This window comes from Microbispora catharanthi (assembly GCF_006334915.2).
Taxonomy (GTDB): Bacteria; Actinomycetota; Actinomycetes; order Streptosporangiales; family Streptosporangiaceae; genus Microbispora; species Microbispora catharanthi.
The window spans coordinates 342189-384771 of the sequence record NZ_VDMA02000007.1 but is presented as its reverse complement, the minus strand read 5'-3'; the positions used below and the strand labels follow the sequence as shown (position 1 = coordinate 384771).

The 42583-nt window shown below is 72.0% G+C and carries 45 protein-coding genes and 2 pseudogenes (1 of these 47 running past the window's edge); 33 read left to right on the top strand and 14 right to left on the bottom strand.

Translation table 11 applies throughout. The features are described 5' to 3' along the window. The coding region (locus tag FH610_RS16465) for a helix-turn-helix domain-containing protein (protein WP_205825811.1) at positions 1-353 on the bottom strand (353 nt) is incomplete at its 3' end. 777 nt (positions 354-1130) lie between these two features. On the opposite strand from FH610_RS16465, the gene FH610_RS16460 reads away from it, so the two are divergent. Then, positions 1131-1370 carry a hypothetical protein gene (locus FH610_RS16460; RefSeq protein WP_139575316.1) on the top strand — a complete coding sequence of 80 codons (240 nt, stop codon included), beginning with the start codon at positions 1131-1133 and terminating at the stop codon, positions 1368-1370. Here the strand turns inward: FH610_RS16460 and FH610_RS16455 are convergent. From FH610_RS16455 to FH610_RS16445, 3 genes and pseudogenes are all read right to left on the bottom strand, one after another. Continuing rightward, positions 1358-2610, bottom strand: a pseudogene (locus FH610_RS16455) (IS701 family transposase). The gene FH610_RS16460 and the pseudogene FH610_RS16455 overlap by 13 nt on opposite strands. A gap of 212 nt (positions 2611-2822) precedes the next feature. Beyond that, a complete protein-coding gene (locus FH610_RS16450; protein ID WP_139575315.1) occupies positions 2823-3710 on the bottom strand; it encodes a 4Fe-4S domain-containing protein in 888 nt (295 codons plus the stop codon). Positions 3711-4191: 481 nt separating this feature from the next. Then, on the bottom strand, positions 4192-5055 hold the full coding sequence (locus tag FH610_RS16445; protein ID WP_139575314.1) for a helix-turn-helix transcriptional regulator: 864 nt from the start codon (positions 5053-5055) through the stop codon (positions 4192-4194). Between the two features lie 101 nt (positions 5056-5156). Here FH610_RS16445 and FH610_RS16440 point away from each other — a divergent pair, with 101 nt between their 5' ends. From FH610_RS16440 to FH610_RS16425, 4 genes and pseudogenes are all read left to right on the top strand, one after another. Further along, positions 5157-5918, top strand: a complete 762-nt coding sequence (locus FH610_RS16440) for an SDR family oxidoreductase (RefSeq protein ID WP_139575313.1) — start codon at positions 5157-5159, stop codon at positions 5916-5918. 226 nt (positions 5919-6144) lie between these two features. Continuing rightward, positions 6145-6517: pseudogene (locus FH610_RS16435) on the top strand (ISL3 family transposase); the annotation flags it as partial. A 17-nt stretch (positions 6518-6534) separates the two neighbouring features. Beyond that, on the top strand, positions 6535-6672 hold the full coding sequence (locus tag FH610_RS16430; protein WP_240809008.1) for a hypothetical protein: 138 nt from the start codon (positions 6535-6537) through the stop codon (positions 6670-6672). 88 nt (positions 6673-6760) lie between these two features. After that, entirely contained in the window at positions 6761-7540 is a 780-nt protein-coding gene (locus FH610_RS16425; RefSeq protein WP_139575359.1) for a thioesterase family protein, read from the top strand. Between the two features lie 16 nt (positions 7541-7556). Here FH610_RS16425 and FH610_RS16420 read toward each other — a convergent pair whose 3' ends face one another. Next, entirely contained in the window at positions 7557-9293 is a 1737-nt protein-coding gene (locus FH610_RS16420) for a PQQ-dependent sugar dehydrogenase (RefSeq protein ID WP_139575312.1), read from the bottom strand. Between the two features lie 161 nt (positions 9294-9454). Beyond that, positions 9455-10531, bottom strand: a complete 1077-nt coding sequence (locus FH610_RS16415; RefSeq protein WP_139575311.1) for a PQQ-dependent sugar dehydrogenase — start codon at positions 10529-10531, stop codon at positions 9455-9457. A 318-nt stretch (positions 10532-10849) separates the two neighbouring features. On the opposite strand from FH610_RS16415, the gene FH610_RS16410 reads away from it, so the two are divergent. Further along, complete coding sequence (locus FH610_RS16410; protein ID WP_240809000.1) at positions 10850-11782, top strand: GNAT family N-acetyltransferase; 933 nt, start codon at positions 10850-10852, stop codon at positions 11780-11782. 71 nt (positions 11783-11853) lie between these two features. Beyond that, a complete protein-coding gene (gene gdhA, locus FH610_RS16405) occupies positions 11854-13197 on the top strand; it encodes an NADP-specific glutamate dehydrogenase (RefSeq protein WP_139575309.1) in 1344 nt (447 codons plus the stop codon). Positions 13198-13213: 16 nt separating this feature from the next. On the opposite strand, the gene FH610_RS16400 is transcribed toward gdhA, so the two are convergent. Then, the gene (locus FH610_RS16400) at positions 13214-14611 is read right to left on the bottom strand and encodes an MFS transporter (protein WP_139575308.1); all 1398 of its coding nucleotides are present in this window, start codon (positions 14609-14611) and stop codon (positions 13214-13216) included. A 102-nt stretch (positions 14612-14713) separates the two neighbouring features. Here FH610_RS16400 and FH610_RS16395 point away from each other — a divergent pair, with 102 nt between their 5' ends. The 5 genes from FH610_RS16395 to FH610_RS16375 all read left to right on the top strand — a co-directional run bounded on the left by FH610_RS16395 (position 14714) and on the right by FH610_RS16375 (position 17567). Continuing rightward, positions 14714-15598, top strand: a complete 885-nt coding sequence (locus FH610_RS16395) for a helix-turn-helix transcriptional regulator (RefSeq protein ID WP_139575307.1) — start codon at positions 14714-14716, stop codon at positions 15596-15598. A 10-nt stretch (positions 15599-15608) separates the two neighbouring features. Beyond that, entirely contained in the window at positions 15609-15980 is a 372-nt protein-coding gene (locus FH610_RS16390) for a VOC family protein (protein WP_139575306.1), read from the top strand. 34 nt (positions 15981-16014) lie between these two features. After that, on the top strand, positions 16015-16377 hold the full coding sequence (locus tag FH610_RS16385; RefSeq protein ID WP_139575305.1) for a DUF2203 domain-containing protein: 363 nt from the start codon (positions 16015-16017) through the stop codon (positions 16375-16377). A 196-nt stretch (positions 16378-16573) separates the two neighbouring features. Continuing rightward, on the top strand, positions 16574-16963 hold the full coding sequence (locus FH610_RS16380; protein ID WP_139575304.1) for a hypothetical protein: 390 nt from the start codon (positions 16574-16576) through the stop codon (positions 16961-16963). Between the two features lies 1 nt (position 16964). Next, positions 16965-17567, top strand: a complete 603-nt coding sequence (locus FH610_RS16375; protein WP_139575303.1) for a TetR/AcrR family transcriptional regulator — start codon at positions 16965-16967, stop codon at positions 17565-17567. Positions 17568-17573: 6 nt separating this feature from the next. On the opposite strand, the gene FH610_RS16370 is transcribed toward FH610_RS16375, so the two are convergent. Continuing rightward, positions 17574-18449 (bottom strand): sirohydrochlorin chelatase, encoded by an 876-nt coding sequence (locus FH610_RS16370; protein ID WP_183536721.1) that lies wholly within the window; start codon positions 18447-18449, stop codon positions 17574-17576. 213 nt (positions 18450-18662) lie between these two features. On the opposite strand from FH610_RS16370, the gene FH610_RS16365 reads away from it, so the two are divergent. The 11 genes from FH610_RS16365 to FH610_RS16315 all read left to right on the top strand — a co-directional run bounded on the left by FH610_RS16365 (position 18663) and on the right by FH610_RS16315 (position 30391). Next, positions 18663-19706, top strand: coding sequence for a LacI family DNA-binding transcriptional regulator (locus tag FH610_RS16365; RefSeq protein WP_139575302.1), 1044 nt, complete (start codon positions 18663-18665; stop codon positions 19704-19706). Next, positions 19703-20608, top strand: a complete 906-nt coding sequence (locus FH610_RS16360; RefSeq protein WP_139575301.1) for a carbohydrate ABC transporter permease — start codon at positions 19703-19705, stop codon at positions 20606-20608. Before FH610_RS16365 ends, FH610_RS16360 begins: the two co-directional genes overlap by 4 nt. A 1-nt stretch (position 20609) precedes the next feature. Further along, the gene (locus tag FH610_RS16355) at positions 20610-21428 is read left to right on the top strand and encodes a carbohydrate ABC transporter permease (RefSeq protein ID WP_139575300.1); all 819 of its coding nucleotides are present in this window, start codon (positions 20610-20612) and stop codon (positions 21426-21428) included. A 32-nt stretch (positions 21429-21460) separates the two neighbouring features. Next, entirely contained in the window at positions 21461-22777 is a 1317-nt protein-coding gene (locus tag FH610_RS16350) for an ABC transporter substrate-binding protein (protein ID WP_139575299.1), read from the top strand. Further along, positions 22774-23784 (top strand): ADP-ribosylglycohydrolase family protein, encoded by a 1011-nt coding sequence (locus FH610_RS16345; protein ID WP_139575298.1) that lies wholly within the window; start codon positions 22774-22776, stop codon positions 23782-23784. Before FH610_RS16350 ends, FH610_RS16345 begins: the two co-directional genes overlap by 4 nt. Before the next feature lie 6 nt (positions 23785-23790). Beyond that, entirely contained in the window at positions 23791-24831 is a 1041-nt protein-coding gene (locus tag FH610_RS16340) for an ADP-ribosylglycohydrolase family protein (RefSeq protein WP_139575297.1), read from the top strand. Positions 24832-24871: 40 nt separating this feature from the next. Further along, a complete protein-coding gene (locus tag FH610_RS16335) occupies positions 24872-26056 on the top strand; it encodes an ADP-ribosylglycohydrolase family protein (RefSeq protein ID WP_139575296.1) in 1185 nt (394 codons plus the stop codon). Beyond that, positions 26053-27405: an ADP-ribosylglycohydrolase family protein gene (locus FH610_RS16330; protein WP_139575295.1), complete on the top strand. Its 1353-nt coding sequence runs from the start codon at positions 26053-26055 to the stop codon at positions 27403-27405. The genes FH610_RS16335 and FH610_RS16330 overlap by 4 nt, the downstream gene beginning before the upstream one ends. Further along, a complete protein-coding gene (locus FH610_RS16325) occupies positions 27402-28283 on the top strand; it encodes a ribokinase (protein ID WP_139575294.1) in 882 nt (293 codons plus the stop codon). The genes FH610_RS16330 and FH610_RS16325 overlap by 4 nt, the downstream gene beginning before the upstream one ends. After that, positions 28280-29479: a CaiB/BaiF CoA transferase family protein gene (locus tag FH610_RS16320; protein ID WP_139575293.1), complete on the top strand. Its 1200-nt coding sequence runs from the start codon at positions 28280-28282 to the stop codon at positions 29477-29479. The genes FH610_RS16325 and FH610_RS16320 overlap by 4 nt, the downstream gene beginning before the upstream one ends. 132 nt (positions 29480-29611) lie before the next feature. Next, entirely contained in the window at positions 29612-30391 is a 780-nt protein-coding gene (locus tag FH610_RS16315; protein WP_240808999.1) for an HpcH/HpaI aldolase/citrate lyase family protein, read from the top strand. A gap of 6 nt (positions 30392-30397) precedes the next feature. On the opposite strand, the gene FH610_RS16310 is transcribed toward FH610_RS16315, so the two are convergent. Continuing rightward, complete coding sequence (locus FH610_RS16310) at positions 30398-31126, bottom strand: class I SAM-dependent methyltransferase (protein ID WP_139575291.1); 729 nt, start codon at positions 31124-31126, stop codon at positions 30398-30400. A gap of 159 nt (positions 31127-31285) precedes the next feature. Between FH610_RS16310 and FH610_RS16305 the strand changes: the two genes are divergently transcribed. The 3 genes from FH610_RS16305 to FH610_RS16295 all read left to right on the top strand — a co-directional run bounded on the left by FH610_RS16305 (position 31286) and on the right by FH610_RS16295 (position 33436). After that, on the top strand, positions 31286-31771 hold the full coding sequence (locus FH610_RS16305) for an RICIN domain-containing protein (protein ID WP_139575290.1): 486 nt from the start codon (positions 31286-31288) through the stop codon (positions 31769-31771). A 226-nt stretch (positions 31772-31997) separates the two neighbouring features. Beyond that, complete coding sequence (locus tag FH610_RS16300) at positions 31998-32336, top strand: hypothetical protein (protein WP_139575289.1); 339 nt, start codon at positions 31998-32000, stop codon at positions 32334-32336. After that, positions 32333-33436 carry a right-handed parallel beta-helix repeat-containing protein gene (locus FH610_RS16295; RefSeq protein ID WP_139575288.1) on the top strand — a complete coding sequence of 368 codons (1104 nt, stop codon included), beginning with the start codon at positions 32333-32335 and terminating at the stop codon, positions 33434-33436. Before FH610_RS16300 ends, FH610_RS16295 begins: the two co-directional genes overlap by 4 nt. A gap of 18 nt (positions 33437-33454) precedes the next feature. Here the strand turns inward: FH610_RS16295 and FH610_RS16290 are convergent, their stop codons facing one another. Together FH610_RS16290 and FH610_RS16285 are read right to left on the bottom strand one after the other, a co-directional pair. Continuing rightward, positions 33455-34054 (bottom strand): TetR/AcrR family transcriptional regulator, encoded by a 600-nt coding sequence (locus FH610_RS16290; RefSeq protein ID WP_139575287.1) that lies wholly within the window; start codon positions 34052-34054, stop codon positions 33455-33457. A 63-nt stretch (positions 34055-34117) separates the two neighbouring features. After that, positions 34118-34981 carry an SDR family NAD(P)-dependent oxidoreductase gene (locus FH610_RS16285; RefSeq protein ID WP_139575286.1) on the bottom strand — a complete coding sequence of 288 codons (864 nt, stop codon included), beginning with the start codon at positions 34979-34981 and terminating at the stop codon, positions 34118-34120. Between the two features lie 110 nt (positions 34982-35091). Between FH610_RS16285 and FH610_RS16280 the strand changes: the two genes are divergently transcribed. Next, complete coding sequence (locus FH610_RS16280) at positions 35092-35637, top strand: PadR family transcriptional regulator (protein WP_139575285.1); 546 nt, start codon at positions 35092-35094, stop codon at positions 35635-35637. A 34-nt stretch (positions 35638-35671) separates the two neighbouring features. On the opposite strand, the gene FH610_RS16275 is transcribed toward FH610_RS16280, so the two are convergent. After that, the gene (locus tag FH610_RS16275; protein ID WP_139575284.1) at positions 35672-35968 is read right to left on the bottom strand and encodes a hypothetical protein; all 297 of its coding nucleotides are present in this window, start codon (positions 35966-35968) and stop codon (positions 35672-35674) included. Positions 35969-36102: 134 nt separating this feature from the next. On the opposite strand from FH610_RS16275, the gene FH610_RS45645 reads away from it, so the two are divergent. From FH610_RS45645 to FH610_RS16255, 5 genes are all read left to right on the top strand, one after another. Beyond that, positions 36103-36180 carry a putative leader peptide gene (locus FH610_RS45645; protein ID WP_420813709.1) on the top strand — a complete coding sequence of 26 codons (78 nt, stop codon included), beginning with the start codon at positions 36103-36105 and terminating at the stop codon, positions 36178-36180. A 110-nt stretch (positions 36181-36290) separates the two neighbouring features. Beyond that, positions 36291-37196 carry an ABC transporter permease gene (locus FH610_RS16270; RefSeq protein WP_240808998.1) on the top strand — a complete coding sequence of 302 codons (906 nt, stop codon included), beginning with the start codon at positions 36291-36293 and terminating at the stop codon, positions 37194-37196. A gap of 53 nt (positions 37197-37249) precedes the next feature. After that, positions 37250-38308, top strand: a complete 1059-nt coding sequence (locus FH610_RS16265; protein ID WP_139575282.1) for a taurine ABC transporter substrate-binding protein — start codon at positions 37250-37252, stop codon at positions 38306-38308. Then, the gene (locus FH610_RS16260; RefSeq protein WP_240808997.1) at positions 38292-39107 is read left to right on the top strand and encodes an ABC transporter ATP-binding protein; all 816 of its coding nucleotides are present in this window, start codon (positions 38292-38294) and stop codon (positions 39105-39107) included. Before FH610_RS16265 ends, FH610_RS16260 begins: the two co-directional genes overlap by 17 nt. A gap of 33 nt (positions 39108-39140) precedes the next feature. Next, entirely contained in the window at positions 39141-40013 is an 873-nt protein-coding gene (locus FH610_RS16255) for a TauD/TfdA dioxygenase family protein (protein WP_139575281.1), read from the top strand. A 47-nt stretch (positions 40014-40060) separates the two neighbouring features. Here FH610_RS16255 and FH610_RS16250 read toward each other — a convergent pair whose 3' ends face one another. Both FH610_RS16250 and FH610_RS16245 read right to left on the bottom strand, forming a co-directional pair. Continuing rightward, the gene (locus FH610_RS16250; RefSeq protein ID WP_139575280.1) at positions 40061-41035 is read right to left on the bottom strand and encodes a threonine ammonia-lyase; all 975 of its coding nucleotides are present in this window, start codon (positions 41033-41035) and stop codon (positions 40061-40063) included. A gap of 188 nt (positions 41036-41223) precedes the next feature. After that, positions 41224-41946, bottom strand: a complete 723-nt coding sequence (locus tag FH610_RS16245; protein WP_139575279.1) for a TetR/AcrR family transcriptional regulator — start codon at positions 41944-41946, stop codon at positions 41224-41226. Positions 41947-42059: 113 nt separating this feature from the next. Between FH610_RS16245 and FH610_RS16240 the strand changes: the two genes are divergently transcribed. Continuing rightward, a protein-coding gene (locus tag FH610_RS16240; protein WP_139575278.1) for a saccharopine dehydrogenase family protein crosses the window boundary here: on the top strand, positions 42060-42583 show its 5' end (the start). Its footprint extends 700 nt past the window's final position; only the first 524 of its 1224 coding nucleotides appear in the window; its start codon is at positions 42060-42062; its stop codon lies off the right edge, out of view.

The following is a 42583-nucleotide window of genomic DNA, read 5'->3' as shown; positions in this document are numbered from 1 at the left end:
GTGTAGGCCATGTGAAAGCGCCGACCGATCACCGTCTTGATCCGCGCCAGTGTCCAGCGCTGGTCCTCCCAGCCGTGCGCGGTCGGCCCCTTGGCCAGCTCCGCCTCCAGCTGCGCGAACTGCTCCTGGCTCAGCCTCGGCAGCGATGCCGGCCCCTGCGACCGCAGGGCCCGCGGACCGCCCTGCTCCCACCTCTGCCGCCACCGTTGTACCGAGCGGACGTTGACGCGCAGGGCCTTGGCGATGACCGAGCTCGCCTCGCCCTGGGCGAACCGCTCGGCCGCCTTGAGCCGTAACTCCTCGCGGAACTGCTGCCGTTCGGCAGTCAGCCCGCCTCCTTGTGGATATCGCATGCTCCGGTGATACCGCACGGACGACGAGCCATCAGCCCCTACGACACCACGAGTTCAACCTCAGTAGTTGGGCCGTTGAGGTGCTGCGCATGGCGGGCCGGCTACAGAGATTGAACCGCGGCAATCTGTGCAGCTGAGCGGCCTGATTTTGCCTGCGAGAAGCGGCAGCGTTTGTCGGTCAGCACCGCACGCCTACCTCGCCGGGGATCATTCCCTGCGGCGGCGCTTCGCCAAGGACGTCCTGGCGGCCGGGCGGGTGCCGCCGTTCTGCACCGCCCGGATGCTCGGGCACAACCCGGGTCATCGATTTCGGCATCGCCCGCACGGCCGAGGTCACGGCCGGCATCACCGAAGGACTCATGGGCACCCCCACTTACATGGCACCCGAGCTGTTCTCCGGTGGCCGGGCCGAGCCTGGCATCCGACGTGTCCGCCTGGGCAACGGTGGGCCTATTTGCCGCCACCGGCCGCGGCGCCTTCGCTGCGCCCACTCCGGTCACAGTGATCAACCGCCTGCTGACCCATCACCCCGATCTCGGCGCGCTACCTACCAGGCTGCGCGAACTGGTCGTCACCGCCCTGTTTAAGGACCCGGCCGCCACGCCCCTTTGCCCAGCGGCTCCTGCTGGGCCTTCTCGGCGGAACCGGCGCCGGAAGCGCCCTGCTGACCGACGGCGCGCAGGCCGCCGCGGGCGTACGGCCTCCGGACTCCCTGGCAGCGAGACCCGCGCTCGGCGTGGTCGCCGAGCAGGTGTACGCGGCGCTGCCGAGCGCGAGGTGGCACGCGACCTGCTGTTGCGCCTGATAGACGTGCGGGACGGTGAGGAGGTGGCGCGCAGCGCAACCCTCGGCGAGCTCGTCGAGGGGCGGCCTGACGAGGAGGAGGCCCAGCGGGTGCTCGAGGTACTCGATCGGGCGTCGCTGGTCCGCCTGAATGTCGGCACTGTCACCTTGGGCAAGGCCGCGCTGCTTGCGGGGCCTAGTACCCCAGCCGTAGTTCCTGATCATGGCTCGTAAAGAGCTTGCCGCCGGTAGTGGCTGGCCTGGGCGCGGACTTGGTGGCGTCGCCGCCAGCGGGACCAGCGAAGCAGGTGGGTCATGCTGTGGGCGGTCTGGATGAGCACCGGGACGAGCAGACGCCGGATCTCGGCGAGCGTCAGCGGCGCCAGTTCGGGTTCGGCCGGCTGGGCAGCGCGTTCTTGGGCGGGTAACCGCGGCGAGGAGGGCGTGGGCGAGCATGGCCAGGGTGGTCCACCGGTACCAGGATGTCCACCGGCGGACTTGATGCTCGTCCAGACCAGTCAGGCCCTTGCCGGTCTGGAAGGACTCCTCGATGGTCCATCGACGGCCGGCCACCATGACCAGGACCGCCAGCGGAACCGGGCCGGGGCGTAGCAGCGGTAGAAGGCCAGCTCACTGGTGCGCCGGTTGCGGCGGATCAGTAACCAGTGCCGTCCTGGCCCTTCGCGGTCGATCTCGACGACGGCCCAGTCGTAGTAGCGGTGCCCCTTCGCGCCCGTGCCGGCCGACAGCCGCTGCCAGGACGCCTGCGCCACCGAGAAGATCACCTGATCGGCTCGGCAGACCCCGGCGCCGATGGTCACCCTGTGGCTGGAGGCGACCGCGAGCACGTACCCGACCTGGCGGGCTTCCAGCTCCGCTCGCAGGTGCGGGCTTTGGCCGTACACCTCATCACTGGTCACCACCTCGCCTGGACGCCTGCGTCCAGAGCGCGTGCGACCATCCGCGTCGCCAGCTCACCCTTGGTAGCGAACTGGCGATCGGCGGGTACTCCCGCCCTCCGGCACCGCCCGGCATCGTCGGTCCACGCCCGGGGCAGATACAGCTCCCGGTCGATGAACGCGTGACCGGCCGGGGTGGAGTAGGCCAGGAAGACCGCGACCCGGCTGTTCTCGATCCGTCCGGCGGTGCCGGTGTACTGGCGCTGCACCCCGACCGTGCTCATGCCCTTCTTCAGGTCGCCGGTCTCGTCCACCACCAGCACCGCCCTGTCCTGCCCGAGGTGCTCCACCACGTAGCCGCGCAGGTCGTCGCGCACGGCGTCGGCGTCCCATACCGCCCGCGACAGCAGGTGCTGCATCCCGTCCGGCGTACGGTCTCCGGCATATTCGGCCAGCGTCCAGCAGTTCTTACGCGGTAACTCCGACAGCAGCCCGCCCAGCAGAGCCCGGACCCGCCGCCGCGGCTCCACCCGGGAGAACCTGCTGCCGATCCGGCCGGTGAGCTCATCGAACATCGCCTGCCACCGCGAGGCCGCTACGCTACCGCTTGCGGCCACCGCCCGATCTTTGATTGTCAGCACAACACTCGATGATCGCGGTGGCCGTCCCCATCTCCGCCACCAGCCCACGCGCAAGATCGCCATCTACGGCTGGAGTATTAGGTATGGCACGCCGGTGCTTGTCGGCGCGGCTGCCGGCGGCGCACCGCTCGTGGGGAGAGGGCGAGTCACCAGCGCAGCGCGGTGAAGTCGATCGGCCGGGGTGAGAGCCGCCCGGTGCGGCCGGCCAGGGCGTGCATCCGGCGGGCGAACTCGTCGGCAGGCAGTCGCTTGCGGTCGCCGTGGCCGGGCAGCAGCCATTCGAAACGCACCCGCGGTGCCGTACGGGCCAGCGACGCGGCCAGTTCCGTAATGGAGTACCAGGTGACCGACTCGGCGACGGCGATGTCATCGTCGGTGCGGGACCAGTAGAAACTGTCACCGCTGAAGCAGTAGGTCTCGTCGGCGACATACAGCACGCTGCCCTCGGTGTGTCCGGGCAGCGGATGCGCGGTCACGCCGTCGGCGATCCCGATCGGCTCGGTGCCCCGGAGGACGCTGTCGGCGTCCGGCGCGGCGGCCAGGTCTCCCTCGTGGATCCACAGGCGGGCGCCGAACCGGTCGGCGTATTCGCGGCCGTGCGCGGCGTGGTCGCGATGGGTGAGAAGCACATCGGTGATCGGACCGAGGGCGGCGTATTTCGTGGCCAGGGCGGAACTCCAGCGCGGCGTGTCGATCATCATCAGGTTTCCGACAGGCCGGCGCAGCAGGTAGGAATTCGCGCCGGCCGTGTGCCGCGAGTTGTGCCCGCACAGGTGCACGTGCTCGGAAAGGCGGAGGGGGAAAGGGTCGAAGGCCGGGTCCGGTCCGCGCGTGCCGCGCCGGATCGACCGGGTGTGACAGGCGAAAGCCGCGGCGTACAACGCTTGTTCCTCCGCGTCGGTGCGCGGCTGGCGGACGATCGAGGAGCGGCCGTCGACCTCGGCGACCAGTTCCGGTGCGAGCTGCCGGGCGACGTCGCAGTTGGTGCAGCGGCGATCGACATGCCAGACGGCGTCGGCCGAGTGCTCGTTCATGACGTAGTCCCTCCGCGCGGGCTGGTGAAAATCGGCGACCAATTGGATATCACGCGCCTCGTAAGAGAACAAATCAAAGAATGCTATTGACTTTTCCGGGGATGGCCGCTCTCGGATGCCTTTTCTGTGTGCGGTTGACAATTTCGAAAATAGTGCTCTGTTTGTCGTTCGCAGGTAAGGCAATTGTCATGATGTGCTCAAGGAGCCGGCGCGCGCCACTAGTCGATCTTGGTCTTTCCGCTCAGGCTCGCGTAACGGTCCTGGGGCATCGCGCGGAGCGCTGGGCGGTCGGTGAGCTGGATCGACTGGACGACGTGGGCCACTTCGGCGCCGCTGAATCCTCCGCCGGCTGCCGCGCCTGGGCGGCGACGGGAGCCCGCAGGTCTTGACGGCTTCGCTGACGTGCGGGGCTATGGGGCTCTTCACAGTTGAGGGTGTAGATCTGGGCTGGCCGATGAGTGCCGTGCAGACGACAGTCGGTTCATCGGACTGGTTCGGTTCGCATCGCCTGTGTGCCCACGACGGTCAGCAGCGCGAGCTTCTCGGCGGTGTCGGTCCCGGCGCGTGGGGTGAACCAGAGCAACCGCTGGCGGCCGTCCTCGCTGAAGAGGCTGAGGCAGTTGAGGTCGAGCATGCCAACGGTGGGGTGGACGATCCGCTTGCGCTCGTCTCTGCGCACCTCCACGTCCTGGTCGGCCCAAAGCGCCTGGAACTCCGGCGACTGCTGCAGCAACTCGTCCACCAGCTTGGTCGCCTCGGCGTCGCCTGGGCTGCGTCGCCCGACTGCCGCGCGCAGGTCGGCAACGAACGAGCGTGACTGCGGGGCGAGGTCCTCCTGCGGGTAGATCTGCCGCGAGGCCGGGTCGGTGAACCATCGGTAGATGAAGCTCGCCGCGCGGCCGTGGTGCGCGGACAGGTCGCCGAGCAGCGCGATGGCGAGCGGGTTCTGGACCAGAACGGTGTGCAGGTCGGTGCTCACCATCGCCGGGGTCCCGTCGATTCGTGTCAGCAGGTCGAGCATCGCGGGGTGGACGTGTGACGCCGTCCCGCCCTGGTGCGGGATCGGGCGGTTCGCCAACCGGTACAGATGGTCGCGTTCGTCGCGACTGAGGCGCAGGGCGCGGGCGAGCGCGGCGAGCATCTGGTCGGAGGGCTGCGAGCCGGCACCGCGCTCGAGCTCGGTGTAGTACTCCACCGAGGCGCCGGCCAGAACGGCGACCTCGTCGCGACGCAGACCGGGGACGCGGCGCCGCGGGCCGGGCGTGAGCCCGACCTCCTCGGGGCGGATCCGCTCGCGTCGCGAACGCAGGAAGCCACCGAGTTCGGAGTACCTCGTGTTCGACATAGGCACAGCCTCCCTGGGCGGCGCCGTTGGCGCCAGGGGACGGCGTCCCCACCTTTGGAAGCAACTGTTGCGGGCCCGCGCAGCGCCACAGAGTGGACGCCATGAACACCTCACTGACTGACACACTCACTGACTCGGGCGCATCGCCGGTCGCTGGAAAGACGGTCCTGATCACCGGTGGCACGAGCGGGATCGGCGCCGCGACCGCTCGGCTCCTGCTCGTGCGTGGCCACAGGGTCGCCGTCACCGGGCGCGACCCTGGTCGGCTCAAGGCATTCCTCGACGAAGTCGGCCACGCGGACCGCGTCTTGGGCCTGGTAGCAGATGCCTCCGACTGGGACTCCACGAACACGGCGGTCACCAGCACGGTGGAGCGCTTCGGGTCGCTCGACGCGGCAATCGCGAACGCTGGCGGCGCGTCCGCGGATCACTTCCGGACGGGCGGTGCCGGCGTCATCGACGGCGGCGATCCGGAGCTGTGGGCACCGATGGTACTCGCCAACGTGCTCGGACCGGCTCTGCTGGCCAAGGCGACCCTGCCCCACCTCGAGCAGTCCCGCGGCCGGCTGGTGCTCATCGGCAGCGTGGCCGGAATCAAGAACAGCCCCGGCAACCTCTACTCCGCCACGAAGTGGGCAGTGGTCGGCTTCGCCGAGAATCTCCGCCTGCACGCCACGACCCGTGGCATCGGAGTCACGGTCGTGAACCCAGGCATGATCGACACCGCGTTCTGGCACGGCCAGGCTCCCCCCATCGCGATGAGCCCGGATGCGGTGGCCGAGGCGATCGGCTTCGCGCTCGACCAGCCGGCAGGCGTCGACCTCAACACGGTGACGATCCGTCCGATCGGCCAGCCCGTCTGACTCCAGGCGGGCAGGCTCACTGGTGCACCATCCTCGTGTCAGTGATCTTCGATGGATCGCTGATGCACCCGAGGTGCTGCCGGGTCATCCGCCCTGCTCGCTTGACGCGTTGGACGTCCAGCATGAGTTCTGCGGGGCCCGGCAGAGGGGGGCGCGTCGGTGGCCGGGTAAAGGTCGAGGCCTCCCGATGATGAAGGTTCTACACGCCTCATCCAGAAGACCTCGACTGTCCGAACCTACTTTCGCCTGCCCTGACCTGACCACGTTCTGCCGCCTGGACGAACTCGGGCTGGTCGTGACCGGCCAGCGCCTTGACCCTGACCGCGGTACTGGCTTGCAAGGTCGTCGAGCCGGACGACTGGTGCCGCCGCTGCGGCTGCCAAGGCGCACCGCGCGACTCGGTGACCCGACGGCTTGCGCACGAGCCATTCGGTTGGCGACCGACGACGCTGCTGCTCACGATCCGCCGCTACCGCTGCACCGGCTGCGGGCACGTGTGGCGGCAGGACACCAGTCGCGCGGCCGAGCCGAGGGCGAAGCTGTCCCGTCGCGGGTTGCGGTGGGCACTGGAGGCGATCGTGGTGCAGCACCTGACCGTCCCGGGCGGAGCGTGCTGTTGGCGAATCAGGGCGACTACGTGGTGTGGGGCCACGGGGTCGATCACTCCTGGCATGCCGAAGAGGAGTCGGTGGTGCTCACCGTCCGGTGGCCGTCGATTCCGGGGTACGCGGTCTCCGGCACGGCTTCTCCGTAGCGGCCCCGACCGGGTCGGGTCGGCGGGCGGATCCCCGGGCGCACCGGCGCCGGAGGGAGCCGCGAGCCGCCTCCTAGAATCTTGCTCCATGGCGATGTACGTCCCCCTCGGGCAGGGCCGATACCAGGCGACGGAGCACACCCAGGGGCCGTGGGATCCACGGCATCAGCACATGGGACCCGTCACCGCGCTGCTGGTGCACGAGCTCGCCCGCGTTGCCGGTCGTTCCCCAGGCCTTCCTCTGGCCCGGCTGGCGGTGGACGTGTTCGCCCCCGTCCCGGTGGCGGAGGTGGAGGTGCGCACCGAGATGATCAGGGACGGCAGGCGCGTGCAGTGCCTTGGCGCGTCCGTCACCTCCGGCGGGCGTGAGCTGGTCAGGGCGACCGCGTGGCGCGTCAGGGAGGCCGGCAGCCCGGCGAGCGAGGCCGCGCCGCCGCCCGCGCCGGTCCCGCCGCCGGCCCCGGGCGACGCTGAGTCGTGGATCGCGCAGGGCTTCGGGTATGGCAGGGCCACGGACTGGCGGTTCGTCAAGGGCTCCCCGGACGAGGCCGGGCCCGCAGTCGCGTGGGGCAGGGCTCGGGTGTCGCTCGTCGAAGGTGAGCAGATCACGCCGCTGGAACGGCTCGCGATGTTCGCCGACAGCGGCAACGGCATCAGCGGCGTCCTGGACTTCGACGCCTACCTGTTCGCCAACGTGGACCTCACCATCTCTCTGTTCCGCGCCCCGGAGGGGGAGTGGGTCTGCCTGGACGCGGCCACGACGATCGGTCCCCGGGGACGCGGGCTCACCCGCACCACACTGTTCGACCAGTCCGGCGAGGTCGGCACGGCCACGCAGACCCTCTTCGTCGAGCCCCGGACCGCCTGATCTCCCAGCCGGGGCGTCAGGCGGCCGTACAGGTGATGGGCGACGGCACCTCGACAGTGCCGCCAGACCAGCCGACCGCGAAGTCCGTCGTCACCGCCGCGCCCGGCGGCAGCACGCCGTTCCAGGGCTGGTTGGTGACGGTCACCGTGGTTCCCGGCGTGCTGTAGCCGCCGTTCCACATCACGTAGCTCAGACCGTTGGGGACCTTGAAGGTGACCATCCACGAGGAGATGGGCAGGGTCCCCGTGTTCCGCACCGTCAGCTCGCCCCGGGAGGCCGCCGTCCACGTGAGGATGAAACGGATCGTCGCCTCGCACGAGCGTGTACCCGTGGCCGGCGACGGGCTGGGCGACGGTGAGGGGCTGGGCGACGGTGAGGGGCTGGGCGTGGGGGAGGGGCACGGCGAGGCACTGGGCGTCGGCGAGGGGCTGGGCGTCGGCGAGGGGCTGGGCGTCGGCGAGGGGCTGGGCGTCGGCGACGGCGACGGCGACGGTGAAAGGCTGGGCGAAGCTGCGGGGCTGACCGACGGCGAAGGGCTGGGCGATGGTGAGGGGTCAGGTGACGGCGACGGTGAAGGGCCGGGCGAAGGGGAGAGGCATGGCGAGACGCCACCGGACGGCGAGGGCGACGGTGAGGCCGACGGGCCGCCCGACGCTGAGGGCGACGGGCCGGACGGTGGCGAGCCGATGACGGGCGGGATCCGGATGATCCGGTCGTCGCCCGAGACGGGAGTCCCGTTGCCGTCGCGGTTGCTCGTCGCCAGCCAGAGCCAGCCGTCCGGACCGACGGCCACGGTGCGCAGCCGTCCGAACCTTCCCTGGAGCTCGGCCGCCGGGGTGCCCGCCGTGCCGCCGCTGATCGGCACGGTCCACAGCCGCGTCCCGCGCAGGGCCGCGGCGAAGAGCGTCCCGTTGGCGTACGCGAGGCCGCTGGGAGACGCCTCGGCCGGATGCCAGGTCACGATCGGATCGCGCCAGCGTGTGTCGCCGCACACGCCTTCGCAGGCCGGCCAGCCGTAGTTGCCTCCCGGGACGATGGCGTTGAGCTCGTCCCAGGCGTCGCCGCCGAACTCCGTGGCGTACAGCCGGCCGCCCGTGTCCCAGGCGAGGCCCTGGACGTTGCGGTGGCCGTAGCTGTAGACCGGCGAGCCGGAGAACGGGTTGTCCGGAGGGACCGAGCCGTCGGGCCTGATACGCAGGATCTTGCCGCTCAGGGTGCCGTTCTGCGCGTTGGCGGGGTTGCCGGCGTCGCCGGTGGAGACGTACAGCATGCCGTCGGGACCGAACGCGATCCGCCCGCCGTTGTCCGACGGGCCCCGGGGAATGCCGCTGAGGACGACCTGCTGTGTCTGGGGCGAGCTCAGCCGGAACCGGACCACGCGGTTGTCATAAGCGGTGGTGAAGTAGACGTAGACGATCTGGTCCTGTGCGAAGGTGGGGGACACGGCGATGCCGAGCAGGCCGCCGTCGCCTACCGCATATACGTTCTTGACGGTGGTCACCAGTGTGGGCGTGTACCCCGGATACACCCGCCAGATGTTCGCGGTGGCGCGTTCGGTCACGAGGGCGCTGCGGTCCGGCAGGAAGTCCATCCCCCAAGGCGTCAGCAGCCCTGTGACGGCGACCTGTGGTTTGGTGAAGTCGAATCCGGTGGTGGCCGCTCCGGCGGCGACCGGGCGGGTCATGACGACTGCCGCGGCGGCGGTTACGGCGCAGAGGACGGCCGCGAGTGCCGCGGACAGGCGCTTGGGCATCACACGCTCCCGGGAGCGGACGGGGCTACCGGCTCAATCGAAAGCGTCCGCCGCGCCCGAGGCAACGGACCGGTGGAGGCCTGTCCAGCGGCCTGCGCGTTCGTCCGCCGCCGGGGCCCGGGTGAGGAAACTTTCAGACCCCTCGGCGGCGATGGCGAGGGTCAGCGGGCCGCGGGCGGGACGCGGATGATCCGGTCGTCGTCGGCGGCCGGGGTCCCTCTGCCGTCGCGGTTGCTCGTCGCCACCCAGAGCGAGCAGTCGGGTCCGACGGCCACGGTGCGCAGCCGCCCGTACGTCCCCTGGAACTCGGCCACCGGGGTGCCCGCCGTGCCGCCGCTGATCGGCACCGTCCACAGCCGCGTCCCGCGCAGGGCCGCGGCGAAGAGCGTGCCCTTGGCGTACGCGAGGCCGCTGGGAGACGCCTCGGCGGGGCTCCAGGTCACCAGGGGATCGGTGAAGCGCGGGTCGGAGCACACGCCCTCGCAGATCGGCCAGCCGTAGTCGCGGCCGGGGAGGATGCGGTTGAGCTCGTCCCAGGTGTTCTGGCCGAACTCCGTGGCGTACAACCGGCCGCCCTCGTCCCAGGCGAGCCCCTGCACGTTGCGGTGGCCGTAGCTGTAGACCGGCGAGCCGGCGAACGGGTTGTCCACGGGCACAGTGCCGTCGGGCCTGATGCGCAGGATCTTGCCGCCCAGGCTGTTCAGGTTCTGCGCGTTGGCCGAGTTCCCGGCGTCGCCCGTGCCCACATAGAGCCTGCCGTCCGGGCCGAACGCGATCCGCCCGCCGTTGTGGGTCTGGGCGCGGGGGATGCCCGTGAGGATCGGCTGCTGCGTCTGGGGCGAGCTCAGCCGGAACCGGACCACCCGGTTGTCGGAGGCGCTCGTGTAGTACGCGTAGATCCACTGGTCCAGGGCGTAGATCGGGGAGACCGCGATACCGAGCAGGCCCCCTTCACCCCCGGGCGACACGTTCGGGACCGTGGCCACTTTCACGGGCGCGGATCCGGGGCGCACCCGCATGATGTCCGCCGTGTCGCGCTGGGAGACGAGGGCGCTGCCGTCGGGAAGGAAGGCCATCCCCCAGGGCGCCCGCAGTCCCGTCGTGACGACCTGCGGGTGGGCGAAGTCGTACCCGCCGGTGGCGGCGTCCGCGGTGGCCGGCCGGATCGCGACGAGAGTGGCGGCGGCGGTCGCCGCGCTGAGTGCGGTCGCGAGCGCCACGACGAGACGCTTGGGCATGAGAGGCTCCCGGTGCGGGACATGGGATTACGGCTCGTGACCGTACAACTCGCGAACCGTACACCTGCCCAACGAGGGAATCCGCCCGCCGCGCCGGTGTGGCCGTCATGGGAGACGCCCTTGGCCGATCCTCGGTGACCTGCACGTTCGCCCGTTCCCCCGGCCCGCGCGCACCGCCGCACGAGGATGAAGGTCGCCCCGTCCTCCTCGTACGGCTCGCCGAAGACGCGCCTACTGGGCAGCGTCTTGAAGCGGCGGTTCCGCGCCGCCAATTCGGCGGCAAGCGGCCCACAAGTCGCGATGCGTACAAACAGTGGCGTGAACGACTACGACATCCGGCGGCCGACGCCCGCCGACGCGGCGGCCATCCACGAACTGGTCGCCGAGCACGACGTCGAAGTGACCGGCAAGCCCGACTGGACGCTTGACGACATCGCCGACACCCTCGGCGAGCTGGACCTGGAGCACGACAGCTGGGTGGTCCGCTCGGGCGGACGGCTCCTCGGCTGGGGCTACGCCAGGCGCAAGGGAACGAGCGACAACGTGGACGTCGACGTGCAGGCGCGGGAGCCCGGCGCGGCCGCCTTGGTGTGGGACCTGGTGCTCGGCCGGGCCGGCGACCTCGCCCGCGAGGCCGGGCACGACCACGCGGTCGTCGACGTCAGCGTCTACGAGCAGGACACGGTCATGCGCGAGGCAGCCAAGGAGCGCGGCTTCGCGCCCGCGACCAGCTTCCACCGCATGCGGACCGACCACGCCGGCGTACGGCCCCTCTCCCTGCCCGGGGTCACGGTCGAGACCGGCGCACCCGACGGCGAGGAGCTGCTGCGCGTGGCGCACGCCGTCCAGCAGGAGGCGTTCGCCGAGCACTTCGGGTTCGTGCCGAAGAGGTTCGAGGAGTGGGCCGACGAAATGGAGGCGTCCAGCGCGAACGACTGGACGCAGCTGCTGCTGGCCCGCGTCCACGGCGAGCCCGCGGCCATGCTGCTCGGCACCAACCACTTCGTGCCCGACGAGAACTGCGGCTACGTCCGCACGCTGGCGGTGCGGCCCGCCTTCCGCGGGCGCGGTCTTGGCCGGCTGCTGCTCACCCGGGCCTTCGAGGCCGACGAGCGGCGCGGGCGGGCGGGCACGATCCTGCACGTGGACAGCAACAACACCACTCCCGCTCTCGGCCTCTACCGGTCGGTCGGCATGCGCCCGGTGCTCGTCATCGACGTCTGGCGGGCCCTCGTACGTCCCACGCGCTGAGAAGTGGTTGCTCACAACCCGGATGCCTCTACTGTGAAATTGGGAGGAATCAGACATCAAGGGAGTGGTTGATGCTGCACGAGAGGCTCGAGGCCGTCTACGACAACGTCCTGCGCCGCAATCCAGGTGAGATCGAGTTCCACCAGGCCGTACGGGAGGTGCTGGAAAGCATCGGCCCGGTGCTCGGCAAGCACCCCGAGTACGCGGAGCAGAAGATCATCGAGCGGATCTTCGAGCCGGAACGGCAGATCATCTTCCGGGTGCCCTGGGACGACGACCGGGGCGAGGTGCACATCAACCGCGGTTTCCGGGTCGAGTTCAACAGCGCGCTCGGGCCGTACAAGGGCGGGCTGCGCTTCCACCCCTCCGTCTACCTCGGCATCATCAAGTTCCTGGCGGTCGAGCAGATCTTCAAGAACAGCCTGACCGGCCTGCCGATCGGCGCGGGCAAGGGCGGCGCGGACTTCGATCCGAAGGGCCGCTCCGACCGGGAGATCATGCGCTTCTGCCAGAGCTTCATGACCGAGCTCTACCGGCACCTGGGTGAGCACACCGACGTGCCGGCGGGGGACATCGGCGTCGGGGGACGGGAGATCGGCTACCTGTTCGGCCAGTACAAGCGCATCACCAACCGGTACGAGTCCGGCGTCATCACCGGCAAGGGACTGACCTACGGCGGCGCCCAGGTCCGCACCGAGGCCACCGGCTACGGCTGCGCGTTCTTCGTCGAGGAGATGCTCAAGGCGCGGGGCACGTCGTTCGACGGCAAGCGCGTGGTCGTCTCGGGCTCGGGCAACGTCGCCGTCTACGCCATAGAGAAGGTGCGCGAGCTGGGCGGCGTCGTCGTGGCCTGCTCCGACTCCTCCGGCTACGTGGTGGACGAGAAGGGCATCGACCTCGACCTCCTCAAGCAGGTCAAGGAGGTCGAGCGGCGCCGCCTCAGCGACTACGCCGAGCGCCGTGGCGCCGAGGCGACGTACGTCGCCGGGCGCAGCGTGTGGGAGGTGCCCTGCGAGGTGGCGCTGCCGTCGGCCACGCAGAACGAGATCACCGGCAAGGACGCCGAGGCCCTCGTGCGGGGCGGGTGCGTCGCGGTCGGCGAGGGCGCCAACATGCCCACCACGCCCGAGGGCATCCGGGTGCTTCGCGAGGCGGGGGTGGCCTTCGGCCCCGGCAAGGCCGCCAACGCGGGCGGCGTGGCCACCAGCGCCCTTGAGATGCAGCAGAACGCCAGCCGCGACTCGTGGACGTTCGAGTTCTCAGAACGGCGGCTCCAGGAGATCATGAGCGACATCCACGCCCGCTGCCTGGAGACCGCCGACGCGTACGGCATGCCGGGCGACTACGTGGCCGGCGCGAACATCGACGGTTTCAGGAGGGTGGCGGACGCGATGCTCGCCCTCGGCCTCATCTGAGCGCTCATCCGAGCGCTCATCCGGAGTTCCGGCGGGTGCGCAGGAGAGGCAGCGCGCACCCGCCCGCGGCCAGCGAGACCGCGGCCAGCCACAGCGACGTCACCGTGGCGGCGTGCGCCGACGGGGCGAGGCTGAGGAACAGCGTGCCGAAGACGGCCACGCCGACGACCTGGCCGAGCTGGAGCATCATCGCCAGCAGGCCGCTGGCGTCGGCCGCGTCGGCGGGCGCGACCCGGGCCAGCGCCACGGCCATGAGCGGGCTGAACGTGCCCGCCATGCCGGCCCCGATGGCCACGAAGCTGATCTCCAGCAGCGGCTCGCCGTGGCCGCCGCCGGCCAGCGCCGCCGCCAGGGCCAGCTCGCCCGCGGCGGTGACGACGGCGGACACGACGATCATCGGCCGGTGCAGGCGGGCCGGCAGCCGCTTCCAGTTGAGGCTGGTCAGTCCGAAGGCGGCGGCCGCGGGGATGAACAGGCAGCCCGCCCGCAGGGCGCTGTCGCCGAGGTCGCCCTGCAGGTGGAGGGCCATGGCGAACAGCCAGCCGCCGTACGCCGCCATGACGAGGAAGATGCCGGACGCGGCGACGGCCACCCCGGGGGCGCGCAGCAGGCGGCCGGGGACGAGCGGATGCGCCGCACGCCGCTCCACGAGCAGGAACGCGCAGAACGCGAGAACCGACAGGCCCATCGCGACCCACCCCCACAGCGGCCAGTCCTCCTCGTGACCGAGCACGAGCGGCACGACCAGCAGGCAGACCGCGAGCGACAGGGTGACCAGGCCGGGCACGTCGAGCCCCTGCTCACGCCGCACGTGTTCGGCGGGCAGCGTCCGGGCGCCGACGGCCAGCAGCGCGAGCCCGATCGGCACGTTGACCAGGAAGACCGGCCGCCAGGCCGTGCCGAACAGGTCGGCGGTCACCAGCAGCCCGCCGAGCACCTGCCCGACGACCGCGCCGACCGAGATGACCGTGGCGTAGACGCCGAGCGCCCGCCCCCGCGTGGCGCCGTCGAAGGTGATCTGGATCAGGCTGAGCACCTGGGGCACCATCAGGGCGGCTCCCGCGCCCTGCACCAGCCGGAAGGCGATCAGCACGCCGGTCGACGGGGCGAGCCCGCACATCAGCGACGCGGCCGTGAACACGGCGAGCCCGGTGAGGAACAGCCGCCGGTAGCCGAGCAGCCCCCCGAGGCGTGCCCCGGTGATCAGCAGCATCGCGTACGCCACGGTGTAGCCGGAGATGACGAGTTGCAGCCCCGAGCCGGTGGCCCCGAGGTCGGTGCGCATCGTGGGCGCGGCGACGTTGACGATGGTGGCGTCGAGGATGGCCATGAACTGCCCCGCCAGGATGACGGTGAGCAGCACAGCCGACGAGGTCCGCCGCGCGGCCGGCGCGCGGGTGGTGACAGTGGTCATGGCGGCAACGATGCGGCCGCCGTGATACCGGTAACGAGAGCCTGCCGATACTGGTACTGACACCACCTGGCAACGTGGCCGCGCACTCGTCAAGATGGGGAGGTGACGGGGATTCGCACCAGGAACACCAGGCGTGAGGAGCTCGCGGCCTTCCTGCGCAGCAGGCGCGAGCGGATCCGGCCCGAGGACGTCGGCCTGCCGCCCGGCCTGCGCCGCCGTACGCCGGGCCTGCGGCGGGAGGAGGTCGCCCAGCTCGCGGGCGTGGGCGTGACCTGGTACACGTGGCTGGAGCAGGGCCGCCCCATCAACGCGTCGGTGCAGGTGCTCGACGCCATCGCCCGTACGCTGCGGCTGGACGCGGCCGAGCGGGAGCACCTCTACCGGCTGGCGGACCTGCCGGAGATCGCCGATCCGGCGGGCCACGGGGAGGGCCTCGACGCCGAGGTGCACACGATCCTGAGCCAGCTCGACCCGCTGCCCGCGTGTGTCTACAGCGGGCGTTACGACCTGCTCGCCTGGAACGCCGCGTACGGCACGATCTTCGCGTCCGTGGTCGACCGGCCACGGCTCGAGCGCAACGTCCTGTGGCGGGTGTTCACCATGCCGGACTGCTGCTGCCCGCTCGTGAACAAGGACGAGGAACTCCCGCAGATGGTCGCGACGCTGCGGGCGGCCTTCGGCAGGCACGTGGGAGAGCCGGCGTGGACGGGCTTCGTCACCCGGCTGTCGGCGGCCAGCCCGGAGTTCGCCCGGATGTGGGCGATGCACGAGGTGGCCAGGCCGGGCATCCGGATGAAGCTGTTCAAGCACTCGTCGGTGGGCCTGATCCGCCTGACGTCCACCAGCATGGCGCTGGCGGCGCCGCCGGAGACCCGCATCGTGGTCTACACGCCGATGGACGACGAGAGCAGGCAGCGGATCGAATGGCTGGCGGTTCATCCGGAGGTCGTCCACTGCCCGCTGCATGAGGAGGCCGTCCGCGGGTAAAGCCGCGGTCATGGCCTGTCGTATCAGCGAACTCGTCGTCGACTGCCACGACCCCGAGCGGCTCGCCGCCTTCTGGTGCGAGGTGCTGGGTTTCGAGGTGATCGAGAGCAAGGACGGCTGGGTGGAGATCGGCCCGCCGGGCACCGGCTTCGGTGGCCTTCAGCCGACGCTCATCTTCGAGCCGGTGCCCGAGCCCAAGCGAGGCAAGCTGCGCCTGCACATCGACGTCAACCCCACCGACCGCGACCAGGAGGCCGAGCTGGAGCGCCTGCTCAAGCTCGGCGCCGTTCCGGCCGACGTGGGCCAGACCGGTGAGGAGGACTGGCACGTGCTCGCCGACCCGGAGGGCAACGAGTTCTGCCTGCTGCGCCGCCGCCTGTGAGCCTCGCGCGGGCCGATGCGGTAGCGTCCGGAGAGTGGCGAGGATCTTCACGGTCGACGAGGCCAGATCGCTGATGCCGGCGGTGCTGGAGCACGCCCGCGCGTTCGTCGCCGTACGCGCCGACCTGGCCGAGCTCACCCACGACCTGCGGCACGCGGGCGCCTCACCCCTCGGCGGGCTGCCGGAGGCCAAGGGCCTGGAGGCGCGGATGGACGAGATCCTCAGCTGGTTCGACGCCGAGGACATCGAGATCAAGGGCGTCGCCCCGCTGCTCGTCGACTTCCCCGCCGTGCTCGGCGAGGTGTCCGTACGGCTGTGCTGGCTGGAGGGGGAGACCGCCCTCGGCTGGTATCACCGCAGCGACCTCGGCTTCCCCGGTCGCCGCGCCCTGCCCTGACTTCGCGGCCTCTGCCACGCTCTGCTCCGATCTCGGCCGCGCCGATCGCGGTTTCGCCGCAGCCGGCCGGCTTTCCGTCCACGACGTGCTGGGCCCGGCGACGCTCGCGTACCTCGACGCCGGTGACTTCGTGTTCGCGGGGACTGGAGCATGCTCGGGGTTGCACGAGGTTATCCATGCGGATAAATTTATCCGCATGGATAACAACTCGGTGTGGGCTCCCGTGCGGGTGCTCTTCGTCGCGGTCCTCGTCATCTCGATCGCGGCGCTGGGTGTGGCCGCCGTCGTCGGCGGCACCTGGGTGGTGTGGCTGCGCGGGGCGGCCGTGGCCGCGGCGTCCGTCTGGCTCGTCGCCCTGACCGGGCAGGCCGCGCGTGGCAAGAGAGCCGCGTACGTGCGCATCCGCTTCGTCAGCATCGCCGCGCCCATCGGCATCGTGCTCATCCTGCTCGCGCCCGACAGCGGTTATCCGGTGTGGATGAAGGCGGAGCAGGGAGTGGTCGGCGTCCTGGTCGCCGCCGTCGCGCTGATCGTCAACCGGCGTGCGGTGCGTGAGGCGTACCCGAAGGGTGGCAAGCTGAGGTGACATGAGAAGCCCTGGGACCCGTCAGGTGGCCACCGAGGCGCGCAGAGCTCAGATCGCCTCGGCCGCGATCGCCGTGCTCGCCGAGCGCGGCTACGCGGAGACCACGTTCGAGGCCATCTGCGAGCATGCCGGGCTCAGCAGCAAGAGACTGATCACCTATCACTTCTCCAGCAAGGACCGGCTGTTCGAGGCCGTCGTCCAGCAGGTCGTCGCCGACGCCGCGGCCTTCATGCGCCCGGCGCTGCAGGCCGCGCACGGAGCCCGCGCTCAACTGGAGGCGTTCATCAGGTCGAACATCGCCTTCGTCGCCCGCCATCCCGGACATGTGCGCGCGGTGCAGCAGATCGCCTTCAACCAGGCCCCCGTCGGAGGCCCGGAACGGGACGCCGCGATCGCCAGGCTTGTGGCCCTGTTCGCGGACGGGCAGCGTACGGGGGCCTTCCGGACCTTCGACTGCACGGTGATGGGAGCGGCGCTGCGCGCGTCCGTCGACACGATGGCCGAGCGGGTCGTCGACGGTCTCGATCCCGACGTCTGCGCGGACGAACTCGTCGAACTGTTCGACCGCGCGACCCGCGCCGAGCCGTCCGCCGGCGCGGGGTGACCGGCGTCAGTCGGACAGGTCGTCGAAGCCGTCGAAGCCGCCGAAGGCGGCGCCGTACCGCACGCACACCATGCGGGCCACGGACTCGTGCGCGCCGAGGGGATCGGCGCACCCGGCGCCGATCGACTCGGCGGCCGTCGTGATCCGCGCGAGGTCGGCCTCGGGGCCGATGACGTACGGCACCATGGCCAGCCGGTTGGCGCCGATGTTGCGCAGGCGCTCGGCGGCGTCGCGCACGCTCGGCTGGCCGTCCAGCGCGGCGGGGACGACGGGGAGCGTCAGGCGGGCGGCCAGCAGGACGGCCGTCGCGTCGGCGCCGCGGGCGGCCTCGTCGCCTCCGGCGGTCGCGACGATGATCCCGTCGACCGGCGACGAGACGTTGAACAGGCGCATCCGGTCGGCGCGGGCCAGGCCCGCCTCGGCCAGGCGGACGTGCAGGGCCTCGGCGAGCAGCGGATGCGGGCCGAGCGGCTCGGTGATCCGCACCGCGGCCTCGCTCTGCGTCACGGCGTCCCGCACGGCGCGCAGCACGCGCGGATGGGGCCCGGTGACGAGCGGGACGACCACCGCGGCCGGTCCGTCCGCGGGCCGCTGGGCGGCGATGGACGCGAACTCCTTGGTGAGGTCGGCGCCGCCGTCGGCCAGCGAGACGATGCGAAGGTCGATCTGCGGGTTGTCGAGCCTGACGATGGAGGCGACCTCCATGGCCACGTCACCGCTCGGGCCCACCGGATCCCCGGCCTTGCCCGGCACCGCCAGGACCAGGGCGGGCGCGTCGGGCGGCAGGTCGGCGGGGAGCGGCCGTCGGTGGCGGCCGGTTCCGGGCCGAGGAGAGCGCTCTCTGGTGGGGAGCTTCGGCGGGTCCTCGTGACCTTCGTTCACACCGGCGGATTCTAGGGCGAATCTGGTCGAAGAGCAGAACCAACGCGCGGCTTGTTGCGGCTTGGTGATCTAGGCGGTTTACGTGTTCGTTACTTGACGCTCCTCAAGAGACCCGGTTTGATATGGACTCATCCGGCCGTAAACGTTTACAGATCGCCGTGCGTTACCGGCCGGTAAACGATTACAGGACACTCTCTTCCAAGTGAGGTGCCGTTGACCGAGGGTCCCACGATCACCACGATCGCGCAACGCGCCGGTGTGTCGATCGCCTCGGTGTCACGGGTGCTCAACGGGCTTCCGACGCGCGAGGACACCGTGCGGCGCGTCATGCGCGCGGCCGACGAACTCGGCTACGTCCCCAACTCGGTGGCCCGCTCGCTCCGCAACCGCCGCACCGACCAGATCGCCTTCGCGATGGCCGACATCGGCAACCCGGTCTACGTGGCGATGGTGCGCGAGATCCAGCCGCTGCTGAAGGAGGCCGGCTACCGGCTCCTGATCCACTCCACCGACGGCCAGGCCGAGGACGAGCTCGGCGTGCTGCGCGGTCTGCGCGAGCGCTACGTGGACGGCCTCATCATCAGCCCGTTGCGCGGCGTCACCGAGGAGCACGTCGAGGCCATCGTCGCCGCGCGCGCCCCCGTCGTCGTCATCGGCTCGCTGCCCGAGGACATGCCCGAGGGCGCGCTGGTGGACAACGTCCGGACCGACTCCAGGACCGGCGTACGGCTCGCGCTGGAACACCTGCACGCCATCGGCAGGCGGCGCATCGGCTTCCTCAACGGCCCGCTCGACACCGTTCCCGGCGCCGCCCGCGCCGCCGCGTACCGGGAGGCACTGGAGGCGCTGGGCCTGCCGTACGACGAGGACCTCGTCGAGGTGGGCGACTTCTACCGCGACAGCGGCGCGCGCGCCGCGCGGGCGCTGCTGTCGCGCGTGCCCGGCGTGGACGCGCTGATGTGCGCCAACGACCTCATCGCGCTCGGCGCGCTCGACGTGCTGCGCGAGCAGGGCAGGGACGTCCCCGGCGACGTGGCGGTGGTCGGCATGGACGACACCGACCTCGCCTCGGTGACCTGGCCGACGCTCACCAGCGTCTCGCTCGGGTCGGCCGAGCGTGGCCGGGCGGCGGCCGGGCTGCTGCTCGACCGGCTGCAGAACGGCCCGCGCGAGCCGCGGGTGGCGGTCGTGCGGCCGAGCCTCACGATCCGCGGCTCGACCACTCTTCCCGGGACATCGCCGGGAGGTGCCCGGTGACCGCGCTCGCCGAGCGGCCGTACGGCCGCGCCGGAGGCGGGTCGCGGCGCGGGCCGCGGTCCGGGAGCGGCTTCGCGCTGCTGCTCCCCGCGCTCGTGCCGGTGCTGGTCTTCAGCGTGGGCCCGCTGGTCTACGGCATCCTGCTGGCCTTCACCGACGCGCGGTCCGGCCGCAACACCGAGACCTCGTTCGTGGGCCTGGAGAACTTCGCCGAGCTGCTGTCGGACGGCGACTTCTGGGAGTCGTTCCGGATCGGCATGATCTGGGGCCTGTCGGTGACCGTGCTGCAGTTCCTCGCCTCGCTGGGGCTCGCGCTGCTGCTGAACCAGGACCTGCGCCTGCGCGGCGTCGCCCGGGTGCTGGCGGTCGTGCCGTGGGCCATGCCGCCCGTGGTGGTCGGCCTGATGTGGCGGCTGGTCTATCACCCGGACGCGGGGCTGCTCAACGGCCTGTTCGGCTCGGACGTCGACTGGCTGCACGACTTCTCCCTCGCGCTGCCCGCGGTCATCGTCGTCGGAGTCTGGACCGGCATGCCGCAGACCACGGTCGTGCTGCTCGCCGGCCTGCAGAACGTGCCGAGGGAGCTGTACGAGGCGGTCAGCGTGGACGGCGCGGGCCCCTGGCGGCGGTTCTGGAACGTCACGCTGCCGCAGCTGCGGCCCGTCATCGTGGCCATCACCTCGCTCGACTTCGTGTGGAACATCAACCAGTTCAGCCTGGTCTACGTGCTCACCCAGGGCGGGCCGGGCGGGCGGACGAGGCTGCCCATGCTGTTCGCGTACGAGGAGGCGTTCCGGTACGGCTTCTTCGGGTACGCCGCGACGCTCGGCGTGGCGATCACGATCGTCGTGCTGGTCGTGCTGGGCCTGTACCTGTGGCGGCAGGCGCGGGAGGGAGACTGACATGACCCGCGCGCTGAAGTATCTCGCCCTGCTGGGATACGTCGTGTTCCTGGCGTTCCCGCTGCTGTGGCTGCTGTCCACGGCGCTGAAGACGCCGCAGGAGATGGCCGCCCTCGATCCCACGTGGATCCCGCGCCGGCCCACGCTGGCCAACTTCGCCGACGCCTTCGCGGAGCAGGACCTGATCGGCGCCGGGCTGCGCAGCCTCGTCGTCGCGGTCGCCACCGCCCTGATCACGGTGGCGCTCGCGCTGCCGGCGGCGTACGCGCTGGCCCGGTTCCGCGGCGTGGCCGGGAAGATCGCGATCGGCTGGGTGCTGGTCAGCCAGGTCTTCCCGGTCGTCTTGATCATCATTCCGCTGTTCATGGTGCTGCGGCGGCTGGAACTGGTGAACACCCTCGCCGGGCTCACGATCGTGCACGTCACGTTCGTGATGCCGTTCGCGCTGTGGATGCTGCGCGGATACGTGCGGGCGGTGCCGCGCGAGCTGGAGGAGGCGGCGGCCGTGGACGGCGCGGGGCGGCTGCGCGCGCTGGCCGCCGTCGTCGCGCCGCTGCTCGCGCCCGGCGTGGTCGCGACACTGCTGTTCAGCTTCATCTCGTCCTGGAACGAGTTCATGTTCGCCCTCGTGATCCTCAAGGATCCCGAGGTGGAGACCCTTCCGCTGACGCTGGTGCGCTTCGTCGGCCCGGAGGGGGTCGCCCGGCTCGGCCCACTGGCGGCGGCGTCGCTGCTCGCGACCGTGCCGAGCCTCGTCTTCTTCGCCATCATCCAGCGGCGCCTGCGGTCCGGCCTGATGGCCGGGGCCGTCAAGGGCTGACCCGCATGGCGACACCTGATAGGAGGGTCTCGATGAAGAGATTGAGTGCCGCGCTGGCTGTGGCGGCGGTCGCGCTCGCCGCCGGATGCGGGAGCGGCGGAGGTGACGGCGGCGGCGACGCCGCGCCAGGGCAGAACGGGGAGCCGGTGAAGCTGCGCTTCCTCAGCCTGGCCTGGCAGAAGGAGTCGATCGAGGCCAACAAGCAGATCGTCGCCGATTGGAACACGGCCAACCCGAAGATCCAGGTCGAGTACGTCCAGGGGAGCTGGGACAACGTCAACGACCAGCTCGTGACGTCGTTCGAGGCGGGCGACCCGCCGGACGTCATCCACGACGACTCCCCGGCGCTGTCGAGCTTCGCCTCGCGGGGCTTCCTGCTCGACCTCACCGGCAAGGTCCCCGCCGAGCTGAAGAGCGACATCCCGCAGGCCGCGTGGGACACGGTCACCTTCTCGGACGGCAAGAGCGGCCAGGGCGTGTACGGCGTGCCGTTCCTGCAGGAGTCGCAGGTGCTCATCGCCAACAAGAAGCTGCTCGACGGCGCCGGCGTGCGCGTGCCCACCCCGGAGTCCCCCTGGACGTGGGACGAGTTCGCCGACGTGGCCAAGAAGCTCACCAAGAAGGGCGCGTACGGCGTGGCCTGGCCGATGAAGTCGCCGGTCAACAAGGTGCTGAACCTGGCGCTCAACTTCGGCGGCACCTTCTTCGACACGCAGAACGGCAAGACCACGGTGAAGGTCGGGCCGCAGGAGCGCGAGGTGCTCCAGCGCATCCACGACCAGCTCTACACCGACAAGTCGGCCGACCCGTCCGCGCTCGGCATGGGCACCGCCGACCCGCTGCCGGGCTTCTTCGCCGGCAAGTACGCGATCGTCCCGGCCGGGGTCTATCTGCGCCAGCAGGTCGCCGAGCAGGCGCCCAGCGGGTTCGAGTGGGTCACGCTGCCCCCGCTGAAGGGACAGACCTCCCAGCAGGGCGCGGTCTCCCAGACGCTGTCGGTCGCGGCCGACAGCAAGCATCCCGACGAGGCGCTGAAGTTCATCGCCTACTTCCTGAACGGGCCGAACCAGGCGAAACTGGCCAAGGGTGACTGGCTGCTGCCCACCAGCACGACCGCCGCGAAGGACCCCGCGCTCACCACGAAGGAGAACGGGTGGGACGTCGCCACCGCCTCGGCGAAGGACCTCGTCGTCGCGCCGTTCCTCAAGGTGAACGGGTTCGACGAGTGGAAGAGCAAGGTGGCCACGCCGGCGATGCAGGAGTACTTCGCCGACAAGATCAGCCTGGACGAGCTGGCCAACCGGCTCGTCGAGGAGGGGAACAAGGTGCTGGAGCGGTACAGCCGTTGATCTCCGTACGCGACCGCGCCCGGGGCTGCCTGCTCGGCCTGGCCGCCGGCGACGCCCTGGGCGCCCCCGCGGAGAACCTCGCTCCGGAGGAGATCGCCGCCCGGTGGGGCGTGCTCACCGAGATCGAGCGCGGCGGCACCGACGACACCGAGTACACGATCTTCGCCGCCACCGTGCTGCTGCGCCACGGCCACGCGCTCACCTCCGAGGACGTGGCCCGGGCCTGGCGCGAGGAGATCGTGGCGCGGCTCGACGGGCCGATGCGCGGCGCCGGGTTCTCCGAGCTCGGCACCGTCGAGGCCCTGCGCCGCGGGCTGGAGCCGCCGCTGACCGGCCGGTGGCACGCCCACGGCTGGTCCGACGGCCTGGCCATGCGGGCCGCGCCGTACGGGATCTTCGCGGCGGGCGACCCGGACGAGGCGGCACGGCTGGCGGAGACCGACGGGCGGGTGAGCCACACCGGCGAGGGGATACTCGGCGGCCGGGCGGTGGCCGCGGCGGTCGCGGTCGCGATGACCGGCGCCCCGCCCGGCGAGGTGGCCGGGGCGGCGCTGCGGGCGGTCCCGGAGGACTCCTGGACGGCCCGCAACCTCCGCGCCGCGCTCGAGATCGCCGCCCGCACGCCCCGCCCCCTCCTCGGACGTGCCCTGCACGACCCGCTGGGGCGTGCGCTGCACGGTTCCTTTGCGCGTGCGCTGCACGACACGGTCGTGGTCAAGCACTACCCGTGGACGGACCTGGCGCCCGAGGCGGTCGCCCTCGCGTTCGCCGCCTACGTGGCGGGCGGCGGGGAGGTCGAGGCGTCGGTCGTCACGGCGGCCAACCTCGGCAGGGACGCCGACACCACCGCCGCCATCGCCGGGGCTCTCGCGGGGGCGGGCCGGGGCGAGGCGGCGGTGCCCGCGCGCTGGGCCGAGCGCATCGGCCCCGTGGCGGGCCGGTGCCTGCCCGTGGTCGCCGGACGGGACGTCCGCGACGTCGCCGACGAGATCGTGAAAGGACTGTAGGACCACATGCCATCGGGGGACAGGCGGGACGGGCGGGACAGGCTCGATCGTGTGCGGGGGGCCTTCGCCGGTCTCGCGGCCGGCGACGCGGCCGGGTGGCCGGCCGCCCGGCACCGGTCCTCGCTGCTGGCCGGCTGGAGCAGGCGGCTGCACCGGGAACTCGACGCGTTCGCCGAGGAGCACCAGGTCACCACGCTGCCGGTGCCGTTCGCGCTGAACCAGCCGGTGGCGCCGCTGGCGGCCGGCCCGTCTGACGACGCCGAATGGCTGGCCTGGACGGCCCTGACCATCCGGCAGGACCGGGCGGAGGCGTTCGGCCGCCTCGCGGGCCGCGACGACGTCCGGGCGCGCATCTCGGTGTGGGCGGCGCTCGACAACCTGGCGGCGGGCAAGCGTCCGCCCGCCAGCGGGCATGACAACCCCCACCACTTCGACGACGCCGCGGCCGTGCGGGCCGTCGCCTTCGGCGCGGCCGGGCTGGACCCGCTGGAGGACGCGTGCGTCACCAACGCGGAGGACGGCGTGCTCGGCGCGGTCGCGATGGCCCGTGCGGTGGCGGCGCTGACGGAGGGCGCCGCGATGGCCGACGCGGTGGAGGCGGCGCTCGGCGCGCTGCCGCAGGACACGGCCATCGGCCACGCGGCGCGCGAGGCGCTCACGGCGGCGCGGGCGGCGGGCTCGCCCTTCGCCGCCGTCCCGGCGCTGGACGCCGCCGTGCTCGACCACGTCTACAGCTACGGCGTGGCCGCCGCGCAGACGGTGCCGATCGCGCTGGCCCTCGCGGACGCCGCCGTCTCCTCTAACGGTCGGACGCCCGGTGTGGAGGAGTTCGGCGCGGAGGCGTTCGGCGCGGGCGTCTCGGCCGCGGCCTGCCTCGCGCCGGTGGCCGACTCCGCGCCGGCGCTCACGGGCGCGCTGCTCGGCTGCGCCGCGGGGTACGACGCGCTGCCCGCCGCCTGGCGCGAGCGGGTCCGCACCCTGGCCGGTTGCTGCCTGCCGGAGCTCGCGGGAACCGACCTGCTGGACATCGCCGGGCGACTCGCATGACGCCCGTCACATCACGCGTACGGACAAGGGAGAGGACTGGATGACGCCGCAGGAGGACCCGCCGGTCGATGTGCTGGCCGACAAGGCGGTCGGATGTGTGGCGGGCGCCGCGGTGGGCGACGCGCTCGGCGGAGCCACCGAGGGATGGACGCCCGAGCAGATCCAGGAGCGCTACGGGGGTCGCGTCCGCGGCGTCGTCCCTCCCTTCAACGAGGACTGGCGCAACGCGCGCCCGATCGCGCCCTACCACAAGGGGGACGGCCACGTCACCGACGACACGTTGATGACGCACGCCCTCATCCGGGTGTACGAGCGGGTCGGCGGCCACCTCGACGCCTACGCCGCCGCCGAGCACCTGGTAGCCGAGATGATGGGGGAGAAGCGGTGGATCCCCGAGCTGGAGGCCGAGGCGCTGCCGCTCCACCGGGTGTTCCTCGCCGAGAAGTGGCTCGTGCTGCGGCTGCACTACGGCCACGCCGACCCCCGCGAGGCGGGCGTGGGGAACATCGTCAACTGTGGCGCCGCGATGTACATGGCCCCGGTCGGCGTCGTCAACGCCGGCGACCCCGACGGCGCGTACGCAGAGGCGATCGACCTGGCCGGGGCGCACCAGTCGAGCTACGGCCGCGAGGCGGCGGGGGTGCTCGCGGCGGCGGTCGCCGAGGCGATGCGGCCGGGGGCGACGCCCGACTCGGTCGTCGCCACCTGCCTGCGGCTCGCCCGCGACGGCACCCGGGCCGCCATCGACGCGGTCTGTTCGGCCGCCCGGGGCCTCGGCCACTGGGACGGCTCGTTCGAGGCCCTGCGGGCGGCGATCCGGCCGTACGACACGGTGGCCGACACCTACCGCGACCAGGGTCTCGGGGCGCGGCGGCCGAGCCGGGTGCACAGCATCGAGGAACTGCCGCTCGCGCTCGCGTTCCTGGTCATGGCCAAGGGCGACTACCGCGAGACCGTGCTCGGCGGCGTCAACTACGGGCGCGACGCCGACTCGATCGCCTCGATGGGCGGCGCCGTCGCCGGGGCGCTCGGCGGGCGGGCCGCCGTCCCCGCCGACTGGCTGGAGCAGGTGGCGACGGCCAGCCGTACGGACCTGGCCGGGCCGGGGCTGACGCTCGCGGCCGTGGCACGGCGGGTCCACCGGGCCGACCGGGAGCGCCGCCGCGCGCACGAGGCCGCCTTCGACGCCCTGCTCGCGCCGCGCGGGGAGGGGGACGCGCGATGATCCGGCTGACGTGGGTGCAGCCGGAGGACCTCGTCGGCCACGAGCTGCGGCAGGCGGCCGAGGACGGACGCGGGGCGCTCCCGGAGGTGGCGGCCATCGGCGACCGCTGGCACGCCGCCGGGGGACACGACGCGCCGCCCCGGGCGGGCGCCTCCCCGGGGCCCGCCCCCGAACAGCTGCGCGCCCTGGCCGGGGAACTGCTCGACGAACTCGCGGCGATCCCCTCGCCGCTGCCCGAGCCCTCGGAGCTCGCGGAGATCGTCGCCGGCTGCCCGGACTGGCCCGCCTTCCGCCCGCGGGTCCGTCCGGAGCCCGGCCGCGTACGCGGAGCGTGGTGGGGCCGGGCGGCCGGCTGCCTCCTGGGCAAGCCGGTGGAGAAGATCCCCCGCGAGGGGATCAGGGCCATCGCCGAGGCGACCGGCAACTGGCCGATCCGCGGCTGGTTCACCGCGAAGGGGCTGCCGCCGGAGATCGCGGAGCGGTGGCCGTGGAACCGCCGCAGCGCGGCCACCAGCCTCGCCGAGAACATCGACGGCGTGCCCGAGGACGACGACCTCAACTACGCGCTGCTCGCGCTCGCCGTGCTCGAACGGCACGGCCGGGACTTCACGACCGAGGACGTCGCGCGGACCTGGCTCGACGCGCTGCCCGCCGGGCGGGTCTTCACCGCCGAGCGGGCGGCGTACCGCAACCTGCTCATGGGTCTCGAACCCCCCGCGACCGCCGTCCATCGCAACCCGTTCCGCGAGTGGATCGGCGCGCTGATCAGGGCCGACGTGTACGGCTGGGCCAATCCGGGCGACCCGGCGACGGCCGCGTCCTGGGCGTGGCGGGACGCCCGGCTCAGCCACACGGCCAACGGAATCTACGGCGCGATGTTCGCCGCCGCCATGTGCGCGCAGGCGCTCGTGGCCGGGGACGTGGGCGAGGTGATCGAGGCCGGGCTGTCGGTCGTGCCGCCCGGCTCGCGCCTGGCCGAAGCCGTACGGCAGGCCGTCGCGGACGCCGCGGCGGAGCCGGACTTCGAGCGGGTCGCCGACCGGCTGTACGCGCGGCACGGGCACCTCCACTGGGTGCACACGATCAACAACGCGGCGCTGCTGGCGGCGGCCCTCGTCCACGGCGCCGGGGACTTCGCCGCGACCGTCGGCGCTGCCGTGGCCGGAGGCTGGGACACCGACTCGGCCGCCGCCACGGCCGGGTCGATCGCCGGGGCGCTGGCGGGCGGCGTCCCCGAGCGGTGGACGACCCGGGACCGGCTGGCCAGCAGCCTGCCCGGCTTCGACGGCGTCTCCATCGAGTCGCTCGCCGCCCGCACGCTCGCGCTCGGTGAGGGGGACCGACGGTGATCTCGGTGTTCGGCAGCGCCAACATGGACCTGGTGGCGTACGTCGCCCAGGCTCCCAAGCCGGGGGAGACCCTCACGGGCCGGGAGTTCCGCACGATTCCCGGTGGCAAGGGGGCCAACCAGGCGATCGCCGCGGCCCGCGCGGGGGCCGACGTGGCCTTCCTCGGGGCGGTGGGGGACGACGCGTTCGGGCCGGTGCTGCGCGCCGCGCTCGCCGAGGCGGGCGTGGAGGTGGCCGCGCTGCGGGTCGTGCCCGGCCCTTCGGGCGTCGCCCACATCGTCGTGCAGGACGGCGGCGACAACTCGATCATCGTGGTGCCCGGTGCGAACGGCGCGGTCACCGGGCCCGTCGGGCGGGACGCGGAGATCATCGGCCGGTCCGACGCGCTGCTGCTGCAACTGGAGCTGCCGATGGACGCCGTGGTCGCCGCGGCACAGGTTCCCGGCACCGAGGTGATCCTGACCCCGGCCCCGGCGGTGCCGCTGCCCGCCGAACTGCTGGAGACCGTCGACCTCCTCGTGCCCAACGAGCACGAGGCGGCGGCCCTCACCGGCCGCGACGATCCCCGGGACGCGCTGGAGGCGCTGCTCGACCTCGTCCCCGAGGCCGTCGTCACCCTGGGCGCCCGGGGCGCCCTCTACGGCTCGCGCGACGGCACCCGCCTGCGCGAGGCCGCCGTGCCGGTGCGGGCAGTGGACACCACGGCGGCGGGGGACACCTTCGCGGGGGCGCTGGCCGTGGCCAGGACCGAGGGGGCCGACCCGGCGCGGGCGCTGCGCTTCGCCTCGGCCGCGGCGGCGCTGTCGGTGCAGCGGGAGGGCGCCAGCACCTCCATGCCGCACCGCCACGAGATCGACCGCCTTCTGGAGGGACTGTGACCGCGGAGGGCGAGGGGACCACGGAGGGCGGGCGGAAAGGGCCGCTCGACGGCGTACGGGTGATCGACGCCGCGACGCTGTTCGCCGGGCCGACCGCGGCGATGCTGCTCGGCGACTACGGCGCGGACGTCGTCAAGGTGGAGCACCCGCGCAGGCCGGACCCCTCACGCGGGCACGGGCCCGAAGGGCTCTGGTGGAAGATGCTCGGTCGCAACAAGCGGACGATGACGCTCGACCTGTCCACCGAGGAGGGCCAGGACCTGATGGTCCGGCTCGTCGAGGACGCCGACGTGCTCATCGAGAACTTCCGCCCCGGCACGCTGGAGCGCTGGAATCTGTCCTGGGACCGGCTCAGCGAGGTCAACCCCGACCTGGTGCTGGCCCGGGTGACCGGGTTCGGCCAGTTCGGCCCGTACGCGAGGCGGCCCGGCTTCGGCACCCTCGCCGAGGCGATGAGCGGGTTCGCCGCGATGACGGGGGAGCCCGGTGGGCCGCCCACGCTGCCGCCGTTCGGGCTCGCGGACGGCATCTGCGCGCTGGCCACCGCGTTCGCCGTGATGACGGCCCTGCGGTCGGGACGCGGGCAAATCGTCGACCTGTCGATCATCGAGCCGATCCTGACCGTGCTCGGCGCCCAGCCGACCATCTACGACCGGCTCGGCGTCGTGCCCCCGCGTACGGGCAACCGCTCGGTCAACAACGCGCCGCGCAACACCTACAGGTGCCGCGACGGCTCCTGGGTCGCGGTCTCCACCTCGGCGCAGAGCATCGCGGAACGGGTGATGCGCCTGGTCGGGCGGCCCGACCTGGTGGACGAGCCGTGGTTCGCCACCGGCGCGGGCCGGGTGGCGCACGCGGACGAGCTCGACGCGGCCGTGGCGGAGTGGGTCGGCGAGCGGACCCGGGAGGAGGTGCTGCGGGCGTTCGAGGAGGCGGAGGCCGCGGTGGCGCCGATCTACGACGTGCGCGACGTGCTGGCCGACCCGCAGCTGGGCGCGCTCGACGCCGTGACCACCGTGGAGGACCCCGAGCTGGGCCCGCTGCGGATGCAGAACGTGATGTTCCGGCTGTCGGAGACCCCGGGACGGATCCGGTGGACCGGCCGTCCGCACGGCGCCGACACCGACGAGATCCTGCACGGTCTCGGTCTGACCGGCGCGGAGATCGAGGCGCTGCGCACCAAGGGAGTCGTGTGACATGTCACAAGGTGATCCGGCATGAGCGGCGATCTTCCGGAAAGGGGCACGGAGGATTCGCGAGGAGTTGACGCTGTGCCTTCTTCCGTGCCTTCTTCTGGGCCTGCTGCCGCCCCCCTGACGTGGTTGTACGTGCCCGCCGACCGCCCGGACCGGATCGCCAAGGCCCTCGGCGGCGAGGCGGACATGGTGATCGTGGACCTGGAGGACGCGGTCGCCCCGGAGAACAAGGGCGTCGCCCGGGCCGGGGTCGTCGCCCTGCTGGCCACGCCGCAGCCGCGCGTGGAGGTTCGCGTCAACGACGTGCGCACGCCGTACGGCCAGGCCGACCTGCACGCGCTCGGAACGCTGCTGCACGGCAGCGGCGGCCTGCGCATCCCCAAGGTGGAGTCGGCCGACGAGGTTCGCTGGATCGCCGACGCGGTGCCGGGCGTGCCGTTGCGCCCGATCATCGAGTCGGCCCTCGGGCTGGAGCGCGCCTTCGAGATCGCCGCCGCCTCACCGGCCGTCGCCGGGATCGGCCTGGGCGAGGCCGACCTGCGCGCCGACCTCGGCGTGACCGACGAGTCGGGCCTGACCTGGGCGCGTTCCCGCATCGTGGTCGCGGCCCGGGCGGCGGGGCTGCCGGCCCCGGCCCAGTCCGTGTACACGAACGTCCGCGACCTCGACGGCCTGGCCGCCTCCTGCGCCGCGGGCCGCGCCATGGGCTTTCGCGGCCGGGCGGCCATCCACCCCATCCAGCTTCCGGTGATCGCGGCGGCCTACCGCCCGACCAGGGAGGAGATCGTGGCCGCCCTGGAGGTCGTCTCCGCCGCCGACCAGGGCGCGGTCGCCCTCGCCGACGGCCGCTTCGTCGACGAGGCCGTCGTCCGCCAGGCCCGCCGCCTCCTCACCGACGCCGGCGACCACTGAGGTGCTTCACGTCGTGCGCTGCGCGACGAACACGAACTCGAGACCCGGGCGATCGGGCGCGTCCCGCACCTCCAGCACGCGATAGCCGTTCGCGACCAGGCTCGTCTCCACCTCGTCCCGGTCCCGGAACCGGAGGGTCGAGTCCGACGTGACGACCGCGCCGTCCGCCAGGAACGTGTAGGTGTAGCGGAAGGACACCAACGGCGGGCTCACATCGGTGACCTCGAGACGCCGCGCCACGAGCCCGGCCTCCGGAAGGTCGAGGACGACCGGATCGGTGTCGGAGGCCCACTCCTCCCACGCCCGGCGTTCGGGGCGCCTGGTCTCGAACACGAGATGGCCCCGCGGGCGAAGCGCGCCATGGATGCCCCGGAGAGTCCGCGTCCAGTCGCCGTCGGTGAGGAAGACCTGCGCCACGTTCCCCGTCATCACGGCGAGGTCGGCGCCGAACGCCGGGACCCCGGTGGCATCGCCGTGGACCCAGGTGATCCTTCCGGTCCGATCCTTCGATCCGGCGATCCGCAGCGACGCCTCGGCGGGATCGACGCCCATGACCGTGCGTCCGCTGTCCGCCAGCAGAACCGACAGGCACCCCGTTCCGCAGCCGACGTCGAGCACGCGGTCCGCGCCCAGCTCGTCGGCGATGCCGAGATAGGCGTCCAGGTCGTCGCGGTCACCGTCGAAGGCGTCGTAGACGGCGGCCAGGCGAGGGTGGGCGAAGATCGGGTCAGGCATTGGACGACCATAACCCGGCCTTACGCCGACGTCGCGGCCGTAAGGACGGGCGTGCGGAGCCCGGGCCGTCTGACCGCGTGCCCCCATGACCCGATTGGGCTCTATGACAATCTCTGCTTAGATTGTCAAAACGTCAGATCGTGGAGAGGGTGCATTCGCATGAGAACCGCCAAGTGGCTCGCGGCCGTAGCGGCCGGAATGACCTTGACTGTGACGGCGGCTCCCGCGCAGGCCGCCCTGGCCCCGGGCCAGGTCGCGAGCTGGGCCACCGGCAAGTGCATGGCGATCGGGAACTCCAGCACGGCGAACGGGGCGGCCGTGATCCAGTGGGACTGCCTCACCAGCAGCCCCGGCCAGTTCTGGCATCTGCGGGTGGGCAGGATCCACTCCTACACCGTGGAGGTCGTGAACGACCACAGCGGCCTGTGCCTGGCCGTTGCCAACGGCAGCACGGACAACGGGGCCAAGCTGATCCAGTGGACCTGCAACGGACACGAGAGCCAGCAGTGGGAACGGCGCGACGAGACCTTCTTCAACAGCGGCAGCGGTAAGTGCGCCGCGCTCCCGAACAGCACCTCGGCCAACGGGGCACAGCTCATCCAGTGGACCTGCAACGACAGCTACGGCCAGATGTGGGATCTCTAGTGGTCGTACCGCAGGCCGTGCGTGAGGGCGACCTCGGTCAGGGCGGTGCGCGGATCGGTCAGCGGTTCCAGGACGGCGCAGTTCCCCGGGCGTAGTCCCAAGGGGCCGGGCCGCGGCGAACCGCTCGCCGCGGCCCGGCCGAGCTTCGTGAGCAGGAAGGTAAGACCAAATGATTAGGCAACCGATTCATCCGGCACCCAGCGCATCTGTCCGCGGGTTCGCGTCCGTGGCGGCGGTCGCGACGGCCGCCGCCTCCGGCTACTTCGCCGTGGGCGGCATCCTGACCCCCGGCGCCCTGGTGGCGGGCGGGGACGCCGCGGCGGCCCGCGTGTTCGCGGCCTACATGTCCGCACGCGGCGTCGTGCTCCTCGGCGCCCTGCTGCTGTGCACGGCCCTGCGCGCCTGGCGCGCGCTGGCCCTGGTTCTCGCGCTGAACGCGGCCGTCCAGGCGGTCGACGCCGTGATCGGGGTCGTCCGGCACGAGCCGGCCCAGGCGATCGGCCCCGCGTGCTTCGCCCTCGTCCTGGCCGCCGCGGCGGTGCTGCTGGGAAGGACTCGGCGATGATCGGACGACGGGCCTTCCTCGCCGGAGCGGCGGGCCTGCTGGCCTCGCGTGCCCGCACGTCGTCCGCCGCCCTGCCCGACTACGTGAGCGGCTCGGCCATCCAGGCGCTGCTCGACCAGGCCAGGGACGGCAGGGGCGCCAGGGACGCCGCCGGACGGTACGTCGCCAAGGTCCCCAAGGCCACATACCTGCTGACCAAGCCGCTGATCGTGTACGGGAACACGCACCTGGACGCGACCGACGCCAGGATCGTGGCCCGATTCCCCGCCGAGGGCGTCAAACACACCATGCTCCTCAACGCCGTCGGCGCCGCGACCGGCGGTTACGCCGGGGCGGGCAACATCGCCGTCACCGGCGGCAGCTGGGATCCGGTGTGGGACTTCGTCCAGCGCGACAGCCTGGATCAGGCGCCGGCCATGAACGGCATCACGATCATTCACTCCAGCGACGTGCTCATCCAGGGCGTGACCATGTGGAACGTCAAGTGGTGGCACGGCATCGAACTGAACGCGGTGCGCCGCGGCACCGTTCGCGACTGCGCGCTGAAGGGCTGGATCGCCGATCCAGGCCAGGGGCTGTGGCACGGCGAGGCCGTCCAGCTGGACCTTCCCGCTGAGGGCAACACCTGGGGCGGCTCCGACGACCTGACCCCGTGCCGCGACATCCTGCTGTCCGGCAACGTCTGCGACGCCTCCGGCTCCCAGGCTGGATGGGGCCAGTTCACCGGGTCGCACACCACCGACCCGGACCGCCCGCACTCCGGCATACGCATCGAGAACAACACCGTCCGCAACACCCGCTGGGACGGCATCGCCACGGTGAACGCCACCGGCGTGCGCATCGCGGGCAACAGGGTCGACGGCTGCGAGGGCGGCATCTACGTCAAATCGGTCGCCGGCGGGCCTCTGCGCGCCGTGGAGATCACCGGCAACCAGGTGACGAGCTGCGGTGTCCGGGACTGGCTGGCCGTACGGGCCGACGCCACCGGCCCGATCACCGACGTCGCGGTGACCGGCAACGTCGTCCCGTGTTCGAGGGTGCGCTACTACGGCTCGGTCACCCCCAGAACGGGCACGACCCTGGACTGCCCGCCCGCCTAGTTTGGGCTGCGCCGGCCGTCAGGCGTGGAGAACGGCGGCCGGCCTGCTGGTCAGGCCCCTGACCGCGAGCTCCACGAGCTGGCGCAGGCGCTTGCGCAGGACGGCCGGCTCCGCCTTCTCCCGCACTATCCCCGACAGCGCGTCCACCAGGACGGCGGCGGCGTCCGCAGCGGACAGGGCCGCGTCGAGCAGGTCGAGTTCCTCGGCCGCGTCGCCGAGTGTGGCCTCGACGACCGACAGGTAGGCCGACTCGAACGAGGCCATCACGTCCTCGACGACCACTTCGGCCTCGGCGAACAGCTCCGCCCGATACTCCGCCTCGACCGCGCCGGCGAAAAACTCGACCTTGATGACCAGGACGTCGTAGAGGCGGTCGGCGACGGGCCGGCCGGAGCGCCGTGCGGCCTCGGCCGCGGCGACGATGTCGTCGGCGAACCGGCGCGCGACCGCCCTGAAGACGTCTTCCTTACCTTTGAAGTGCAAATAGACGGCCGGACGTGACATACGTGCCGCCCGCGCGATCAGGTCCATGGAGGTGCGGCGGTAGCCGTACCTGCCGAACACGTCGAGCGCGGCGGCCACGATGTGGTCGCGCTTGGCCTCGGCGGCATCCGTCATGCTGACACGATATACGCGTTCCGTCAGCTCGCCATCGTGCTGCCGCGTTCCGCTCCGCGCCGATCACGGCGCGCCGCCGCCCGCGCGGACGCCCCGCAGCCCGAACGCCCGGGTCACCAGCTGCTCGCGCAGCCCCGCCGGGGCGTGCGCCAGCATGCCGTAGACGCGGACGTCCGCGCTGACCGGGTAGCGGCGCTTGGGATCACGCGCCTCGACGGCCGTCACGATCGTGGCGGCGACGGCCTCGGCCGGGCCGGTCTTCTGGTTGGCGATCGCCTTGCCGAAACGTTCGAGATGGTCGTCGTACAGCGCGACCCTGTGCGGGTCGGCCGCCGCCAGCGCTTTGCGCGCAGCGGCGTCGGCCTTGTCGAAGATGGCGGTGGCGGTGGCCCCCGGCTCCACGGCGATCACCGGGATGCGCCAGGCGGCCAGTTCGACGCGGAGGGCGTCCGACAGTGCTCTGAGCGCGGCCTTGCTGGCCGAGATCGGCGCCATGAACGGCAGGGCCACGTGCGCGGTGGGGGCGCTCACGTTGACGACACGGCCCCGGCCTGCCCGCAGCAGGGGCAGGAACGCCTGGGTGACGAACGCCGGGCCGAGGGTGTTCACCGCGAACTGCCTGCGCAGGTCATCGGGCGGAACCAGCTCCAGCGGGCCCTGGACGATGATCCCGGCGTTGTTGACCACGGCGTGGAGCCCGTGGCCCCGCACCTCGTCGTGCACCCGCTCGGCCGCGGACGCGACGGCGCCGGGGTCGGTGACGTCCATGGTCACCACGCGCACCCCGGCCGTCCGCCCCAGGCTCGCGTCCTCGCCGCGCACGGCGGCGTAGACCGTGTAGCCGCGCGCGACGAGTGCATCCACGGCCGCCCTGCCGATTCCGCCCGCGGCGCCAGTGACCAGAACCGCCCTGTTCTCCATGGCCATGCTCCTGCTCCTCACGTGTACTTAAGTACATGTACTTAGGGACATGTGTGATGATGCACATGGTCTAGAGGACATGTCAAGATGGGGGTCGTCGATCCGGAGGAGGGCCAATGTCGTTGCGCTACGGGCTGCTCGGCCTGCTCGCGGAAGGTCCTGCCAGCGGATACGACCTGGCGCGGCGGTTCCAGGAGGTGCTCGGCTCCGTCTGGCCCGCGCAACACCCGAAGATCTACGCCGAGCTGAACCGGCTGGCCCAGGAGGGCCTGATCGAGGTCGAGAGCGAGGGCCCACGCGGGCGCAAGGCGTACCGCATGACAGAGGCAGGGCTCGCGGCCGTCCGCGCCTGGCTGCGTGACACCGAAGTGGACCACACGCTGCGCATGCAGTCGTTGCTGCGCTCGTTCTTCTTCTGGCTCATGGAGCCCGACGACCTGCGCCGCCACCTCGACGAGGAAGCCCGCTTCTTCGCCGAGGCGGCGGCGCGTTACGAGGAGTACGCGAAGGCCAAGGACCGCGGCGAGTTCGGCGACAGTCCCCAGGCTCGGTCCATGCGCATCGCCATCGAGGCCGGCGTACGCCTCCATCGAACCCTCGCCGAGTGGGCCGAGTGGGCCAAGACCGTCCCGCTGAGCCCGCCCACCACGACCGATTCCTGACGAGAAGGCCCAGGCGCCGTCCCTGGTCGGACGGTCACTCGGCAGTCGGGGGCTTCTTGCCGAAGGCGCCGACGCGCGCGTGGAAGACGGCCATGACCAGGACGCCGACCGCTCCCGCGACGGCGGCGGGCAGAGGGTGCGCGCCCACGCCGGCGGTCGCGGTCAGCGCGGCCGCGAACAGGTACATCCCCCAGCCCGCGACCACGTTGACCAGCGGCCCGTAGCCAAACGGCGTAGGGAAGCCCTCTTTGGTGATCCCCTTCACGAAGTGCGGCGTCGCGTTCGCCGCGAAGACGCCGGCGAAGAAGCTCAGAAGGACCGTCAGCCACATGTCTGCTCCCAGTTCAGCGGATAAGCGATTATGACAACTTAGACGATAAATGTCAGTATGACATCGGCTTGGCTGGGGGGCGACGCTCTCGGCGTCCGATTGCCATTAACCTACAAACATGGTAGGAAATACCTGTGTTTGCGGCATCGTGGTTGGTCCGGCGTCGGCACGTCGACCTGTGCCGTCTGAACGGCTCGGCCTGTCGCTCCTGAACCTCGACCTCCCGGCCGGCGCGGTCACCTTCGCCGGCCGTCCTTCCGTTGCCGTGCCGTGCCCGCGATCGAGCGGCGCGGCCCCGCGCCCTCCTCCCGGAGCGACCACTGTGACGTCATCCCCCTCCAGATCCGTCTCCGCCCCCCGCCTCCTGGCGCCGGACGAGGTGCCCGAGTCCGCCGGTCCGCCGCCTGTCGGAGGAACGCCTGCCGCCTCGACGCCGGCCCGGCGGGGGCGCAGGGCCCGCCGGATCGGCGTGCGGGTGCTGTCGCTGCTCGCCCTGCTCGCGCTGTGGCAACTGGCGGCGGCAGCGGCGGGCAATCCGTCGTTCGTGCCCGCGCCCCGGGCCGTGTGGGACCAGCTCGTCCTGCTGTCCACCACCCACGACGGCATCCGCGGCTACGGCGGCCACCTGCTCGTCGAGCACCTGGGAATCAGCCTGCGCCGCATCCTCATCGGCTCGGCGCTCGGCGTGGCGGCGGGGCTCGTCCTCGGCGTCGTCCTGGGCGCCGTGCCGTGGATCCGCCTCGTGGCCGAGCCGGTCGTGACGTTCGTACGGGCGCTGCCTCCGCTGGCGTACTTCAGCCTGCTCATCATCTGGTTCGGCATCGACGAGACGCCCAAGCTGTGGCTGCTCGCCATCGCCGCGCTCCCGCCGGTCGCCGTGGCCACCGCCGCCGCCGTCCACGGCGCGCCGACCGGGCTGGTGGAGGCGGCCCGGGCACTGGGCGCCTCACGGTGGGACGCGATCAAGGATGTCGTGCTGCCCGCCGCGCTACCGGAGATCTTCACCGGTGTCCGGCTGGCCGTCGGGGTCGCGTACTCCTCGGTCGTCGCGGCGGAGACCGTCAACGGCGTGCCCGGCATCGGGGGGATGGTCCGGGACGCCCAGCGCTACCTGCAGACCGACGTCGTGGTGCTCGGGCTGCTCGCCATCGGCCTGTCCGGACTGCTGATCGACGGCCTGCTGCGCGCCGCGGAGACCCGGCTCATCCCCTGGCGCGGCCGCGTCTGAGCCCCTGCCAAGCCTCGTCAATCCCCCTCCCACTGCAAAAGGAACTCTCCGCCATGTCACGACCACGCCTCACGCGCCTGCTTTCCGTCGCCCTGGCCGCCGCGACGGCCGCCGTCCTGGCCGCGTGCGGCAACGGCACCGCCTCCGGCGGAGGCGGAGACGGCGGTACGGCGGACCGCACCATCCGCGTCGCCTACCAGGCGTTCCCCAGCGGGGACCTCATCGTGAAGAACAAGGGGTGGCTGGAGCAGGCGCTGCCCGGCTACACGATCAAGTGGACCAAGTTCGACTCCGGCGCCAGCATCAACACCGCCTTCGTGGCCAAGAGCGTGGACATCGCGGCCATCGGCTCGAGCCCGGTCGCGCGCGGGCTGTCCGCGCCGCTCAACATCCCCTACCAGGTGGCGTTTGTGCTCGACGTGGCCGGCGACAACGAGGCCCTGGTCGCCCGCGACGGCACCGGCATCTCCTCCGTGGCGGATCTGCGCGGCAAGAAGGTGGCGACGCCGTTCGCCTCGACGTCCCACTACAGCCTGCTCGCCGCCCTGGACGAGGCGGGAGTGCCGGAGTCCGCGGTGAACCTCGTCGACCTGGAGCCGCAGGACATCCTGGCGTCCTGGACCCGCGGCGACATCGACGCCGCGTACGTCTGGCTGCCCACGCTCGACGAGATCAAGAAGACCGGCAAGACGCTCATCAGCAGCCGTGAGCTGGCGACCGCGGGCAAGCCCACCCTCGACCTGGGCGTGGTGTCCACCGCGTTCGTCCAGGCGCACCCCGACGCGGTCGACGCCTGGCGCAAGACCGAGGCCAGGGCGCTCGACCTGATCGCGGACGATCCCGACGCCGCGGCCCAGGCCGTGGGAGCGGAGCTCAATATCGGCAAGGACGAGGCCAAGGCGCAGCTCAGCCAGGGCGTCTTCCTCAAACCGGCCGATCTGGCCTCGCCCGAGTGGCTCGGCACGCCGGACAAGGCCGGCGGCCTGGCGCAGAACCTGGTGAGCGCGGCGCAGTTCCTCAAGGACCAGCAGAAGATCGACGCGGTGCCCGACCTCGCCACGGTGGAGCGGGCGATCTACACCAAGGGGCTCCCCGGTGTCCTCACGTCCTGACCCGGCCGCCGCCCCGGCCACGGCGGACGTGGACGTCGCCGCCGTCCACCTGCACGAGGTCGAACACGTCTACGGCGGCGCGGGAGGACCGGTCGCCGCCCTGGGGCCGATCTCCTTGACCGTCCCTCCCGGTGCCTTCCTCGTGCTCGTCGGGGCGTCCGGATGCGGCAAGAGCACGCTGCTGCGCCTCGTCGCGGGCTTCGAGAGGCCCACCTCCGGCACCGTGCGGACCGGCGGCGCCGAGCCCGTCCCGGGCAGGGGCGCCGGGATCGTCTTCCAGCAGCCGCGCCTGTTCCCGTGGAAGACCGTGAGCGGCAACGTCGAGCTGGCCCTGCGCTACGCCGGCGTGCCCCGTGCGGAACGTGCCCGCCGGGTGCCCGAGCTGCTGGAACGGGTGGGCCTCCACGACGTGGCGGACCGCAGGATCTGGCAGATCTCGGGAGGGCAGCAGCAGCGCGTTTCGATCGCCAGGGCGCTCGCCGGCGACCACCCGCTGCTGCTGCTCGACGAGCCGTTCGCCGCCCTGGACGCGCTCACCCGCGAGCGCCTGCAGGAGGACCTGCGCCGGGTGAGCGCGCAGACCGGCCGCACGTCGGTGTTCGTCACCCACAGCGTCGAGGAGGCCGTGTTCCTCGGCAGCCGCGTCGTCGTCCTCACCCACCGGCCGGGCCGGATCGCGCTCGACCTGGACGTCGACCTCCCGCGCACCGGAGTGGAACCGGACGAACTGCGCGCCCTTCCCGAGTACGCCGCGCTCCGCGCCGAGGTCGGCCACGCCGTACGCGCCGCCGCCGCGTGAAGCACCGCAGCACCCAACCGTGAGGAGAGTGAGATGACCACACCGACCACCGTGAAGCTGGATCTGCGGCCCCTCGGGCCCCACTTCGGCGCCGAGGTCGAGGGACTGGACCTGGCGACCGCCACCGACGAGGAACTGGCCGCTGTGCGTGCCGCCCTGGTCGACCGGAAGGTGCTGTTCTTCCGCAAGCAGCGCCTGGACGACGACGGGCAGGTGACGCTCGGCCGCCGTCTCGGCGAGCTGACCGCCTCCCACCCGGTCGTCGGGGGCGTCGACGAGGCGCATCCCGAGATCTACGCCCTCGACAGCGCCGACAACGGCTTCGCCGACGTCTGGCACACCGACGTCACGTTCATGCCCCGCCCGCCGCTCGGTTCCATCCTGCGGGCGGTGACCCTCCCTCCCACCGGCGGCGACACGAGCTGGGCCGACAGCCAGCTGGCCTACGACTCCCTGTCCGCCCCCGTGAAGGAGCTGGCCGACCGGCTCACCGCGGTCCACGACGGCAACCGCGAGTTCGGTTACTACCTGGCCCAGCGCCGCGGCGGCAGGGGCAACGTCTGGGACGGCGAGATCGTCACCCGGCTGGAGCCGGTGGAGCACCCCGTGGTCCGCGTCCATCCCGAGACCGGCCGCAAGGGGATCTTCGTCAACCCCGGGTTCACCTCCCACATCGTGGGCGTGTCCGAGGCCGAGAGCCGGGCCGTCCTGGACCTGCTCTACGCCCACCTCACCAAGCCCGAGCACATCGTGCGCCACCGCTGGAGGACCGGCGACGTCGCCATGTGGGACAACCGGAGCACCGCCCACTACGCCAACCGCGACTACGGCGACGCGCACCGCGTGATGCACCGCATCACCCTCCGCGGCGACCGCCCCTTCGGTCCCGGCCGTACGAACGGGTGACCGGGCGGCGGGTCGGGATCGGCCTCCCCAGGGGCCGTCAGGAGCCGTCAGGGGCCGGATGCCGCGCCGACCCAGCGGTGGTAGGCGTCCACGTCGACGTTGCTGCCGCACACGATGGTGACCACGTGCCGGCCGGCGAAGCGGTCGCGGTCTTCGAGGATCGCCGCGATGCCGAGCGCGGCCGACGGTTCGACGACGAGGCCGGCGTGGTGGAGGAGCATCCGCATACCGGCCGTGATCGATGCCTCCCGGACCAGGACGGCGTCGTCGGCGACCAGGAGGAGGTCGTCCAGGACGGCCGGGATGGGGCGCCGGCCCGCGACGCCGTCGGCGATGGTGTCCGTCGAGTCCGTGGTGACGACGCGCCGCCGGCGCCAGGAGTGGGTCATCGCCGGCGCGCCCAGCGGCTGGACGCAGATCACCTCGACGCCGGGTGCCAGGGCCTTCATCACATGACCCACGCCGGTGGCCAGCGCCCCGCCGCCGAGGGCGATCAGGACGGCGTCGAACGACGGCACGCCGTCCACCAGCTCCAGGCCGATCGTCGCCGCGCCCTCGCAGGTCTCGATGTCCAGGCTGTCTTCGACCAGCCGGATGCCGTCGTACCGCGCGACGGCCGCCGCCCGCTCGCGGGCCATGTCGAAGTCACCGTCCACCAGCTCCAACCTGGCGTCCAGCGCCCGGATGCGATCAAGCTTGGCCGCAGGCGCGAGGCGGGACGCCACGACGGTGACGTCGAGTCCCCGGCCGCGACCGGACCAGGCGAGGGCTTGGCCAAGGTTGCCCGCGCTGGCGCACACCACGGCTCGCGAGCCGTTGTCGGCGAGCATGCTCGCGACCACCTCGGTGCCGCGGGCCTTGAAGCTGCGGACCGGGTTCGCCGTTTCGAGCTTGATGCTCACCGTGCACCCGAGGTCGGGCTCCAGCGCCTCGCAGCGATACAGGGGAGTGTCGAGAAAAATCGGGTCGATCACCCGGCGAGCCGCCCGGATCCGGGCAGTGTCGAGACGCGTCTCCTGCACGGTACCGGAGCGTAGCGCGGCCGGGCGCTGTTCCACTCGGGCGGCGGTGTGTCAGGTCGGAGCCCACCACTGGCAGCGCGACGCCGTCCGCCGGGCTCTTCGCGCACCCGGGAGCCCCACCACCTGACGCGGCTGGGCCTCGCGGCGCACATCCCGACTTGCCGCCCGTGCCCCTCAGCCGCACGTCTTCATTCGTCGCCGGCAGAGCCGTTTCTCTCGCAGTCCCACGGCGCGGCGCTGGCGAGCAGCATGTCCAGGGCGGCGGGGTAGGCGCTGTCGTTCATGTCGGCCACCAGCAGGGGCGCGACCGCCGCGATGTTGGGGTGGGTGGCGGGGGACAGGCGGGCGTAGGTCGCCTGCCACATCTCCTCGTCCGCCCTGCGCGCCTGCTCCGGAAGCGCGAGGGACGCCGCGTCCAGGGCGGCGAACGCCAGCGTCATGTCGATGAAGGCGTGGTAGACGCGGACCGCGTCACGGCCGGGGAAACCGGCGCCGCGCAGCAGCCCGAGGATCGCCTCGTCGGCCGCGATCTCATGGGACTTGCCGCTGATGCGGCTGGCGGTCAGCACGGCGGCCTGGGGGTGTTCGAGGTAGGCGGCATGGATGCGCAGGCCCAGCTCGCGAAGGTCGGCGCGCCAGTCGCCGGTGCCGTGCCAGCCGTCCATGGCCCGGCCGATGAGCATGTCGCCGATCGCCAGGGTCAGATCGTCGATGCCGGCGAAGTAGCGGTAGAGCGTGCTGGGGTCGGCCCCCAGTGCGATGCCGAGTCGCCGTACGGACAGTCCGGCGGAACCGTGCTCGCGCAGCATGCGCAGCGCGGTCCGCACGATCAGGTCCTCAGAGAGAACGACTCCGTTCTTCGTCGGGCGGCGCCGCCGGCGCGCCGACTCGGAAACCACCGGCTTGGGCATTGTGCTCTCCTCTCCGGCGGCCACCTTATGCCAACGCCATTGACGTTTCGCGTGGTGGTGACGTTGGATCGTGTGCACCAAAGGTGTCTTTGTCCCGAAAAGGGAGTTTTGTCATGCGTATTCTGCTGGTCGGCGCAGGTGGGGTGGGCAGCGCGATCACCCGGATCGCGGCCCGCCGATCCTTCTTCGAGCACATGGTCGTCGCCGATTACGACCTGTCCCGGGCCGAGGCGGCCGTCGGCGCGCTGGGGGAGGAGGGCGCCCGCTTCAGCGCCCGGCGGGTGGACGCGAGCGACGAGGCCGAGGTGATGGCACTGCTGGCCGAGCACCGCTGCGACGTCCTGCTCAACGCCACCGACCCGCGGTTCGTGATGCCGCTGTTCCGGGCGGCGCTGTCGGCCGGCGTCCACTACCTGGACATGGCGATGTCGCTGTCGCGGCCGCATCCGGAGCGTCCGCACGAGGCGTGCGGGGTCAAGCTGGGGGACGCCCAGTTCGAGATGGCCGCAGAGTGGGAGAAGGCGGGCAGGCTCGCCCTGGTCGGCATCGGGGTGGAGCCGGGGCTGTCGGACGTCTTCGCCCGATACGCCGCCGACGAACTGTTCGACCACATCGAGGAGATCGGCATCCGCGACGG

Coding starts and splice junctions, on each gene's coding strand:
- FH610_RS16295 (WP_139575288.1), top strand. CDS start 32,333: ATGATCGGACGACGGGCCTTCCTCGCCGGAGCGGCGGGCCTGCTGGCC.
- FH610_RS16350 (WP_139575299.1), top strand. CDS start 21,461: ATGAAGAGATTGAGTGCCGCGCTGGCTGTGGCGGCGGTCGCGCTCGCC.
- FH610_RS16415 (WP_139575311.1), bottom strand. CDS start 10,531: ATGCCCAAGCGTCTCGTCGTGGCGCTCGCGACCGCACTCAGCGCGGCG.
- FH610_RS16355 (WP_139575300.1), top strand. CDS start 20,610: ATGACCCGCGCGCTGAAGTATCTCGCCCTGCTGGGATACGTCGTGTTC.
- FH610_RS16330 (WP_139575295.1), top strand. CDS start 26,053: ATGATCCGGCTGACGTGGGTGCAGCCGGAGGACCTCGTCGGCCACGAG.
- FH610_RS16285 (WP_139575286.1), bottom strand. CDS start 34,981: ATGGCCATGGAGAACAGGGCGGTTCTGGTCACTGGCGCCGCGGGCGGA.
- FH610_RS16310 (WP_139575291.1), bottom strand. CDS start 31,126: ATGCCTGACCCGATCTTCGCCCACCCTCGCCTGGCCGCCGTCTACGAC.
- FH610_RS16255 (WP_139575281.1), top strand. CDS start 39,141: ATGACCACACCGACCACCGTGAAGCTGGATCTGCGGCCCCTCGGGCCC.
- FH610_RS16420 (WP_139575312.1), bottom strand. CDS start 9,293: ATGCCCAAGCGCCTGTCCGCGGCACTCGCGGCCGTCCTCTGCGCCGTA.
- FH610_RS16335 (WP_139575296.1), top strand. CDS start 24,872: ATGACGCCGCAGGAGGACCCGCCGGTCGATGTGCTGGCCGACAAGGCG.
- FH610_RS16290 (WP_139575287.1), bottom strand. CDS start 34,054: ATGACGGATGCCGCCGAGGCCAAGCGCGACCACATCGTGGCCGCCGCG.
- FH610_RS16340 (WP_139575297.1), top strand. CDS start 23,791: ATGCCATCGGGGGACAGGCGGGACGGGCGGGACAGGCTCGATCGTGTG.
- FH610_RS16245 (WP_139575279.1), bottom strand. CDS start 41,946: ATGCCCAAGCCGGTGGTTTCCGAGTCGGCGCGCCGGCGGCGCCGCCCG.
- FH610_RS16305 (WP_139575290.1), top strand. CDS start 31,286: ATGAGAACCGCCAAGTGGCTCGCGGCCGTAGCGGCCGGAATGACCTTG.
- FH610_RS16265 (WP_139575282.1), top strand. CDS start 37,250: ATGTCACGACCACGCCTCACGCGCCTGCTTTCCGTCGCCCTGGCCGCC.
- FH610_RS16275 (WP_139575284.1), bottom strand. CDS start 35,968: ATGTGGCTGACGGTCCTTCTGAGCTTCTTCGCCGGCGTCTTCGCGGCG.
- FH610_RS16400 (WP_139575308.1), bottom strand. CDS start 14,611: ATGACCACTGTCACCACCCGCGCGCCGGCCGCGCGGCGGACCTCGTCG.
- FH610_RS16440 (WP_139575313.1), top strand. CDS start 5,157: ATGAACACCTCACTGACTGACACACTCACTGACTCGGGCGCATCGCCG.
- FH610_RS16375 (WP_139575303.1), top strand. CDS start 16,965: ATGAGAAGCCCTGGGACCCGTCAGGTGGCCACCGAGGCGCGCAGAGCT.
- FH610_RS16450 (WP_139575315.1), bottom strand. CDS start 3,710: ATGAACGAGCACTCGGCCGACGCCGTCTGGCATGTCGATCGCCGCTGC.
- FH610_RS16380 (WP_139575304.1), top strand. CDS start 16,574: ATGGATAACAACTCGGTGTGGGCTCCCGTGCGGGTGCTCTTCGTCGCG.
- FH610_RS16445 (WP_139575314.1), bottom strand. CDS start 5,055: ATGTCGAACACGAGGTACTCCGAACTCGGTGGCTTCCTGCGTTCGCGA.
- FH610_RS16280 (WP_139575285.1), top strand. CDS start 35,092: ATGTCGTTGCGCTACGGGCTGCTCGGCCTGCTCGCGGAAGGTCCTGCC.
- gdhA (WP_139575309.1), top strand. CDS start 11,854: ATGCTGCACGAGAGGCTCGAGGCCGTCTACGACAACGTCCTGCGCCGC.
- FH610_RS16390 (WP_139575306.1), top strand. CDS start 15,609: ATGGCCTGTCGTATCAGCGAACTCGTCGTCGACTGCCACGACCCCGAG.
- FH610_RS16425 (WP_139575359.1), top strand. CDS start 6,761: ATGGCGATGTACGTCCCCCTCGGGCAGGGCCGATACCAGGCGACGGAG.